The following is a 57,671-nucleotide window of genomic DNA, read 5'->3' as shown; positions in this document are numbered from 1 at the left end:
CAAGGCGGCCAAAAACACGCAGGTCGCAAGGCCGTGCGTAATATCGAACGGCACTGCCGTGGCAAGACGCGCCACGGCACCCGCCCAAGTAAGCGGCTGTACAAAACCAATGATGTCATATGCGTTGATCACGACGCCATAGAGCAGGCCCGACGCAAAGCCGTACGCCAGCAGTGCTGGCATGCGCACGGTGCCGTCGACGCGGTCGAACGCACCCGCATACGCTAGCGCGCCGCCAACATAGCCAACCAGCCCCCAGGCATACATCTGCCACGGCGTCCACATGCCCTGTCCAAAAAAGAAATTACTGGTCAGTGCCGCCAGCGCTCCAACCATAAAGCCGTTGCGGCGTCCGAGCGTCGCCCCTGCGATGATGGCGATGGCGCTCACCGGTTTAAAGTCGGGAATGGGGCCAAACAGAATACGCCCCGCCGCAGCCAACGCCGCCAGAACCAGCGTGGGCATAATCTGGCGCAGTCCCGGGCGCGACGCCTCGTAACCCGCAAAGAACAGCGCGAGCACCAGCGCCACCACGACAAGCATGGCAAGTGCCGCCTGTTCAACGCCCGCCAGCAACGCCGCAGCCATCACGGCTGGCACCGCCAGCAGCAGCGGTATCTCCAGTTTTGCGAGTAGGCGCACGATGCGATAATCCGCCATCCCATCACGCCCTATAAAACACGTTGTCGGCAAAGAAGTCGGTCGGCGGCTCCATGCAGGCGATCTCGCCATCAAACATCATGGCGATGTCGTCGGCTACCTGCTCGGCAAAATCCAGGTCGTGCGTTGCCATGATGACGGTGCCGCCAGCCCGCGCATGGTCGCGCAGGGCGCGGGCGATAATGCGGCGGCTGGCCAGGTCCAGACCCTTGGTGGGCTCATCGAGCAATAGCAGTTCGGGGCCGATTAGCAGTAGCTTTGCCAACGCAAGCAGTTGGCGCTGTCCGCCCGAAAGATCGTAGGGGTGGCGCCCATCCAGACCCGACAGCCCCAAGCTCGCCGCACGCTCCCGCGCCAAGTTCTCGTCATATCCGCAGGTCGAGGCCCATTCCATCAGCTCATCGTGAACCGTCTCGGCAACCAGCAATGCTTTGGGGTTCTGAGGCAGCAGCGCCGCCGAGGCCGCTCCGCGCACCATGCGGCCGCGCTGCAGCTTGGCGGTCTTCGCCAGCACCGAGAGCATCGTCGACTTACCGCATCCGTTGCCGCCCACGACCGCATGCACCGCACCGGCCGAAAACGCCACGTCGAGCCCGCGCAGCACCCAACCGCCCGCGCGATCGTAGCGAAACCAGCTCCCTGCCAGGGTGGTAGCCGACCCGCCGTGCATTTTTTGGAGTATTCTGCTCCCATCCGTGCGCGGGAAGGCTTCCGAGCCGTTCTCGAGCGACGTTTGCGCCACAAATTCGGACGATTTGTCCAATTCCGAACTTTTTTTCGCGCTCGATACGTCCCCGGGCGGCTCCAGAGAGCCCAAATTGTCCTCACGCCTGCTGAATACTCCGTTTTTTGCACATCGGACGGCACCCCACCCCAACATGTCGTCGGAAAACAACGATTCTCGGCGTCCCAAAGAAGCCATATCCGCCACCTCGCGCACGCGATCGTCCTCAATCCGGTACGCACACGTCGCATACTCGAGCATTGGACGCGGTTGATGCGTAGCCACAACAACCGTGCAGCCCAACTCACGGTTCACGCGAAACAGCGCGTGCAGAAAATTCTTCTCGGCAACGGGATCGAGCTGAGACGTGGGCTCGTCGAGTAGCAGCACACGCGGACGCAGCGCCAGGACGGCGGCAAGCGACAGCAGCTGCTTGCGGCCGCCCGAAAGCGTATCGGTATCGCGATGAAGCCAGTCCTCCAGACCAAAGAAATAGCTGGTCTCAGCTACGCGACGGCGCATCTCATCACGTGCTAGCCCCAAGTTTTCCAGGCCAAACGCCATCTCGTGCCACACGGTTTCGCACACGATCTGGTTCTCGGGATCCTGGAACACATAGCCCACGCGCTCCGCCGATGCCCGCACGTCCATGTCGGCAACGTTCTCGCCCAGCACGCGCGCATCACCAGTGCGCTCGCCCGCCGGCGCGATCTCGGGCTTGAGCAGCGACAGCAGCGTCGACTTGCCCGAACCGGTACCGCCAACAAGCAGCGCAAATGCACCTTGGGGAACACGCCAATCAAGCCCCTCGAGCACCGGTGCCTCGGCCCCGGGATAGGCAAAACTAAGGCCCTGCACCTCAATCGCCGGAATATCCGGGCCGCACGCCGCGCCCGACACCGGGCCCCTATCCAACCGAGCCATCAGCCAAACCTCTTCTCATCAATCGCGTGCGACGCGCAAGGCAGCATCATCCAGGCAGCGTACACGACATAGCCCCGCCACGGCGCCGGCACCGAGAGCTGCGGATAAAACGAATACTGCGTTGTCGCGGTCCATGCCACCGCCACCGCGGCGGCACCAAACACCGCAAGCCCAGCCAGCGCGGCAACGTCGCTGCGCCCCAGTCGATACCGCGCATACGTCGTACGACGCGTCGCGGCACCCCACCCGCGCGAGCGCATCGCGTCCGCGCGCTCCAGCGAATCTTCCATGCCCCAGCCCATCAACACACTCGATGCCCGCAAACGCGAACGCACGGGGTCGGCCGGCGCGCTGCCCGGCACATCAATCGCATCCTGCACCGCCAGCACCGTACGACCGCGGCGCAAAAACTGCGGGATAAGCCTCATGCACATCGAGATCATGAGCGCAATCACCGGCGCGGCATTGCCCAGCAGCGCGAGTACCTTGTCGTATTCGAGCATCGATGCCGCCGCCTCAAACCACAACACGCTCGCCACAAACAGCCCGCCCATGCACAGGCCGTATACCATGCTCTCCAGATACACCGCGCGCATGCCAATACGGAACAGCTCCGTCGAACCCGAGGCGCTAAACAGCGGATTGAGCAGCGCGACGATCAAAATCACCGGCAGCTGCCAGCGGAGCGCGCCCAGCGTGCGGGCAGCCCCACGCGTCGCAAATCCATACGCCAGCCCGCCTGCGAGCGACAGCGCGATCAGTACCGGCTGCATCGAGAACATAGTGAGCCCCAGCGTCAGCACTATATAGAGTGCCGGCACAGCCGGATGCGACATCGAGAATGCCGCGACGGGCCCGCCGCCAAACTCCTCTCGTATGTTATCCACGGGCACCCCCGTTCCCTCGCTCAAACAACAGCTCCGCAGCACCGCCAACGCCGCACGCACGCAGTGCAAACGCCACGCCGGCGGCGCAAGCCTCAACCGCCGCAAACCAATCGTTACGCGCTCGTCATATGCCTGCGGTATCATATTGCGCCGTGTATCGTTTCCAAACACACGTCTCTATAACGTAACAGGAGATCACATGGACGCAACCGCAATTATCCTCGCTGCCGGCGAGGGCACCCGCATGAAGTCGAACCACTGCAAGGTTTCGCACAAGATCCTGGGTAAGCCCATGGTCCAGTGGATCGTCGACGCTACCATCAAGGCCGGCTGCAGCCGCGTCGTGGTCGTCATCGGCAGCCACGCCGACGAGATGCGCGCCCTCATCGACGGCGCCTACGCCAACAGCGCCACCAAGGTCGAGTGCGTCGAGCAGACCGAGCGCCTGGGCACCGGCCACGCCGTAAAGGTCGCGCTCGAGGCCTGCGGCATCACGCAAGGCCCCGTCGTCGTGCTCAACGGCGACCTGCCGCTCATCACCGCCGACACCGTCGCCAAGTTCGCGCAAACCGTCGCCACCGGCGAGCTCGCCTGCACCGTCATGACCATGACCCCGCCCGATCCTTTCGGCTACGGCCGCATCAAGCTGGGCGCCGATGGTCAGATCGAGCGCATCATCGAGCAGAAGGACTGCACGCCCGAGCAGGCCGCCACGCTGCTGGAGTGCAACGCCGGCTGCTACGCATTTGACGGCACGCAGCTCGCCGCCCACATCAACGAGATCGGCAACGACAACGCGCAATCCGAGTACTACCTGCCCGACATGCTCGAGATCCTCAAAGGCCACGGCCAGGCTGTCTCCATCTTCCACTGCGACGACTACCGCGACGGCCTGGGCGTCAACAGCCGCATCCAGCTCGCACAGCTCACCGCCATCGCGCGCGACCGCATCAACGAGCACTGGATGGCCGAGGGCGTTACCTTCATCGACCCCACACAGGCCTGGATCGGCCCCGATGCCGTTATCGGCCGCGATACCGTCGTGTGGCCGCAGACGCACCTGATCGGCCACGTCACCGTGGGCGAGGAGTGCCAGCTCGGTCCCAACAGCCGCCTCACCGACACCACCGTCGGCAGCGGCTGCACCATCGATGAGACCATCGCCATTGAGGCCGTCATCGAGAACGGCGTCGACTGCGGCCCGCGCGCCTACCTGCGCCCGGGCACCCACATGCTCGACGGCTCCAAGGCCGGCACGCACGTGGAGATCAAGAAGTCCACGATCGGCGAGGGTTCCAAGGTGCCCCACCTGTCCTACATCGGCGACACCACCATGGGCTCCGGCGTCAACGTGGGCGCGGGCTCCATCACCTGCAACTACGATGGCGTGCACAAGCACAAGACCGTCATCGGCAAGGACGCCTTCATTGGCTCCGACACCATGATGGTCGCGCCCGCCCAGATCGGCGACGGTGCACTCGTGGCCGCCGGCTCCGTCATCACCGAGCCGGTCCCGGCAGACGCGCTCGGTCTGGGCCGCGCCCGTCAGGTAAATATTGAGGGCTGGGCCGCCGATTACCGCCGCCGCCTGCACGAGGACGACGAGGTATAACGTTTTACCAAGCACAAAAGGAGCTGCTCCATGGGGGCGGCTCCTTTTTCTATCGTGACCTGCGCAACCGGATGAGTGGTCGGTTCGTGTCCGTTGGCGGTAAAGACGTTATCAAGACCCGATAAACCCCGCCGCGCGGTTACAATGCAACAAGGCATCTATATGGCATTCGATGTATAAAGGAGAAGGGTAATGCCGATTAATGATCCCGAGAAGTCGGAGAATATGCGCAAGTCCATCCGCGTGTATTCCGGTTCCTCCAACCGTCCCCTCGCTCAGAAGATTGCTGAGTACCTTGGGGTCGAGCTTTCGGGCCTTACGCTAAAGCAGTTCGCCAATGGTGAGATTTACGCCCGCTACGACGAGACCGTCCGCGGCGCCGACGTCTTCCTGATTCAGTCCGTGGCCGGCGGCAACGTCAACGACATGCTCATGGAGCTGCTCATCGCCACCGACGCTGCCAAGCGCGCATCCGCCCGCTCCATCACCGCCGTTATCACCCACTACGGCTATGCCCGCCAGGACCGCAAGGCCGGCCCGCGCGAGCCCATCACCGCCCGCCTCGTCGCCAACCTGCTCGAGCGTGCCGGCGTCAACCGCATCATCACCCTCGACCTGCACCAGGGCCAGATCCAGGGCTTCTTCGATATCCCGGTTAACCACCTGTCCGCACTGCCGCTATTTGGCCAGTACTACAACGACATGCACTTCGACACCGACAACCTGGTTGTCGTCTCCCCCGACGTGGGTCGCGCCAAGGCCGCCAAGAAGCTGTCCGACATGCTCGGCTGCGACCTGGCCATCGCCCACAAGGGCCGTCCGCGCCACAACGCCGCCGAGGTCATGGGCATCATCGGTGACATCAAGGGCAAGACCTGCATCATCAACGACGACATGATCGACACTGCTGGCACCCTGTGCGCCAACGTCAAGGAGCTCAAGGCTATGGGCGCCGGCGACATCTACGTCTGCGCCACCCACGGCATCTTCTCCGGTCCGGCCATCGAGCGCCTGAACGATGCCCCCATCGTCGAGTGCGTCGTCACCGACGCCATCCCCGTCGAGGTCGGCGGCAAGATCAAGACTATCTCGGTCGCCGAGGAGTTCGCTCAGGCCATCTCCGCCGTTTACCACGAGGAGCCCGTCTCCACGCTCGTCGGCGGCGACTTCGCGCTGTAGTCGCTTGACCCTCGCATCCCACCGGAAGCCCGGTAGGCCTGCGGGGTTATCACGCCGACGTCCTCGCCGCTTCGCGGCTGCGGGATGTCGGCTTAGATAACCCCTCCCGGCCTACCGGGCTTCCTGCTGTCTCGGGGCAGCTGTTTTCTGAAATGACTTTGCCGTGCCCTTTCCTCGCCTTCGGCGGGCGTGGTAGCCTTTGTCGTTGAACGAACTTCTTATGTAACGAAAGGAAGCCTATGGCAGCTGCACAGCCGCTTAAGATTCGCATGGTTGCCGGACTTGGCAACCCTGGCGATGAGTATGCCGAGACCCGCCACAACGCTGGCTTCAAAGCAATCGACGAGTTGGCCCGTCAGGCCGGTGTCACCTACTGGAAAAACCAGGCAGGCGCCGAGGTCGCGCTCATCAACATCAACGATCCCGAGGAAGAGGGTGGCAAGCGCCAGATCGTGCTGGTCAAGCCGCAGTCGTACATGAACACCTCGGGCGGACCCATCTCCAAGCTCTGCCGCGAGTACAAGATCAAGGCCGAGGAGCTGCTCGTGATTCACGACGAGCTCGACATTCCCGCCGGTGACGTGCGCGTCAAGGTGGGCGGAGGCCATGCCGGTCACAACGGCCTGCGCTCCATCATCGACAAGATGGGCAGCCGCGACTTTAGCCGTATCCGCACCGGCATCGGCAACCCTCCCGGCAAGATGGCCGTGGCAGACTATGTGCTCAAGCAGCTGCGCGCCCGCGAGGCCGAGGACTTCCAGGACACCTGCGCCCGCGCCGCAGATGCCGCCGGTCTGGCCATCGTCCACGGCGTAATCTACGCCCGCGACCACGTCAACGGCGCCGCCTCCGCCAACGGCAAGCACTAAAACCTACCGTTTAGGGACAGGTTTATTTTGGCAGGTTTTATCTGCGGAAACGCCCCGGTGGCCGCATCGCAATAAACCCCGCACCGCCATACACGCATAACACCCCAAAGGGGGCCGGCCTCATCACAACCCGAGGCCGGCCCCCTTTGCCGTTTTGCCTGATAAAACCGACCAAAATAAACCTATCCCTATTTGGTAGGTCGAAGTGGATAAACCCTTTTCCCAACCGCCGAAGACACACGTAAACAGCATGTCCATGAGGGTATAATTTGCACCGTATGTCTGCACAACGCCTGTGCGCGTACGGTTTTACTCGGGCTACCGTCCATTTCCGTGGAGGCACGGTTCGGCGGCCCTAACAAGAGAGGGGTTCTATGTATAAGATCCTGGAGAAGACGCAGTTCTCGGAGAAGGTGTTCAAGTTCCGCATCGAGGCGCCCGCGATCGCCAAGCATGCGCACGCTGGACAGTTCCTCATGGTTCGCGCCAACGAGACGGGCGAGCGCGTCCCGTTTACCCTAGCTGGTTGGAACGGTGACGAGGGCTGGGTCGAGTTCATCTTCATGGTGATTGGCAAGACCACCGAGATGCTTTCCACCTATGAGGCCGGCGAGTCACTGCGCGACGTCGTGGGCCCGCTGGGCGTTCCCACCGAGATGGCCGAGGGCCCCTGCGCCGTCATTGGCGGCGGCGTCGGCCTGGCAATTGCCTTCCCGGTCGCCAAGCACCTGGTCGAGACCGGCCACGAGGTCCACGCCATCATGGGCGCCCGCACCAAGGACCTCCTGCTCATGGAGGACCAGTTCCGCGAGCTCCTCGACGAGGACCACATCCATATCACCACCGATGACGGCTCCTACGGCGAGCAGGGCGTTGTCACCGCTCCGCTGGAGCGCCTGCTGCAGGACAAGGCCGTGAGCCAGGTCTTCTGCGTCGGCCCCGTTCCGATGATGAAGTTCTCGACCCTCACCGCCCAGAAGTACGACACCCCCATTACCGCGTCCCTCAACCCCATCATGGTTGACGGCACCGGCATGTGCGGCTGCTGCCGCGTCGAGGTGGGCGGCGTGACCAAGTTCGCTTGCGTCGACGGCCCCGACTTCGATGCCACCCTGGTCGACTGGGATGACCTTCGTGCCCGCCAGGCCGCTTACCGTTCCGAAGAGGGCGAGTCCCTCAAGGCTTATGAGGAAAAGAGCTGCGCATGCCACTAGTTAACGGTCGTTTCGTTGCCGATATGAAGTCGCCCCGCACCCCCGATAACGAGGAGCCGGCTGCCGAGCGCGCCTGCGACTTCCGCCCCGTCGACAAGGGCTTCACCGAGGAGATGGCGCTGGCCGAGGCCGAGCGCTGCCTCAACTGCAAGAAGCCGTTCTGTGTTGAGGGCTGCCCCGTCAACATCAACATTCCCCGCTTTATCGAGCAGATCCGCGCGAAGGACTTCGGCGGCGCTCTCGATACCATTCGCGAGGACTCCATGCTTCCCGCCATCTGCGGCCGCGTCTGCCCGCAGGAGAACCAGTGCGAGGGCAAGTGCATCCGTGGCAAGAAGTCCGAGCCCGTGGCCATCGGCCAGCTCGAGCGCTTCCTGGGTGACCGCCCCGAGCTCGCCTCCACGCCCAAGATGGCCCCCAAGAACGGCAAGAAGGTCGCTGTCGTCGGCTCCGGCCCGTCCGGCATCACCTGCGCCGGCGAGCTCGCCCGTAACGGCTTTGACGTTACCGTCTTTGAGGCCTTCTTCACCGGCGGCGGCGTGCTGGTCTACGGCATCCCCGAGTTCCGTCTGCCCAAGGCAGTCGTCAAGCGCGAGATTGACGGCCTGGAGGACATGGGCGTCAAGTTTGAGTACAACTCCGTCGTGGGCAACATGGCCACGGCCGAGGAGCTGTTCGAGCAGGGCTTCGACGCCATCTACGTGGCGACCGGCGCTGGCCTGCCCAAGTTCCTCAACGTCCCCGGCGAGAACCTGCCCAACGTCTTCTTCGCTAACGAGTACCTCACCCGCGTGAACCTGATGAAGGCCAACAAGTTCCCCGAGTACGACACCCCCACCAAGCACGGCAAGAACGTCGTCGTCTTTGGCGGCGGCAACGTGGCTATGGACGCCGTCCGTACCGCCAAGCGCCTGGGCGCCGAGCACGCCATCATCGCCTATCGTCGTACCGAGGACGAGATGCCCTGCCGTCGCGCCGAGCTGCACCATGCTAAGGCCGAGGGCGTCGAGGTTCTGCCGCTCGTCTCCCCGCTCGAGTTTGTCGCTGGCGAGGACGGCTCCGTGTGCGCCGTCAAGGTCCAGAAGATGGAGCTCGGCGAGCCTGACGAGTCCGGCCGTCGTCGCCCGGTGCCCATCGAGGGCGCCATCGAGGAGATCCCCTGCGACGTCGCGATCTCGGCTATCGGCACCAACGCCAACCCCTTCGCCGCCAAGATCGGCGGCAAGATGGAGCTCAACAAGTGGGGCTACATCGTTGCCGACGAGGAGACCGGCCAGACCACCGATCCCCGCATCTGGGCCGGCGGCGACATCGTCACCGGTGCCGCTACGGTCATTCTGGCGATGGGCGCCGGCAAGAAGGCCGCCGCTTCGATCACCAAGAGCCTGCTGGGCGAGTAACCACCTGCAGCGCTAGCCATCAAACGGCAAAGTCCCCGTCGCGCACACGCCCGGCGGGGACTTTTTATACCGGCCGCCCCAACCACCACGATGGGGACAGGCACCTTTGCGGTGGTTGGGGACTTGCCCGGTCGCTTTATCTCAATCTGTAACAGTTAGGCCCTGTTGAGCCTTGTAGTTGTTACAGATCGAGATATTGTGCCGGCCGCCCACGCTGCATATCAATCTGTAACAGTTAGAGACCAAATATGCCGCCTGGTGTTACAGATCAAGACGTTGGGCTGACGGCCGAACGGTTCATCTAAATCTGTAACAGTTAGAGCCATTTTCGCTGGCTTGGTGTTACAGATCGAGATTTTGCAAAAGCCGAGGATAGGCACTGCCGCCAAGGCCTTCCCCTCCGCCTAAAACAAAAACCGCCACAAAGGTGTCTGTCCCTTTGTGGCGGTTTTGGTCGGTTAGCCTTCGAGCTGGGCGACTTTGTAGCGGTAGGCAGCGGCGATAACGTCTTTGCAGCCTTCGCGGCCCAGCTTGGCGCGGTTGACGACTATATCCTTACCGCTCGTCATCTTCCACTTTCCGGCGCTGTAACGCTTGTAGAATGCCTCACGCGCCTTCTGCTGCTGCTTGACCAGCTTGGCACCCTTCTTTTTATTAAGGCCACGCTTCTTGCGCACAATCTCGACGCGGTCCTCAAAGGGAGCGGTCACCAATACGGCAATGTGATTGGGGTTGTTACGCAGCAGGTAGTCGGACAGGCGACCCTCGATAATGCAGCTCTCGGTCTCGCCCAGATCCAAAATCACCTGGCTCATCTTTTGGAACAACTTATCCGAGTACGAACGTGCATCGTAGCGGTCGGGCAGAAACGCCATGTTCTCCACGGCCAGACGTTCGTCATAGGCGGCCATCTTGTCGAGCGACTCACCCGCACGCAGCGACGCACGCACTAGCAGCTCGTTATCGTACAGAGGAATCCCCAACTCGTTGGCGAGGATGCGTCCAATCTCGTGGCCCTCGGCACCAAAGTCGCGCGCGATGGTAATGACCACGGGACTCTTCTTATTCTCCAGATCGCTCATCGCGATTCCTTTCTAACAAATGAGAAAAGGGCTGTTTATCTCTTATTCCCACGATACCGTACCTGGGTTTTCCTGGTGCCCAAGATTGGCCTGAAAGAGGAGCGACGCGTACTTTGGTACGCGAGCGACGGTTTGAAGGCCAAGGTTGGGTGCCAGGGAAAGCCAGGCTATGCGGCTACGATGCGGCGTTGGTAAGCTCGGACCAGCAGCGAGATACCAAAGTTGAGCACAAAGTACATCGCAAACACCAGGCCGTAGAGCATAAGCACCTGCGACAGGTCGATCGCATGGGCCATCACGACGTTTGCCGTGTACATGAGCTCGGCCACGTTAATGCCCGAAAGATACGAGCTGTCCTTGATGACGGTCGTGCACTGGCTAAACAGCGCCGGGATGATCGTCTTAAACGTCTGCGGCAGAATGATGTAGCGCATGGTGGCAAAGAAGCCAAAACCCTGGCTCTGCGCTGCCTCAAACTGGCCGCGCGGAATCGAGTTGAGGCCGCCGCGCACGATCTCGGCCATAACGGCGCTGGTAAACAGCGTAAAGGCGATGGTCGAAATCACAATGTCCAAACCCTGCACCGTAAAGTAGATAAACAGAATCCACAGCAGGTTCGGCGTGCAACGGAACAGCTCGATATAGGCGCTCACCAAAATACGGAACGGGCGGGGCGCATAGCTTTTAACAAGCGCCAGCACCGTGCCAAAGATGAGCGAGAAAAAGATCGACAGCGCCGAGATCTCGATTGTCTTAACAAAGCCGCCCCAAATGTAGAGCAGGTTGGTCGCGTTGAAGATTTCCATGCGCTAGGCCTCCTCTACGTTGTCGAGCCCCAGCTCGGCCAGGCTCACGCCACGCGGACGCTCCTTGGAGCGGCGCTCGAGCCACTGCACCAGCATGGCGAGCGGAAAGCAGATGATAAAGTACATAAGGCAGCAGACGATGTATCCCTGCAGGTAACCGTACAGACTCACAAAGTTGTCGGAACGGTACATAAGGTCGCCGCCAGCCACAAGCGCCAGCACCGACGTGTTCTTGACCAAGTTGAGCGCCTGGTTACACAGCGGCGGCAGAATGATCTTGAACGTCTGGGGCAGTACGATGTACCAGTATGCCTGCGCCCGGGTGAAGCCCTGGCTCTGGGCCGCCTCCATCTGACCGCGCGGAACCGCCTCGATACCGGTGCGGATGACCTCCGAAATGTAGGCCGCGTGATACAGGCCCACGCCCAAGAAGCCCAACACGAACGGCGCGATACGCACCGGCTGGTCGGCACCGGTTATGGCCTGCAAAAACTGCGGACCGGCCATGTACATAAAGAGCACCTGTACGGGCAACGGGGTGTTCTGGTAAAACTCCACGTACACGCGACTTATGGCGCGCAGCACGCGCGAGCGAGTGGTAGAGAACACACCCAGCAGCGTGCCCAGCACCAGCGACAGCAGCAGACCGGCAACGACCACCTGCAGCGTCACGCCAAAGCCCTCCCAGAAGGGCCCCATGTTTTGAAATGTCGTCGACCAACGGTCGGCGTCAAATAATCCTTCGAGCATTTGATTCCTTCCTTGGACGATGCGCCTATACAAGACCCCAGGTCTTGACCTCTTGGTCGAGCCAGCCGTCGGCCAGGCGATCGCAAATCACCTGATCGACCACGGCCGAAAGGTCGCAGCCCTTCTTGGTCGCCACGCCGTAGCCCTGCTCGCCAAACTTGACCTCGGGCTGCAGCAGCTCAACGGTCTCGTTCATGTAGCCGGCCAGCGTGGAGCGGTCCATGGCAAAGACGTCGATATTGCCAGCGTCGAGGGAACTCTTGATGATGGGGTAGCCGCTAAAGGCCCTAAACTCGGGCTTACAGCTAAAGCCGTTGTCCTTGATCATCTGCTCGATCAGGCCCTGCGTGGTAGCACCCTGGCTCACGCCAATGACCTTGCCGTCCAGGTCCTCAATCGAGGTAAAGCCCGAACGCTTCTTGACCATGAGTCCCACGTAGTCGGTGCGGTACGGCGTCGAGAAATCCCAGCTCTTCTTGCGCTCGTCGGTGATGGTGTAGGTCGCCGCGACCACGTCGAGTTGGCCGTTATCGATCAGCGGGCCGCGCGTCTTGGGCGTTACGTCGGTAAACTCGACAAGCTCCTGGGCGCGGGCCTCCTTGTAGCTCACGCCAAAGACGGCAGCGGCGATCTGGTAGCACAAATCGACTTCCATGCCCTCAAAGCGGCCCTTGGCGGTGTCGTAATAGCCATAGCCGGGAACGTCCTTCTTGACGCCGGCATTCAGATGACCACGCGACTTAATGGCCGCAAGCTTGGACCCCTTGTCGGAGCCCTCGCCGCTGGTAGAGTTACCGCAACCGGTAAGCGCGGTCCCCGTCAGCGCAAGCATGCCGGCGCCCGCCAGCTGCAAAAAGTGACGGCGCGACACGGCCGCCCTCGTCATATCCGTCATGTCCATCACCGCGCCTAGTGCAGAATCTTGGACAGGAACTCGCGGCAGCGCGGGTTCTCGGGGTTATCGAAGAAGTGCTCGGGCGTACCCTCCTCCAGGATGCGGCCGTCCTCCATAAAGATGACGCGGTCGGCCACCTGGCGCGCAAAGCCCATCTCGTGCGTCACGCAGATCATGGTGATGTCCTCCTGCGCGAGCTCAATCATAACGTCCAGGACTTCCTGGACCATCTCGGGGTCGAGCGCCGAGGTCGGCTCGTCAAACAGGATGATGGGCTGCTTGGTGCACAGGGCGCGGGCGATGGCGATGCGCTGCTGCTGACCACCCGAGAGGTTCTGCGGATACTCGCCGGCCTTATGCGCCATGCCGACGCGCTTGAGCGCGGCGATGGCGATCTCGGTCGCCTCCTCCTTGCTCTTCTTTTGTAGCTTGATGGGCGCGAGCGTCAGGTTGCCCAGCACCGTCATGTTGGGATACAGGTTGAACTGCTGAAACACCATGGAGCTATACTTGCGGGCCATCTCCAGGTGATTCTTTTTGGTGAGCGGCGTACCGTCGATGATGACCTCGCCCGACGTGGGCTCCTCAAGATAGTCGACGCAACGGATGAGCGTCGACTTGCCCGAGCCGGAAGGCCCGATCATTACGAGCTTCTCGCCGCGCTTGACGGTGAGGTTGATATCTTTGAGCACATGCAGGTCGCCAAAGTACTTGTTGAGATGCTTGATCTCGATCATGTCTGCCATGAATGTCCCTTCCCTGCGTTTACACGAGTTGAACTATTGTACGGAAAGAACCACGTTTCCGCAGCCCACACTACATCCCCGTAAAGAACCCGCAACCTTCCGCCCACTCATTGGGCACTCATTGGGGACAGACTTAAATGAGTACCCGGGGAGTGGGCACTCATTTAAGTCTGTCCCCAATGAGTGCCCTTCAGCTGCCATCAAAAAAGGGGCGCGACCGCAATGGTCACGCCCCCTCAACATCAACTATATGCCGCTCGGTCCCTACGCGAGTTTGGCTCCAACGATCTTTGCTGCTGCCGGCTTATCGAAGTTGCCGCCAGTGACCTTACCCAGAGCGCCCATGACCTGGCCCATCTGCTTCTTGGACGTGGCGCCCAGCTCGGCGATGACCTGCTCGATCAGGGCCTCGAGCTCCTCGCCCGAAACCTGCGCGGGCAGAAGGCTCTCCAGAATCTTGACCTGCTCGGTCAGGTTGTCGGTACGCTCTTGGTCGGTGCCGGCCTTGATGGACATCTCCAGCGTCTCGCTCGTCTGCTTAATCAGACGCTTGATCATGCTGTTGACGTCTTCCTCGGTCACATCGCGGCGCTCGTTAACCTCGATATTCTTCACCTCGGCCTTGACCTGGCGAATGATGGACAGGCGAACCTTGTCCTTAGCCTTCATGGCCGCGATCATTTCCTTCTGCAGCTCTTCGTTGGTCATCTGCAAATCCTCTCTAATAGCGTGGGCGGCACTCGCGCGAGCACCGCCCCATGATTACTCAGTCGTCGACGAATCGTCGGTCGAGCTCTTGGTGACGCCCTTCAGGCTCACGTTGTAGGGCACATCCTTGGGCATGGGGTTGACGGTAATGTCGGCGTCTTTCTTGTACTGCTCCAGCCACTCGCTGTATGCAGTACTGGCCGCCTGCGTCTTCACCACGTTGGAAACGTACTTCTTGATGTCCTTGGGCACCTGGTTGATGTCATCAACCTGATTATCGACATGGAAGTAGTCAGTGCATTTGATGATGTGGTAGCCATAGGTCGACTCGATGACTTCGCTCACGTCGCCCTTGTTGAGCCCCTCGAGCGCCGTCTGGTAGCTGTCGACAAAGGTGGTGAGCTTATCCCAGCCCACATCGCCCTTCTTCTCCTTGGAACCGGTGTCCTCGGAGTACTGCTCAACGGCGTCCTCAAAGCTCAGCTCACCGGAGTTGATCTTGTCCAGGCACTCCTGCGCCTTGGCCTTGGCGGCAGCCTTGTCCTCGTCGGAAGCGTCGGAATCAACCTTGATCAGGATGTTCGACGAGCGGCGGGCGTCGTTGTAGCTGGACAGGTTTTCGTTGATGTAATCGACGATCTCGCTGTCCTTGGGCTTGCTCGTGGGCGCGACGGCATCCTTGAGTTTCTGCTGCGCCAGACTCTCCTTGAGCGAATCCTTGTAGGTATCCTCGGTATAGCCGTAGGTCTTGAGGGTCTTCTTAAAGGCCTTGGCACCGCCCGCGCTCTTGCACGCGTCCTTCCAAGCCTTCTCAACCTCCTCGTCCGACACCGTCACGCCGTTCTCCTTCTGTGCCTGTTGAAGCAGAATCTGCTGCGTGTAGGAGTCGATGAGTTGCTTGCGGTACTTCTTGGGCGTGAGGTCGTTGTCGACCAGATACTGCGCCCAGTCCTTGTCCTTGGTGTAGCCGTAGGACGTGCGCATGCTCATGATCTGCTTGGTCACGGTGTCCTCGGTGAGGTTGGTGCCGTTGATAGTGGCAGCAACACCGCCGGTCAGCTTGTAGCCCGAGGTGTCCTCGGCCTGCGACATAAGTCCGGAGCACGCCATGGCCGAGACAGAAAGCAGCATTGCCAGCACGCCAATAACCACCAGGACGATCTTGACGGTCTTGGACACGCGGGTCTTGCGCTGCTTCTTGCGAGAGCTGGAGGCGGCGCGAGCCTGCTGCTCGGGCGTCGGCTCGGGTGCGGGGTTCTTTTTCTTATTTGCCATAGTTGGCCTTTCGCATAACGAATCGAACAAACGCCATTGTGTCACAACGCAGCCCCCGCGGCACGCTTGGTGCATTGGGGACAGGTTAATCTGCACCATTTTGGTGCAAAGGGGACAGCTCTGGCAGCCGGCACCTTAGAAGTGACGGCGGATAGCGTCGACCATGCCCTGGGACGTGGTTTGGCCGAGCACGTCGGCCGCAGCATCGGCGTCCATAAAGATGTTCATGAGAGCCTGCAGGGCCTCGACCTGGCCGCCCGGCTCGGCGATGCCCAGATTGATGACGATCTGCACCGGCACCGGAGCGCCCATGCCAGCCATAGCGTTAAATGTCACGGGCGCGGCGGGCTTCACCACCGCGATATAGGGCTTGGCCACAAACCCCGGATCGGTATGCGGAATGGCAATGTTTGCCGCCGGCATGGCAAGACCCGTGGGATAGGCATCCTCGCGCGTGCGAACGGCGTCGAGCCAACCGTCGGCAATGTGGCCGCGCGGAGCAAGCTCACTCTCGAGTTGCGCAAACACCTCACCCGGCGTCGCACACTCCCAATCAAAAAACACCAGCTCAGGCGTAAACAGCGCTTCGTTATCCGCCATGCGCTCACCTCTCTCACCTAGTCATTCAGGAACGTCCCCGATGACTACCCAAAACAAAAGGTGGCCACGCGCGCCTTGGCGCCAATGACCACCCTGACCACTCAACTAAATTGTACTGTGCGCCGCTAGACGCGGGGCGCATCAATTGCGACCTTGCCGCTCTCCAGCACGTGGACGCGGCCGTCGGCGAGCATCTGCACGACCTCGGGATACAGTACGTGCTCAATCGCGTGGATGTGTTCCTCGAGCGTGTCGACATCCCAGCCCTCCTCGACAGCCAGCGCGCGCTGGGCGATGATGGGGCCGTTGTCGTAGACCTCGTTGGCAAAGTGCACGGTCACGCCGGTCACCTTGACGCCGCGCGCAAAGGCATCGTCGATCGCATGCGCGCCGGTAAAGCTCGGCAGCAGCGCCGGATGCAGGTTCACCACGCGGTTGGGAAACGCCGCCAGCAGCGGCGTGTGCACCATGCGCATGTAGCCGGCCATGACCACATACTCGCAGCCGCGCTCGAGCAGCTCGTGCGCGATGATCTCGTCGGCGGCGATGGGGTCGGCATAGACATCCTTGGACAGCGTCAGCGTCTGGATACCCGCACGCTCGGCACGCTGCAACCCCTTGGCCGAAGGACGGCTCGACACCACGAGCTCAATCGAAGCGTTGAGCTTGCCGGCAGCGATCAGGTCGATCAGCGCCTGCAGGTTGGTACCAGAACCGCTGATGAGCACGCCAATCTTGAGCGGCTCAGCCGTATCAGTGCCGGTCGGACGGGTGTAGGGCACATAGCCCAGGCCCTCACCAGCAGCCATCTGCTCGTTAGCGCTCATCGGAGTACACGACCTTACCGGAACCCTCGACGCACTCGCCCACGCGGAACGGCTTCTCGCCCAGCGCGACCAGGGCCTCGGTCACGGCGGCCTCGTCCTCGGGGGCGACGATCAGGCACAGGCCGACGCCCATGTTGAAGGTCTTGCATGCCTCGTTGGGCGCGAGCTCGGCCTGACGCGACACGTAAGTAATGACGGGCGGAACGTCCCATCCCATCTCGGCGCCGTTGCGGGTGACCACGGCGTCGACGTCGTCGGCGAGCGCGCGGTTGAGGTTCTCGGTAATACCGCCGCCAGTGATGTGGGCGATGGCGTGCACGTTGGCGCCGCCGCGCAGCAGCTCCAGGATCGGCTTGACGTAGATGCGCGTGGGGGCCAACAGAGCGTCTGCCAGCGATGCACCGCCGAGCTCCTCGAGCGGACGGCTCAGCTCCTCGGCCTTAGCGACGGCCTCGGGCGTGCCCGGCTTAACGCCGTCGACGCCAATGACCTTACGCACGAGCGAGTAGCCGTTGGAGTGCACGCCGGTGGAAGGCAGGCCCAGGATCACATCGCCCGGGCGGACGTTTGCGGGGTCGAGCATCTTGGGACGGTCGACGACGCCCACGGTAAATCCGGCAAGGTCGTAGTCGGCAGGAGCCATGACGCCCGGGTGCTCGGCCATCTCACCGCCCACGAGCGCGCAGCCCGCGAGCTTGCAGCCGTCGGCCACACCCTTGATAATCTTTGCCATGTGCTCGGCCTCGATGTGACCGATGGCAACGTAGTCCAGGAAGAACAGCGGCTCGGCGCCCGAAGCCAGAATATCGTTGACGCACATAGCGACCAGGTCCTGGCCAACCGTCTCGTGACGGTCCATGATCTGGGCGAGCACGAGCTTGGTGCCCACGCCGTCGGTACCGCTAATCAGGATCGGGTCTTCCATATCCTTGAGCGCGGCGGCCGAGAACAGGCCGCCAAAGCCGCCGATGCCACCGATAACCTCGGAACGGTTAGTGTCCTTGACCATCTGCTTAATCGCGTCGACGGCGCGACCGCCCTCGGCGGTGTCGACGCCGGCGTCCTCGTACGTCACATGCTTGCTGTCGCTCATCTGAGCCTTCCTCTCCCACTACCGTGGCGCCGCACGGGCGCCAAACGGTGCTCATAGTTGCGTTCATTTCGGCGCGCGCCATAACAGCACGCGCCGTCATATCAACAAAACAGCAGGTAAAACCTACCAAAATAAACCTGTCCCCATATGGCAGGTTTTATGCCTCGCCGTGCTCCTCTTCCCAGCTGCGGTCGTCGTATTTCTCGACCACGGCGTCGTCGTCAAAGTACAGCGGCTTGTCCAGGTTGCGGGGCTTAAAGCCCTCCATAAACTTGTCGCGGCCAAAGCTCTCGGGAATCGCCACGGGATAGCGGCCGGTAAAGCACGCGTCGCAGTAGCCGCCCTTGGGCATGACCTTAAGCAGGCCCTCGACCGAAAGGAAGGCCAACGAATCGGCGCCGATATACTCGCAAATCTCGTCGACCGTCTTGTTGGCGCTGATAAGCTGCGACTGCACGTCGGTATCGATACCGTAGAAGCACGGCCAAATGACCTCGGGCGAGTTGATGCGGATGTGAATCTCCTTGGCGCCGGCGTTGCGCAGCATCTTGACGAGCTGCACCATGGTGGTGCCGCGCACGATGGAGTCGTCGATGACGACCAGGCGCTTGCCCTCGATATTGTCGCGCAGCGGGTTGAGTTTCATACGCACGCCCATGGCGCGCAACTCCTGCGTAGGCTCGATAAACGTACGGCCCACGTAGCGGTTCTTGATAAGGCCCTCGCCAAAGGGAATACCGCTCTCGTGCGAATACCCCTCCGCGGGCGGCAGGCCGGAGTCGGGCACGCCGATGACCAGGTCGGCCTCGACGGGCTCCTCATGTGCCAGCTGACGACCCATGTCGTAACGGCAGGCATAGACGCTCTTGCCGTTCATGATGGAGTCGGGGCGGGCAAAGTAGACCTGCTCAAAGATGCAGTTGGCGGGCTCTTCGGCTGCAGGCACGCCCTGCTCGGATACCAGACCCTCGGCGCTGATGCGCAAGATCTCGCCGGGACGGACGTCACGGACGTACTCGGCACCCACGATGTCGAGTGCGCAGGTCTCGGAAGCAACGACCCAGCCGCCGGCGCGCGTGACACGGACGGCGGAGTCGACCGTCGCGGCGCCGTCCTGCGACGGCAGCTGCGAAACGGCTGCGGCATCGGCCTGGTCCAGACCCTCGTCCACCAGCTTGCCCAGCACGAGCGGGCGAATGCCGTGTGGATCGCGGAATGCGTAGAGCGCTTGCTCGTTGATGAGCGTCATGGCGTAGCCGCCGCGCACGAGCTCCATGGTCTTGCGAATGCCCTCGCGCAGATGGCCTGTACGCTGGGTAAAGTAGCCGATGAGTTTGGTCGCGACCTCGGAATCCGAGTTGGAGAGGAATGGCACGCCCAGCTCGATCAGCTGGCGGCGCAGCTCGTCGGTGTTGACGAGGGTGCCGTTGTGAGCAAGCGCGATAATGACGCTGTTGATGGTAGAAAGATGCGGCTGAGAGGCTTCCCAGCTCTTGGCACCGGCGGTGCCATAGCGCACGTGGCCCACGGCCAGCTGGCCGGAGAGCGTCGACAGGTCGGCGTTGGAGAACACGCGATCGAGCAGCCCCAGGTCTTTGCGGACCATAACCGTGCCGCCGTCACCCACGGCGATTCCCGCCGATTCCTGGCCACGGTGCTGCAGTGCACGCAGGCCAAAGTACGTCAGTCGAGCCACGTCGCGATCGGGCGCCCATACGCCGAAAATGCCACATTCCTCATGCAGCTGGTCGGAGTCCGGATCATACGTCGACATGGTGTTCACCTGTCCCGCGGCACGCTCGGCCGCGCGGATGGTTTCTTGAGACATGGTATCCCCTCAGAGCCTCGTATTTTTGGCGTTACCCGCCTTATTATACGCACGGCGCGACGTGCTCCCCAGCGCATGAGCAGCGCTTTTTAAAAGCCCACCGAGCTAATAATCAGTTTTGTTGCCAAACATTTTATCGGTCTGTCCAGCGTAAGTGCCCGCGCCCCCAGATGGCCGCCGCGTCCGCCGTTGGGGATTACAAAGTTGCAATTGGGACGTTCGTCCTGTCTTTTGGCAGGTCGGCGGCGTATCCTTGTAACCTACAACAAAGCGAGAAAGGTTCTGTATGGATCGAAACGAACTCGACCCCAGCGTCCCCAGCGCCACGGAGGTCAAGAAGATCCCCCTCATCATTAAGGTGTACGCCGTCCTGTGCATCCTTTCCGGCGTGGGCACGCTCCCGTCGGTCGCTGCCTTTATGTGGCAGGTCATCACGGCACTTGTTAACGGCAACGCCACCGAAAAGCTCGGCGACAACACGCTCGTCGCAGTCGGCCTTATCGTCGCCGGCATCATGCTCTCTGCGGCAAGTGCCGTCATCCTAATCATCTTTGGCCTGGACCTTATCAAAAACCAGCGCCGCAACGCCGCCCGCCTGTCCTACATCCTTATTGCATTCACCGTCGTCGAGCTTTTGGTCGACGTGATGCTCCAGGGCATCGGGCCCTTCCTGCTGCGTCCCGCGATCCAGCTCGGCATCCTCGTTGCACTTTCGGCAACCGTCGACCCCACGCTTCGTCAGGAGCGCGAACTGCAGCGCCGCCTGCAGGAGATGCTCGACCGCGACGCCGCCGCCGAGGGCATGCTCGGCCGCGATGAAACCGGCGAGGGCTACATCAAGCTCAACTACTTCAACCTGTTCTGGGTGTTCTTTGTCTGCTGCATACTCGGCCTGATCGCCGAGGACATCTGGCACATGACAGTCGACGACCCGGGCGTCTATCAGAACCGCGCCGGCATGCTGTTTGGCCCCTTCAGCCCCATCTACGGATTTGGCGCCGTGCTCATGACCATGGTGCTTAACCGCTTCTACAAAAAGAACCCCATCATCATTTTCCTGGTGAGCGCCCTGCTCGGCGCCAGCTTTGAGGTGTTCGTGGGCTGGTTTATGCAGACCGCGTTTGGCGTGGTCTCGTGGAGCTACTCGCACATAACGCTGTTCGGTTTGCCCGATCCGCTCGTGGTCCTCACGGGCGGACGCACCTGCACGGGCTTCGCCTGCCTGTGGGGCCTGGGCGGACTTATCTGGATCAAATTGCTGCTGCCCAGATTGCTCAAGCTCATCAACATGATTCCCTGGAAGAGCCGCTACTCGGCCACCGTCATCTTTACCGTTATCATGCTGGTCGACGGCGTCATGACGCTGCAGTCGCTCGACTACTGGTACCAGCGCGTTAACGGCACGGAGCCGGACATTCCCGTCGCACAGTTCTACGGAGAGCACTTCGATAACGAGTACATGGAAAACCGCTTCCAGAGCATGACCATGAGCCCCAAGGATGCGACGCGCGTGTAGCGCCCACCGCGCCCAAAACGCAAAATGCCCGCCGGTATCACACGTACCGGTGGGCATTTTTATAAACGATCCTTCTATCGACGCAATCCTCTATGCCTCGCGCTCGACCTCACTCACGCATTCGTTCTTGATGGTGCCAACGAGCGCCTGCAGTGCATCGACCACGTGTGGGCGAATGTCCCCGCCGATAAGCACGAGCATGATGTCGTCACCTACGGTAAGCTCGCCGCTTGCCAGCCACACGCGCACATAGCCGATACCCGGCATCGCGCGCGTAGTCTCGATAGCAGACCGTACCTTTTCGGCGTCGTAGTCAAAGACCATGCCGCCCACCCTGTGGCCTGGCGCCACGCCATCGGTCTCGACTCCGCGCACCTCAGCCTTGGGCGTCGCGCGCACCACACCGTTATGCGTCAGATACATCCCACAGCCTGCCGCCGAAGCATCGGCCTTGGCCTCGCGCAGCCAAGCATCAATCGAAGGCATCAATTTGCCACTCTCGAGCATCATTTCTCCCTTACCGTCGTCGAGTAGCCAATTTGGGACGGGGCCTTTTTAGCTACTCTCGAACAACTTATTCCTCGACCGGCGTGAGCACCATGACGGCGCGTGTGTTGCTCAGCGACAGCGAACGACAGGTCACAAGCGTTACAACCTTAGTTGCCGAAGCGGCACGATCGGTGGCATCACTCGCCACGGCAGAAGCGCCGTCGAGCATCTCGGACAGGTAGTTCTTGAGTCCGTCGTCGCCCTCAAAATTGGTCGTGCGCGCCTTGGCATACGTGTCCTCGACCACCTTGGTCGCCAGCGGACGCAACTTATACGTCGCATCGCGCGTGATGTAGTACACATATTCAATGCTATCGAACGTTGCCTGGTCAGTCGTATCCGAAATCACGTTGAACATCGACCCATCGTTCATATGGTGGCCGTAGATCGTGGTCTGCTGGTCGACCATTCCCGGCGCGGTGTCATCGCTATCCAAGAAGATGGCACCCGAGGCGTTAGACGTGCCATCGAACAGCGTGTTGAGGTATTTGGAGTTGTTGTTGGTCTGCACCACGGGATAGTTGATGTTGGTTCCCGGCACGTAAATCCAACCCACAATCTCGGGGTTCGTCTGAGCAAGCGCATCAAAGTCGATAATCGGCACGCCGCTGGCGTCCTTATCGCTTACATATTGCTTCTCGATTTTCTGATACGAATCGCTCGCCTGCTTATAGCCAATCTGGGCATTAATAAAAATAGCGGCGGCGGCGACAATCAGACCGATACCGATGATGATGAGCAGAATGGGAATAATGGAGTGGCGCTTTTTGCGCGGCGGCTCGGTGCGATCCGACGGCGCGGCATGCGATGAAGACCGGGGCGGCTTCTTAGCGGAGCTATAAGACGAAGGACGATATGCGGCCGGCGCGTCCTGTCGACGATGCGTCGCCGGTGTCACGGGGCGCGGCGCGCGCGGCTGCTGAGGAGAGGATGTCCGACCCTGCTGTGCCGCACGGGCAGCACCCGGCTTCGACGGATCGGGAATCTGAGAAGCCTTGAATCGTTTTCCCTGATAATCGGACATGGCTCTCCTTATACTGCGGTGAAACGGCGGAACGCTTAGGCGTCAGCCATCTCCTGCTTCATCTTCTCGATAACCTTGCGGTACTCGGGGTCGCAAGCACCCAGAATCTGTGTGGCATAGATGGCGGCGTTCTTGGCACCGTTGATGGCAACGCAGGCCACGGGCACGCCCGAAGGCATCTGCACCATCGACAGCAGCGAATCCATACCGCCCAGGTCACTCGTCTTCATAGGCACGCCGATAACCGGCAGCGGCGTAAAGGCAGCCACGACACCACCCAAGTGAGCGGCCTTGCCGGCGGCGGCGATAATCACTTTGATACCGCGATCGGCGGCAGTCGAAGCCCACTCGTGGACCTTCGCCGGCGTGCGGTGCGCGCTCGCAATGACGAGCTCATAGGGCACACCCAGTGCCTCGAGCTCGGCGGTGCAGCCTTCCATAACGCCCAGATCGGACTTGGAACCCATGATGATCCCGACAACCGGCTTCTGATCTGCCATAAACATAGACCTCCTGTTGAGAGCGGTGACGCAGCGAATCCGCGACCCTTAACTGCAAATAATTCAAGTATAGCCACCGATGCCGATGTGTTCGGTGAGAGACGGAATGCTTTGCGAGATTAAGGCCGAAGGGTCGGAGCTTTCCGCCTACATTCAAAAAGCATGCCCACCGTCCTTGGGTGGGACGGCGGGCACGCTTGCTTAGCTGTTGCTGGGGCTACTTGGCCTTGCTGCGACGATGGAAGAAAGCGCCGATCGCGGCGATGATGGCGCCGAGACCACCGACGGTCACGACGGTCGCCGCCGTCTGGTCGCCGGTATTGGGGATCGCCGAACCGTTCTTCTTGCTGCCCTGGGCCTTGTCGCCTGCGGGCTTGCCCGCCTGGTTGCCGCCGTTCGAGCCATTGCCGGAACCCTGGTTGCCCGAGCCGCCCTGGTTGCCGGAGTCGGCATCCCTGAGGCTCTCAATGGCCAGCTTGAGCTGGTCATAGGCCGCCTGGAGCTGGGTGTCGGAAGCATTCTCATCACCCAAGACGTCCTCGGCGTAGGTAATGGCATCCGTCAGGGCCTTGACAGACTCGTCCGTCTTGCCCCTGGTGTCAGTCTCCTTCGCCTGCTTGACCAGGGCCTTGAGCTGCTTCTTAGTCGGATTCTCGACCGGGACCACCGGGGTCTTCTCGAGCGCGCCGCGGGCGCTCTCGAGCGCCCTGAGCGCCTGGTCGACCTCGTCCTGCGTGGCGTCCTCATCGCTCAAGATGGCGCGGGCGCTCGCCAGGGCGTTCTCGAGCGCCGTCCAGGAGGCCTCGGTGTAGTCACCGGCCTTGAGGTCGCCGGCAGCAACCTCGGCATCAACCTTTTCGATCGCGGTAGCGAGATCATCCTTCGCCACCGGATCGGGGACGGCCGTACCGTAGAACTTGAGCTCCGCCATGCTGCAGTAGGCATCAACGTCGCCACCGCCGGCGTGAATCACCTTGACGGTCACGTAGCGGCCGCGCGCGGCGCCAAAGCTCATCTGCTTCCAGTCGCCACGGTCGGTGAGCACGCGGCCGTCGTTGTCGAAGGCGAACGTACCCATCGACGTGGCGGTGCCCATCTCATAACCGTCGGCAGTGTCGGAGACCAGTATCTCGGCCTCGAAGATATCGCCGTTAGTGCCGCCGTCCTGGCGCGGCAGGAATGTAACGTCGGTGAGATCGTAGTCGCGGCCCAGGTCGACACTCAGATACTGGGGCATACCGGTCCCATGGGCCCAGTCGCTGTGCCAAAGCGTCCGCTCGTCGCCGTCGAGAGCGTTGACGGCGTTGCTGCCCTCGTAGTCGGCCTCACTCGAGACGTCGGCCACCTTGACGTTCTTGCGGTTCTCGGGCGTGTTGATGAGGATCTTCTCATCGACAGGGCGCATCTTGAGGCCGTCGATTGCCTTCTCGATCTTGGCAGTGGCGTCTGCGACATCCTTCTTGCTATAGCTGCCCTGGCCGCTGTCGAGGAGCTTCCGAGCCGCCTCGACCGCAGTGGTGAGAGCTGCATAGGAATCCTTGGTGTAGACGGACTCGCTGTAGCCCGCGGCCTTGGAAAGCGCTGCCACGAGCGCAGAGGTATCGACACCAGCCTTGACCTCGACCTCATAGGATGCGGTCTTGGAGGGGTCGAGTACCGACGCCACCGTGATCTTTGCCTTGCCGGCCTTGTTGGCACGCAGGTAGTAGCTCACGCTATCGCCAGCCTGAACAGCGGAGACGCTTACCACAGAGGGGTCGGAGCTCTCGACCGTCACATAGGGGTAGCCAGCGCTCTCAGGCGTAGCCTTGGCGTCGACGGGCGTAATGTCGCCTTCAAAGAACTCGGTCTGGTTCTTGCCTAGCTCGACACCCTCGATGGCCTCGACACCCTGCGTGTAGTTGAAGTTGACCTCACGCAGTGTGAGCATCTGGTCACCCGATGCCTCAAGCGGCGTGACCTCGACCTTGGTCGCCTTCTTGCCCTTGTTCTCGGCAGAGAGGTCAAAGGCGTAGCGAGCCAGGAAGGAATCGTACTCCCCGCCCGCGAACTCTTGGATCGAGCCATCCTCGAACGTCACGACGGCCTTGATCTTCTGTACGGTTCCGTTGCCGCCGTTGCGGTTAACGACCTCGACGCTATCGAGTTTCGACGGCGTCTTAAATGCGAATGTCATCGTGGTGGGAAGCTTCACGTAACTCGGTAGCTTACCCTCGCTGTCCCAGTTGCCACTCCAGTTCCACAGGAACTCAAAGCCGTTGTCGCCCTCGTTATTATCGAACAGCGCGTTATAGCTCTTCTGCTGGATAAGTTTCTCGACGTTGGTCCCGTCGTCGGTCGTGAGCTCATCGTTGGTCATCGTGATGTTGAAGGCATCCTGGGCGTACTCGGCGACCGTTGGCTGAGGAACGTCCGGCATCGTCACCGTGCCGTCGCTCGCAAACTCAAGTGCGTCGCATGCCGGGCCGATAAGCCAAGATGTCGAGGGCAGTTCGACCTTTCCGGCGGTCTTGGCCTTGAGCTTGAAACTCGCCACCGCGCCAGTACCGTTGTAGAGCTTGCCATCGCCGCGGTTGGCAAAGGCGAGATTGATAGTCTGCGTTCCGTCCACGAACTGGACCTTCTCGCGAGACAGGTTCTCCATGCCGGCAGTCGAGCCGTCCTGCGCGATGCTCTCGGACACAAACTCGAACTGGTCGCTCTTGAAGTTGACGAGGGCGCCCAGGGCGTTGACGTTCTTGGCGTCGGCCGCATAGACATCAACGGTGATCTCATCACCGGCCTCGACCTCGGTCTTGCTCGGAATCACCGCGAGCGAACCTGCGACCTTGCCCTTTTGTTTGGTGCCGCCGTCAAGACCCGCCATGGTGAACGAGTAATCGTAGACGTCGTAAACGCCGTTATCGTTGAGGTCGGCGAAGTGGTCGCGGATCTGCGAACCGAACGTCGGGGTATCGGGCTCGCGATTCTCGAGGCCCAGATAGTTCTTCATGTTGGAGTAGTCTCCGTCGGAGATCGTGGCCTTGTTGAGGTTGGAGCCCACGGCGAAGCCATCCGTGCCGTCGGTCTTGTAGATGGCAATCTCGGACGCGGAGAAGAAATTGCCGACCGAGGCGAGCGGTGTCATGCGCACGTAACGGGCGGCCACGGTGCCGTCAAACGCTACCGTCTTACAATCAGCGGAACGTGCCCAATCGACCTCCTGGCTCGTCCAGTGGACGCCATCGAGACTCGTCTCAACACGCATCTTGGTCACGGTGCCGTTGCCGGCGTCATCGCGCGGATAGTACTCGAGCTTATCGAGCTTGTAAGCGCGTCCATAGTCAACGGTAAGCGCCTTGCCCAGATCGTTGCCACCGGAGTGGAAACCGCCGTCGCCCGACTGGAACTCATGGTCGAAGGCGAGCTCGGCCTTATGGCTGCCGTAAAGTGAGCCCTCCCAGGTGATTTCCTCGGCGTCGGGGACGTTCCGCCACGGATCGAGTGCGGAGTTCGCCTCGAGCACATCGCTCCAGGCGGAGTAACCTTCGGCGTTGCGCGAACGAATCTGGTAGGTGTGCTTGCTATTGTAGGCGAGGTCGGTGTGCGTGAACTCGGCCGCATCACCCACGGCAAACACAGTGCCGTCGACCTTAAGGTCGTAGGAGGTAGCACCATCGACCTTTCCCCAGGTGAGCTTGATGCTCGTTGGGGTCGTGGCGTCCTCGGGGGCAGCAAGGTTCGTGGGTGCGGAGAGGTTCTCGTTGAGGCGATCGGCTGTGAGCGTGGCGTCGGCGTTCACGAAACCGCCCAGCTCAAGCGTCTGCGCCGCTGCAGCAACATCGGTCTTCGCGAACTTGACGTAGACCTTGGGGTTCGTGGTGATCTTGGTGTTGTTGAAGCTCTCGCCCTGCTCGGCCTCGGTGCCGTCCGCATCGCTGCCGTAGTGGTTGAGGTTGGGGGTCTCGCTGTAGAAGTAGACCGCCTGGCCGGCCTCGGGGGTCGCGGCGTCAAAGGTCTCCTGCGAGTCGACCTCAACCACGTTGAGTGCGGATCCGCCGTTCTTGGCGACAACGCTCGTGGGCTTGGCGGACACATTGGCCACGAAGGTCGTGGTGCGGTTGGAGTCGTAGCCGTTGTAGCCGCCCTGCGAGGCCTCGGCGGTAAAGGTCGCGGTGCCGCCTGCGGCCTTGGAGCTGTAGACGGTGCTCACATGCTCACCGTAGGAGATATTGTCGATCGTGCCGTAGGAATCGTCCTCAGTCGTGTTGTTCTCGATGGAGGAGCCGTCGTCCTCGTACTGCGTAAAGGTGCCGTCGCCCTCGGTGGCGAAGAACTCGACGATACGCTGGCTGCGGTCGGTACCCTTGGTGTTGGTGTCGCTCACGGCCTCGGGGTTGTTGTTCTCGGCGTACATCGGCACGATAGCGTTGGCCTTCACAAACAGCGGCAGCTTCCAAAGCGGAGCCTCGTAGTTGTTGAGAACCTGGCCGCCGCGATACTGCTTACCCGAGAAGTAATCGATCCAGATGGTGGGATCCTCGTCGGTGCCGTAGTTGGGGAGGTAAATCCCATTGCGAATGTCGTTGCCGTTCTCGTCTGCCTGGGTATCCTGATACACCGGTGCCACTAGGAAGTTCTCACCGAACATATACTGGTACTGCGTCGAAGTGCTTGCGGCGTACTCGGAGTTGTCGGAAAGCAGCATGGCGCGGATCATGGGCAGGCCGGCATCGCCGTTACCCGTGTCGATGTTGGCCGCCGAGGCCGCGCTCGTGTAGATATAGGGCATGAGCTGCGCCTTGAGCTTGAGGTAGAAGCGCGAGATGCCTGTGTAGGGATCGCCGTGCGTCATGGGCGATTTACGGTAGGTGCCCCAACCGTCCATGTCAAGCATAGAGGGCGTGAACGTCTTCCACTGGTAGTCACGCGCAGAGATGATGGGGTCGCCGCCAAAGATGCCATCCATGTCGGAGCCGATGTTGGGGTTGCCCGAAAGACTCTGACCGATATACGTGGGGATATGGAAGCGAATGTACTCCCAGTTACCGCCATACTGGTCGCCGGTCCAAATGCCACCAAAGCGCTGCGTGCCGGCCCAACCATCGAGCGTGATGATGTTGGGGCGCTTGTTAGCGCCGGTCGTCACCGTGTCATAAGCTGTCTTGATGCCATTAAGACCAAAGGAGTAGCCAGATCCAACCCAGGCAACGTCGGTCTTAAGGGTAGTGATGCCTCCTGTCTTGACCTCGGCGTCGAAGTCGCGAAGCAGATGCCACGGGGTCTCAGGGTTGCTGTCGGGCTCAAGGTTGGACTGGGTCCACAAGCCCGTGCTCACACCCTTGGAGTTGGCATACTCGGTGAACTTCTTAAGGTTGTCGACATTGGCACGCACAGCGTTAAGACGGTCGGCCGAGCTCGCTCCGTCGGAGTTGACGCCGCCGGTCTTGTAGTAACCGTTCTGGCCATAGCCGGCGCCGTAACCGTCGTTCGGCAGGAACCAGCCGAGCGGCATGTCGTTGTCCTCGTAGTCATCGATAACCTGACGAGCAGAGAACTGGCGGTCGAAATCGGTCGCTTTCATGTTCTCGGTATCAACCGTAGGGCCCTCACCGTTGAGCGTCTCGGCCGCAAGTGTGCCGTCGAGCTTGTAGCCCGTCGACATGCCAGACTCGTACTTAACGTCGCCCTTCTCGCTCGAGGACTTGCTGCCCTTGGTCTCCCACTTCTTTTGACCCGAGGTCGTTGACCAGCCATCACGGTTATAGGCATTAAGATGACCAAGGTAGAACCCGTACTCGGGCAGCAGTACCGGGTTACCGGTCACCTTGTAGTAGTCCTGCAGCATCTCGGTTGCCACGTTCGAAGCGCCCTCGTTGGTCGCCACGAAGTAGTAGGCATCAAACTCATTCTCGCTGTGCAAAGTCGTGACCGTCGATGAGTCCGTGGAACCGAAGTCGTAGGAACCCTCTGCAAACGTGTTTCGGAGTACGCCGTAGCCGTCACTCGTCCAATAAAACGGGTTGGGCGAGGCAACGCCGCCATCGGTCCAGTTGTTCGTGTTGGAGATGGCGATGGTCTGGTTGGTGTGCAGGAAGCGTCCGTTCTGGGTGCCGCCGCCAAAGAAGTTCTCGGACTTCTCCTTGGCGAGCGTCTGGACGGTACCCTTCTTATCAAGGTCGAGGGACGCGGACTCGGAAACCACGACACGGTCGCCTGACTTGATACTCATCTTGCCAGTCGCCTTGTCCAGGATCACGGTCGCCTTTCCGCCGGTGATCTCGATAGTGTCGCCCTTGTCGGCAACCGTCGCACTCGGCTTGCTGTAGGTGTCCGAGGTATCGGGCTGAGCCTGGATCTTAGCCGTGTGGGACTTACTACGCGGCGTGGCGTACTCGGAAAACTCACCCTTGGGGTCGACGTTATAACGGAAAATACCGTCCTCGAGGAACGTAATACGGCCCTTGATGCCGTCAGCGAAATCGATGTCGACGACATTCGAGGCAGACTGGGACACGGTCGCCGAGTCGACGCCCTTGAGTGGCGTGGCAATCGCCTGCTGGGGATTGGCAAACACGAGCGTCGCTGCAGTGGCAACGAGGACCGCGCTTCCCTTCACCCACCGTTTCGTAAAAATGGAATTCCTGCGCATCTGGTCTCCTTTCTTCCGACATGCTGAGGTGCCGAGGACGCCCCCCGGCAGCATGGGAAAACGTATCAAACGGAGATGTTCGGTACATTCCGCACAATGGGGGCCACCCGGTACCAAGGGGCCAACTGGTAGTAACCAGATAGCCACCTACTAGGTCATATCAACATATGGGAGCACTTGCGCACCCAAGTTCGGAATTCTCCCAGCGGCAGCAAAATAAGCGTCAACGGCAAGGTGGGCTTAATAAGCCATACCAATTGGTTCTTCAGTCAAATACCAATCTAGCAAAAATGTACTGTTTGTCTGGTATTACACAGACCATACCTTTCCCTCGGGAACTGGGCTTCGCGAAGTTTCCCGAGGGAAAGGCTCAGCCGCCATCCTGCAACCTACCGGGGATTGCCATGACGTACGTTGGCTGATTTGGTTTGGAATGAGATGTTGACGGTGGCTGATGGGCACAACTGTCCCGGGTGCATTTCAAGATGCACCTAAATGTCTGTCTTTATCCTTATAGATTGTCCAGGTAGTCGTCGGCATCATAGGTAAGGCTGTAAGCTTTATTCAGGATGCGCACGAGCTCCTGGGCATCGTGCTCGCCGAGCGCTGAGAGTTGTTTCGAGAGCGATGCCACACTCTCGGCATTTTTTTTCGCCGCGAAATCACGGCCTTCCTCGGTAATGCTCAGCAGCACACGCCGACGATCGTTTGGATCAGTCCTGCGCTGAACGTAACCCTTACTCTCGAGTGAATCCAAGATATGCGACATGCGCGCACGGGAGAATTTCAGCTTCTTGGCAATCTCGGAGGGAATGACATCACCGTCAATACCCGATAGATACTGTAAAACCGGTGCCTCGCCCACACTGGCGCCGCCGGCAGCACTCAAGGATCCCTTGGCAAGGGAACGTGAGTACACAATCAGTTTTCGAGCGACGTCATCGTAATCCACTGGGGATATTGTCCTTTGCAACTCTAGAAGGGCCATAAAACCGTCATTTGCCGTACATTAGTTAACATTCGCAACAATTATTTATGATACCCCAACGCGGAAGTCTATTGCTCGTCCTTCTTGCGTCGCATAAGCTCCTCAACGTCGACACCAGCGGCCTCGAGCATGCGCTCGACATTCTTTTTGGCGTTGGTCGTGCCGACCTTAAGCACGATCGAAAGCGGAGTGCCCACCACCAGGCACACGATGCCCACGGGGACACCCCAGCCGGGACCGCCCTGCATACCCCACATCCCCATCAAAAAGCCAATCGCCACGAGCGAATAGCCCAGGCGCAGCCAAACATTGAGCCGCTGAATAGCATCGGTCTGCATCTTTGCCTCGCGAATCAAGTCGTCGCGCGAAAGGTCGTGTCCATGTTTCTCGTGCATATGGTCCTCCTCGTGCAAAGTGTGCATCATGCGCAAGTGCATCGTTTGTCGAATACGTCATCTTTCAAGAGCAATATAGCGGGTGTCGTGTAGGCGATGGAGGTCGCTGGCCATATTGCCCTTGAAGGGCGGCGCAAAATCAGAAGGCCGTGCGGTTGAGGCCGCACGGCCTTACAGGGGGCCAGGGGATGATGACTAGTAGCTCAGTGCCGGGTCGAAGAAGCCAATGAGAACGCCCACAAATGCGATCACAACGAGGATCAGCATCATAACGATGGGGTTGACCTTCTTCTTGGTCATCATGTACCAGCAGAAGATGATGAAGATCATCGGCAGCAGGTGCGGATAGATGCCATCGAGCGTGTCCTGGAACTTACCGCCACCGGGCAGCACCAGGTTGGGGCTGCAGGTGATGGAGACCCAGGTAGCACCGACTGCACCGATGACCATGGTACCGACCATCACGATGGAATCACGCAGAGCCTTGGCCTTGGGGCCGACGAGGGCCTCGACCGCCTTGCCGCCGAGCTCATAGCCCTGGTTGTAGGCAAAGCGCATGCCAAGGAACATGAGCAGGTTCCACACGACAATATAGAAGATGGCGCCGAGCGGGGAGCCGCCGGTCGAGAGACCGAGGGCAATACCGAGCAGGATCGGGATCAGGGTACCGACGATCAGCGAGTCGCCAAGGCCGGCGAGCGGGCCCATGAGGCCGGCGCGGATGCCGTTGATGGCGTCGTCGTCGATGGCCTCGCCGTTTGCGCGAGCCTCCTCGAGGCCGGCGGTGACGCCGACAATCATGGTGCCGATCTGCGGCTCGGTGTTGAAGAACGCGGAGTAGGTCTGGAGGGCCTGCTTCTGCTCCTCGGGCGTGTCGTAGAGCTCCTCGACAATCGGAAGCATGGCGCACAGGTAACCGAAGGTCTGCATGTGCTCCTGCGAGAAGCAGGTCAGGTTGCCATAGGACCAGTTACGGAACGACTTGGCAAGCGTTTTCTTAGAGAGCTTTTTCTTCTCTGCCATTAGATGTCCTCCTCTTCCTCATCATCTGAGCCCGAGGCGATAGCTGCCTTGGGAGCGTTTGCGAGGTCGATCTTGAGCGAAGCGATCTCATAGTTGATCAGGGCGAAGAAGCAGCCGATGCCGGCAGCGGCGATCAGGTTGCAGCCCATAACAGCGGACAGGGTGAAGCCGAAGAAGAACGTCAGGAAGTCCGTGGGCTTAGAGATGACCTGCTTGAGCAGGATGGCGATACCGACGGTAGGCAGCAGCGAGCCGACGGTAAACAGCGTCTTCATCGCGATGCCGTCCATGGGCATGTAGGTCTTCATGAGGTCGACCATGGCGGTGCCGCCCATGGTGATGATGAACGTCGGGAGGAACGAGCAGACGATGTGACCGATCCAAGGCAGAACGTTGTTGACCAGGTAGAGCTTGTGGAGATCGCCCTTCTCGAGCCACTTCCAGCCCATGCCCTGCCACACCAGGTTGATGGTGGCGGTGCCATAGAAGAGCACAGTGCCGAGCGTGCCGACGGCGGCACCGAGGGATGCGGCCATGCCGGCAGCCTCAGCGGAGGCGGGATCGATGCCCGAGTTCTTGATGGCGAGGATCGCCAGCGGGATGCCGATATAGGACACGGCGCGGACGTCGGCGGAGACGGTTCCGCCGGGGGTCACGAGAGCGATGTAGACAACCTGGATGGCAGCGCCGACGAGGATACCCGTCTGCATATCGCCCATGATGATGCCGACGATGAGGCCGGCGACCAGAGGACGACCCAGAGTGTAGTTGCCGATCGTCGTGCCGCCCATGCCAGGCAGTGATGCCAGGCAGGCGAACAGGCCGAACAGCGCGGCTTGGAATGCATTGATTGCCATGCTTTCCCCTTTCTTTATTCCTCAGCCCCTTTCACCAAGGGCTGTAGATACCAAAATGCGGCTGGCACCTAACTAGAAGCCAAACTGACCGCGGAACTTGGGCCACTCACCGATGGACTTCTCCTTGATAAGGGCGAACTCGACCGTGTAACCGGCGTTGGTGAGATCCTCGAGCGCCTGGGCCTCTTCCTGCGTGATCGACTGGTTGTTGCCAAGCTTGGTGGTGCCGGGACGATCGTTGCAGGGACCGACGATGATGCGGTCCATGCCGGGCTTAAAGCCAAAATCGACGAGAAGTTCCTTCATGTCGAGCGGGTTCTTGGTGATCAGGAAGTACTTGGTGTCGGACTTGAGAACCTTCTCGGAGACCTCCTTGAAGTGCTCCTTGGTCCACACGAACGTCTTCTTGCCCGAGGCACTCTTGTAGGCCTCCTTGAGCACGGGGTTGGACGCTGCAGCGTCGTTGACGGCGATAAGACCGTCGCAGGGATACTCGAGGGCCCAACGGGTAACGGTCTGTCCATGGATCATACGGTCATCAATACGGATGAACGAAATCATGCGTTCTCCCTTTCTTTATCACCGGGGGTCTTTCCTCTTAACCCCCGCTCCATCACGAAAATTTGGGCGGATGCGCTGCCTAGATGTCGTCGTCCTCGTCGTCGGCGTCATCGGTCGGGACAACGAGCTCGGACATACCGTTCTTGCCCTCCTGCAGCATCATCTGCTTGAGGGAATCCAGGTCCATGGTGGCAAGCCCCATCATGGCGGTCATAGCCATGGGCAGATTCATACCGCCGAAGGCAATGGTGTGGGCGAGCAAACCCTTCTCGGCCAGCGTGTTCATGGCATTGGTGAGCGGCGATCCGCCCAGGATGTCACCAAGCAGGACAACCTCGTCATCGGCGGTAACGGGAGCGAGCATCGCCTTGACGTTCTCGACATACTCGTCAGCGCCCATGCCGTCCACGAGACTCGTCGACAAGATGTTCGGGGCGTCATTGCCGAGCATCTTGAGGACACTGTGCAGTCCGGGAGCGAGCGTTCCGTGACTGACCATTACCAGATACCGCATGCGGTCTCCTCTCGGCCTGCCGTGTGTCGCACGGCTTTGCTTTTTGCTGAGATTATTGTTGCGCCGGGGCATGTTCGGTACAAGAAAATAGTTGCGAACGGCAACTATTCATCTGTTAACGGTAGCAACTATTTTTGTGCCTAAATTATTTTTTCTTCTAATTATTTTTAAAATAGCAGGTAGATTGCCTGATAAATGTTTTATGTTCCTTATGCACCATACATACCAGCAAGAATCGGGCCTGGCATCTCCGGTTTGCCCCGCAGTGTCAGACCATGTCACGTACGCCCACGACATGGAGGTACCCCATGGATATGATCTCGTTTCTCGCCTCCGAACCCTTCGACCGCAGCGGTGATACGCCGCTCTATGTCCAGCTTAAACATCGAATCGCTCTGCTTATCGCCAGCCAGGCGTTCGACACCAAGACGCCGCTGCCACGCGAGCTCGAAATCTGTGAGCGGCTGGAGTTATCGCGCGCGACCGTGCGCCGTTGCTTCCAAGATCTCGTCATCGAGGGGCGCGTGGTGCGCAAGCGCGGCCAGGGCACGTTCATCAAGCCCCAAACTTCAGCACCCGGCATCGACCTGGCCCTGAATTTCAGCGCGCGGATGCGCGAAGCGGGACGGGTTCCGAGCTCGCAGATTCTCGCCTTTTCAAGCATACCGGCCGTCCGCGGCATCGCCTCCGGGCTCAAAGTGCCCGAAGGGACACACGTCTGGGAGATTCGCCGCCTGCGTCTCGCCAACGACAAACCCATGGAGCTCAACTACGTCTATATCCCCGTGTCACTTTGCCCCGAGCTCACGCGCAAAGACGTGGATGGCTCGCTCTACGCCTACATCGCGGAAAAGACCGGCATCCTGCCCGCAAGCGTCGATGCCGTCTACGAGACGGTCGACCTCGACAAGCATGAGGCGCGTCTTTTGGGACAGAACACCGGTAAGGCGGCGATGCGCATCGTGCGTTCGACCTACGACAAGACGGGAACCCCGTTCGAGGTAGGCGTGCTCATCAGCTGCGACGGTCAGGCAAAGCTGCACGTGCACATCGCCGCCGACAAAACAACCTTCACCGCCACAGCCCAATAAATCCAAAACGTGGGCGCCGTCGTTCAAACGAACGACGGCGCCCACACTCATTTTCTATTCAGCCCTAGTCATCGCACAAAGCCCCTTCGGCAGCACACGGTGCAACCGAGTCACCGTAGGCCGGGGCGGAGGGGGCTGAGTTTCCCACTGAGCGACTCTGCTTGCAGCCGGAGCGAAGGGGGAAACTCAGCCCCCTCCGCCCCGGCCGGCCAGTTCAACCTACACCGTATGCTGCGGCAAGTCCTGCAGGGCGATGACGTCCATGCCCATGTCGTTGGCGCTGCCGTGACCCTGCTGGTCCTCACGCACCGCCTCGATGGCACTCACGTACGTGTTGGCGGCAGACATCGCGGTCACGCAGGTCACACCGCGTCGCACTGCCTCGGTGCGCAGCAGATAGCCGTCGCCGCGCGAGCCCGGACCGTACGGCGTGTTGATGATCACCGCGATCTTGCCATCGGCGATGAGGTCGCCGATGTTGGGGCGCTCGCCGTCGTGCGGGCCGCTAATCTTCTCCACGATCTCGCACGTCACGTTGCCTCCACGCAGCACGCGCGCCGTACCCTCGGTAGAGCAGATGTCAAAGCCCAGATAGCGCAGGATACGGGCGACCGAAAGGATATGGCGCTTGTCGCGGTCGCACACGCTAATGAACACCTTGCCGCAACTCGGGCCGGGCAGCTTGTAGTCGATCGCCAGCTGCGTCTTGGCGTATGCCTCGGGATAGCTCTTGGCGATACCCATGACCTCGCCCGTCGACTTCATCTCGGGCCCCAGGATGACGTCGGCGCCCGGGAAACGGCCCCAGGGCATAACGGCTTCCTTCATGCAGAACCAGTCCAGCTGACGCTCATCGCTCGGCAGGCCCAAGCTCGCGATGGAATCGCCCGCCATGATACGCGCCGCGCACTTGGCCAGCGGCACGCCGGTGGCCTTGGAGATAAACGGCACGGTACGGCTGGCACGCGGGTTGGCCTCGATCACGTAGACGGTCTCACCCTTGATGGCATACTGCACGTTGACCAGGCCGCGTACGCCCAGCGCCATCGCGATGCGGCGCGTGGTCTCGCGGAGCTTCGCCTGCAGGCTCTCGCTAAAGCTAAACGGCGGAATGCAGGTCGCAGAGTCGCCGGAGTGAATACCGGCCTCCTCAATATGCTCCAGGATGCCGCCGATGTAGACCTCTTCGCCGTCGCACAGGGCATCGACATCGGACTCAATCGCACCCTCCAGGAAGCGGTCGAGGTACACCGGGTAGTCGGGGCTAATGCGCGCAGCCTCGGCCATGTAATCGCGTAGATGCCCGGCATCGTAGGCGATCATCATGCCGCGGCCACCCAGCACGTAGCTCGGACGCACCAGCAGCGGGTAGCCGATGTGCGCGGCCACGGCCTCGGCCTCCTCAAACGAGGTGGCCTGACCCGCCGGCGGGTACATAATGCCCAGCTTGTCGAGTAGGGCGGCAAAGCGCTCGCGGTCCTCGGCAAAGTCGATGGCGTCGGGCTTTGTGCCCATAATGTTGACGCCGCTCTCCTCGAGCATGCGCGCCAGTTTAAGCGGGGTCTGGCCGCCGAGCGTCACCACGACGCCGTCGGGGCGCTCGACATCGATAACGTCCATGACGTCCTCGTAGGTGAGCGGCTCAAAGTACAGACGGTCGGACGTGTCATAGTCGGTCGAGACGGTCTCGGGATTGCAGTTGACCATGATGGTCTCGAAGCCGCGGGCCGCCAGCGCGTAGCTCGCGTGCACGCAGCAGTAATCGAACTCGATACCCTGGCCAATGCGGTTGGGGCCGGCGCCCAGGATCATCGCCTTGGGCTTGTCCGCCGGCGTGGTCTCGTCGGGAGCCACGCACTTCTTGGCATCCGGGCTCGTGCGGTAGATGTTCTCGTACGTCTTGTAGTGGTACTCCGTGGCGCTCGAAAACTCCGCAGCGCAGGTATCGACCGTCTTCATGCTGGGAACCACGCCCAGACCCTTGCGATAGGCGCGCACAAAGCGCTCGTCCGAGCCGGTCAGCGCGGCAATCTCGGCGTCGCTCGTGCCGTACTGCTTGAGCAGGCGCATCGCGTCGGCGTCGATATCCTCCACACGCAGGCCGCGGATGCTCTCCTGGACCTGCACCATGTCGTTGATACGGTTGAGGTACCACGGATCGATACCGCAGATGGCATGGATGTGGGCGATGTCCCAGCCACGGCGCAGGGCCTCGACCACAAAGAAGATGCGGTGCTCGGTCGGGGTTGCCACGGCCTGAGCGAGCTCATCGTCGCTCAGCTTGTCGGCACCCTCCTTGCCACCGGCGCAGATGCCCTGGTGACCGTCCTCCAGTGAGCGCATGGCCTTGCCGAAGGCCTCCTCAAAGGTGCGGCCGATCGCCATAATCTCGCCCACGGCCTTCATGCGCGTGGTGAGCGTGGGGTCGGTACCCTTAAACTTCTCGAAGGCAAAGCGCGGCACCTTGACCACACAGTAGTCGATCGTGGGCTCAAAGCAGGCGGGCGTTGCCTTGGTGATGTCGTTGACGATCTCGTCGAGCGTGTAGCCCACGGCCAGGCGAGCGGCGGCCTTGGCGATGGGGAAGCCCGTGGCCTTGGAGGCCAGTGCGGACGAACGGCTCACGCGCGGGTTCATCTCGATGACGATCAGACGGCCGGTCTGGGGGTTCACGGCAAACTGCACGTTGGAGCCGCCGGTCTCGACGCCAATCTTCTCCAGAATGGCGAGCGACGCGACACGCATGCGCTGGTACTCAAGGTCGGAGAGGGTCTGCGCTGGCGCCACGGTGATGGAGTCGCCGGTGTGCACGCCCATGGGGTCGAGGTTCTCGATGGAGCACACGATGATGCCGTTGCCGGCGTGGTCGCGCATGACCTCCATCTCATACTCTTTCCAACCCTCGATGGACTCCTCGACCAGCACCTCATGGGCAGGCGAGAGCTCAAGGCCCTGGCTCACGATGGAGACGAGCTCCTCGTGGGTATGCGCGATGCCGCCGCCGGCGCCACCGAGGGTAAAGCTCGGGCGCAGTACGCAGGGATATCCCACGCGCTCGGCGATAGCCTCGGCGTCGGCCACGCTGTAGGCATAGCCCGAGCGCGCGACCTCCAGGCCGATCTCGGCCATGGCCTCGTTAAAGAGTTTGCGGTCCTCGCCGCGCTCGATAGCGGCCAGGTCGCAGCCGATCATCTCGACGCCGTACTTGTCGAGCGTGCCGTCCTTTGCCAGCTCGACGGCGGCGTTCAGACCGGTCTGGCCGCCCAGCGTGGGCAGCAGCGCGTCCGGGCGCTCTTTCTTGATCACGCGCTCGATAAACTCGGCGGTGATAGGCTCAACATAGGTGCGGTCGGCCAAGCCCGGGTCGGTCATGATGGTCGCCGGATTGGAGTTGACCAGGATGACCTCAAAGCCATCCTCCTTGAGCACCTTGCAGGCCTGGGCGCCGGAGTAGTCGAACTCGCAGGCCTGGCCAATAACGATGGGGCCCGAACCAATAACGAGGATGCGCTTGATGTCAGTACGTTTAGGCATGTTAGTTCTCCTCGGTCGCAGCGTTCTCGGACTCGGCGAAATTCCAGCCGGCGAGGCGGTCCTTCGCGGTGTCGATGTCCAGGTAGTTCTCCTCGCCGTCCATGAGTCGCGTAAAGGCGGTAAAGAGATAGTGGGCATCGGTGGGGCCGGGCGAAGCCTCGGGGTGGTACTGGACCGAGAAACACGGGGCGTCGAGCAGCTGGATGCCCTCGGCGGTGCCGTCGTTGAGGTTCACATGTGTCAGGCGAATGCGACCAAAGCGCTCGTTCATCACGACCGGCGCGACGCCGCGACGCACCCAGGCGCGCAGGTCGCCATCGGCCGCATGCTCGGTTTCGCCGCCGGAAAGCTCCGGAATCAGTTTGCCCAGACTGGGGAACAGCAGGCCAAAGCCGTGGTTTTGCGCGGTGATCTCCACGCGACGGCTCACCAGATTCATAACCGGCTGGTTACCGCCACGGTGACCGAATTTAAGCTTTTCCATTTGGGCGCCGCAGGCCAAGCTGATCATCTGGTGACCCAGGCAAATACCAAAGACCGGCACCTTGCCGATCAGCTGCTGCACCTGCTCGTAGGTCTCCACCACGGCATCGGGGTCGCCGGGGCCGTTGGACAAAAAGACGCCATCAGGATTCATGTCGAGCACCTGCTGGGCGGGCGTATCCCACGGCACGACGGTGAGGTCGCAGCCGGCACGGACCAGGCCCTCCAGAATACCGCGCTTCACACCGCAGTCGTAGGCGACCGCTTTGTGACGGGCAGGAGCGGCAGCCACAAGCGCAAAGCCATGCGTGGCAGGCAGGTCGGCGGCCACAAACTCGTGAGGCGCGGGACAGCTCACGGTCTTGACCAGGTTCTCGCCCACCAGCGTGGGCGCTGCGTCCAGACGCTCGGCGAGCTCGTCGACGTCGAAGATCTCTGTCGAGATAATGCCCATCTTGGAACCATTGTCGCGCAGATGGCGCACCAGAGCGCGGGTGTCGACACCCTCGATAGCGACGATGCCGTGAGCGCGCAGGTACTCCGGCACGCTGACGGCCGAGCGCCAGTTAGAAGGCGTGGCGCACATGTCGCGAACGATCATGCCGCGCATAGCCGGAGCGCTCGCAGGGCGCACGGCGTCGCCGGGGAAGGCCGACTGGACATCGGTCTCGTCGATACCGTAATTGCCGATCTGCGGATAGGTCATGGTTACAATTTGGCCGGCATAACTCGGGTCGGTCATGACCTCAAAGTAGCCCTCAAGCGAGGTGTTGAAGCAGACTTCGCCGGTCGCGGTGCCCTCGGCGCCGCATGCACGTCCATAAAAAATGGTCCCATCCTCAAGATACAGGATACAGGGACCGCAGGCGCCCTTGCTGGTTTTGGCCAGCATACGCTGGCAAAGCTCGCTGGGCGCGAAGGTGCGGGCGGCAGCGCCCGCGGTATGGTTGTTCGCCATAATTCTCCTTCCCGGTCTCACAGGACCGGCTTAAAGGTGTGTAGTTAGGCCTCGCGGTATTGTAACCGCAAGCATGCCTCATGGCGTTAATTTCATCGAAATGTTTACGAAATGATAATTATGACTTTCTATGCATAATGATTTTTTAATCCCCGTCCCGGAAAAATCATCCCGCGTGGGCTTGTGGCTCACGCGGGATAATGGCCTCTTACTTTTGCTTGTCCTGTTCCAGCAGATCGGACGGTGAGCGATCGGGCTTGCCGCCGCGGAAAATCTCGCGGCCATGCAGACGATGCTCCAGGTCACGTTCGGCCTTTTCCTCGTCAATCTTGGTCTGGCTCACCACCGGGTCCTCGATCAGCGACGAAACCGAGTTCACCTGTTTTTGAATGCGCTCGGCAATGGTGTCGTCCATGCTTACGATGCGCATCTTCCAGTCGATACTCGTGGCGTTGGATGAGCTCTTGGTCCACACAAACGTCAAAATGGCGCTCTGATGACCCCGCGCGGGAAACATGCCAAAGAAGGAATCGTGCTGAATGTTGCTATCCTCGTCGATATAGGCGTGAACGTTATACACCACGCGGTCGATCTTATCGTTGAGCAGCGCGTTGGTCGCAAGCGCAGCGGCCTGAATCTGCCCGTTGGACAGCAGCTCGAGCTCGTTGGCAGACGATGTGTCCAACACCGTCACCTCGACCGTGCCCGTACGCTCATCAGCTTCATCGACGGTAAAGTCGAGCGGGAACTGCGTAAAGCCGTTGCCCCACTCAAGGCCGCCCTTCAGCGCCGTCGAAACGGTATCCACCGAAACGCTCTCGGACAGGTTGGCGGTGTTCAGGCGTCGCATCACGCCGTAGCCAATCTGCATGCCCACAATCAGCACCAAGATGCCAATGACCACGGCCATGGCAGTCTTCGTAATGGTATGGCTCACCTGCGAGCCCGAAGGGTCGTCCTCGGACAGCGGGTCGATATGTTTTGCCTGGCTCGCGCGGTCCTCGCTGCGCAGCTGCGCTAGCGCCGCTTTGTCACCGCGCTTGGCCGCAGCCTCCTTCTCACGCATGCGCTCGGTGCGCTTTTTGGCAAGCGTGGGATCCAAGACACCGGATGCATCGATTTCGGAGAATAACTCCGTCACTTCTTCCGGAGTCAAAGGGTTCTTGTCAGCCATAAACTTCCTGTCATATCAATCAGTCGAGCTCATGCGCACGCGCACCTTCGAACTGCATTCGATAGTAACGGGCATAAGTGCCGCCACGGGCGAGAAGCTCCTCGTGCGTGCCACGCTCCACAACGCGACCATGCTCAACGGTCGCGATCTCATCGGCATGCTTAATGGTCGAAAGACGGTGGGCGATGATAATCGTGGTGCGGCCGCGTGCCAGCTCTTCGAGCGACTCCTGCACCGCCTCCTCGCTCTCGTTATCCAAAGCACTCGTCGCCTCATCCAAAATAAGGATCTTGGGGTTCTTGAGAAACACTCGCGCGATGGCAACACGCTGCTTCTGTCCGCCCGAAAGACGGCTGCCGCGCTCGCCCACGACCGTGTCATAACCCTGTGGAAGCGACTCGATAAAGGCATCGATGTTGGCGCGACGGGCGGCCTCGGCGATCTCTCCTGCCGTAGCGCCCGGCTTGCCGTAGGCGATGTTCTCGCCAATCGTGCCGTCAAACAGATAGACATCCTGCTGCACCAGGCCGATGGCGCGACGCAGGCTCTGCTGCGTCACATCGCGCACGTCCTGGCCGTCGATGCTAATGGATCCGGCAGCCACGTCATAAAAGCGCGGCAGCAGCGAACAGGTCGTGGACTTGCCACCGCCCGAAGGGCCAACCAAAGCGATGGTCTGCCCGGGCTTGATGGACAGATTCATATGGTCGATAACGGGACGCTCTTCGGCATCGCCCTCGCCCAGCTCAACGTCCTCGTAGTTAAAGCACACGTCGTGATATTCCACGGCGCCGGCAGTCACCTGCAGATCCGTGGCGCCCGGCTTGTCCTGGATATCCGGCACGGTCGAGAGCACCTCGTCCATACGCTTAAAGCCGGCGATAGCCTTCTGATACGTTTCGGCCGAATTGACGAGCGTCTCGAGCGGCGTGCAGAACAGCGAAATATAGAGTGCAAAGGTCGCCATATCGACCGCCTGCAGCTGTCCCTGGGCGACCAGCCAGCCGCCCTGCAGTACCACGATCACATAGAGCACACCCGAGAGCAGGCCATACGTCGCAGTATAGACGCCCATGGCGTGATACATGTTTTCCTTGGACGAAAGGTAGCGATTGTTGGAGGCGCGGAACTTAGAGCGCTCGGTCTCCTCATTGGCAAAGCTCTTGACCACGCGCATGCCCGCCAGCGAATCCTGCAGCTGCGCATTGATGCCGCTGATTTTTTTGCGATTGTCGCTAAAGACCTCGCGCATGCGCATGTTCTGCCAAAACATGATGACCGCAAACGCTGCTGTCACCACAGCCATGGCAAGCGCCAGCACCGGGGCGATGGTAAAGAGGATCACAAACGAGCCGATAATCTCGATGCCGCAGATGATGATCCACTCGGGCACATGGTGCGCCGCCTCGCAGATATCGAACAGGTCGTTGACCACGCGGCTCATCATGTCGCCCGAGCTGTTGCGATCGAAGTATGCAAAGCTAAAGCGCTCGTACTGATCGAACAGGTCCTCGCGCATCTTGGACTCCATGCGCGCGCCCATCACATGGCCCCAGTAGCTCACAAAGTAGCGGCAGGCGCAGCGGATGGCATACATCAGCACCAGTCCCACCGCAATCATACCGAGTGCCTGCATAATGGCAGCCTGACCCTGGGTAAACAACCCGCCGGTCAGATTGCGCAGAATAATAGGAAACGCAAGGTCAATGGCAGCAAGCACCAGAGCACAAACAGTATCGGCAACAAAAAGCCCCGTCTGGGGCTCGTAATACGAGAGAAACCTTTTAAACATGCAATCCTCGAAGAGAAATAAATAGCGTGAGAAATCCGGTTGAACCGGTCAGGCTGAAAACAAAGCGTCCCAACAAGCATAACGCCGATGTTCTGGCAGCGTCAGCGAAAACGTCCCTAAGCGAGCAAGGTGCCTTGAAAGAGGAGCGACGCGTACTTCGGTACGCGAGCGACGATTGAAAGGCAGATTGCCGCTTAGGGGCGTTTGCAGCGTCGACTCGTTACGCGGTTTGGTAAAACCGCGTAACCTAGAGCTCGGCCCCACCCAAGCGGTGCGCGATGCTGTCGCAGGCAAGCGCGCCTACGACGGTCTTGGCGTCTTCGATCTTGCCGTCGAGCACGGCGTCGATCAGCTCGTGCAGCGGCACCAGGTCCACGTTGACAAACTCGTCATCATCGGGGTTGGGCGCATCAAACTCGAGCTTGGTAGCCAAGTAGATGCGGATGATCTCATCGCAAAAACCGCAGGACGTGACAATCGACGTCAAAAAGCGAATACGACCAGCCCTAAAGCCCGTCTCCTCATGCAGTTCGCGCTTGGCGCAATCGAGCGGATCCTCGCCTGGATCGAGCTTGCCGGCGGGAATCTCGACCGTCACGCGGTCGATGGCGGTGCGGTACTGACGCACCAGTACGATCTTGCCGCTCTCGGTCAGCGCCACGACGGCCGCCGCACCCGGATGGCGAACGATATCGCGGGCGCTGCGGCGACCGTTGGGCAGCTCAACCTCAAGACGGTGGACGTCGAGGATCTTGCCCTTCCAGGCGCACTCCTCCGAAAGAATCTTCTCGTGCAGCTCGGCATCGTGCGGGTCGTCGTCGCCCAGCACCAGCGCCGGCTCGTCAGCGACCTCGCCACCAGGCTCGCCCTCGGCGTGCCCATACATGCGGCTGTCCTCTTCGACGATCTGCGCGTCCACGAGCTCTTCGTTCTTCTCGTCCATCCGTCTCATTCCTCTCGGATTTTAGGCATCCCAGGCGTCGCGGCCGCGCAGCGCGCGCAGGCCGATGTCGTGACGCAGGGTCTTGCCCTCAAAATCAATCTTCTCGCAAGCCTCGTAGGCAAGGTTGCGAGCGTTCTCAAACGTGTCGCCCAGAGCGGTCACGGCAAGCACGCGGCCACCATTGGTCACGAGCTGGCCGTCCACCACGGCAGTACCCGCGTGGTAAACGGTCACGTTCTCCATGGCCTCGGCATCCTCAATGCCAGTGATGACCTTGCCCTTCTCGTAGCTGCCGGGATAGCCCGCGCTCGTCAGGACAACGGCCACGGCCCACTCGTCACGCCAGTCGAGCTCAATCTGATCGAGCTCGCAGTTGGCGCAGGCGAGCATGACCTCGACCAGGTCGTTCTTAAGGCGCGGCAGCACAACCTGAGTCTCGGGATCACCAAAGCGGGCGTTGAACTCCAGCACCTTGGGGCCGGCGGGGGTGAGCATAAAGCCGCCATACAGGCAGCCGCGGTAGTCGATGCCCTCGGCAGCAAGCTCGGCCGCGGTCTGCTCCATGACCGCCACCATCGTGGCGTGCTCTTCATCGGTCACGATGGGCACCGGGCTGTAGACGCCCATGCCACCGGTGTTGGGGCCCTTGTCGCCCTCGAGCGCGCGTTTGTGGTCCTGCGAAGTGGCCATGGGGCGCACGGTCTTGCCGTCGGTAAAGGCCAGCAGCGAGCACTCGGGACCAACGAGCATCTCCTCGATGACCACGGTGCTGCCGGCATCGCCAAAGGTGCCGCCAAAGCACTCGCGCACGGCCTCCTCGGCCTGCTCAAGTTCGGTCGCCACGATAACGCCCTTGCCCGCGGCAAGGCCGTCGGCCTTGACGACCAGCGGGGCGCCCTGCTCGCGCACGTAGGCGAGAGCCGAAGCCTCGTCGGTAAACGAACCATAGGCTGCCGTCGGAATGCCCGCACGCTCCATGAGCTGCTTGGAGAACAGCTTGGAGCCCTCCATCTGGGCGCCCTCGGCACCCGGGCCAAAGCAGGGAATACCCGCCGCGCGCACGGCGTCGGCCACGCCCGCCACGAGCGGAGCCTCGGGGCCAATTACCACGAGTCCGCATCCGTGGCTCTGAGCAAACGCCGCCACGGCCGCGGGATCGCAGTCGTCGAGAACAACGTTCTCGCCGCAGCTCGCGGTGCCGCCGTTACCCGGCGCAATGTAGAGCTTGCCGGCGCGCGGTGATGCTGCGAGCTTTGCTGCCAAAGCATGCTCGCGGCCGCCGCTGCCCAACAACAGGATGTCGATGGTTTGAGTGTCCGCCTTCAAGGGTGCCTCCTCTATGGATGAATGGCCCGCTCCGCGCGAGCCCTTTGCAAGCAAATATACCCCTCGGCCGCCCACTTGGGCTGCAAAGGGGTATATCGCAATAACCAAATGGTCCCGATTACTTCCAGAATCGGTTGATGATCTGCTCGCGACCAGCGCCAACGCCAATGAACGTCACGCGGGTGTGTGCCAGATCCTCGATAAACGCCACATAGTCCTGAGCCTCTTGCGGCAGCTCGTCAAAGCTGCGGCAACCGGTGATATCGCACTTCCAGCCGGGGAGCTCCTCGTAGATGGGCTTGGCGTGCTCAAAGCGCACCTGATGCTCGGGCACGCTCGTGTAGCGCTCGCCATCGACGTCGTAGGCCACGCACACCTTGATGGTGTCGAAGGCCGAAAGCACGTCGAGCTTGGTCACGGCGATGTCGGTGAGGCCGTTGACGCGCGAGGCATAGTTGGCGATAGGGCCGTCAAACCAGCCGCAACGACGACGGCGACCGGTGGTCACGCCGTACTCATAGCCCTCCTCGGTCAGCGTGTGGCCGGCCTCGGACTCATAGGAAAGCTCGGTGGGCATGGGGCCCGAACCGACGCGGGTGATATAGGCCTTCATGACGCCCAGCACGCGGTCGACGTTCTTCATGCCCACACCGGAGCCGGTGATGGCGCCGCCGGCGGTACAGTTGGAAGACGTCACGTACGGATAGGTGCCGTGGTCGATGTCGAGCAGCGTCGCCTGGGCGCCCTCAAACAGCAGGTTCTTGCCCTCATCGATCATGTTGTTGAGCAGCAGGCTCGTCTCGGTGATGTAGGGACGCAGGCGCTCGGCCATCGGCAGATACTCGTCGCAAATCTGGTCCACGGTGTAGGTGGGCAGGTTGTAGATGAGCTCGAGCTCGGGGTTCACGCGGGCAAGAGCGGTCTCCAGCTTGTCGCGGAACAGCGTCTCGTCCAGCATGTCCTGCATGCGCAGACCAATGCGGGCCATCTTGTCCTGATAGCACGGACCGATGCCGCGCTTGGTGGTACCGATGTTCTTCTTGCCGAGCTTCTGCTCAAAGGCGCCATCCAGATCGATGTGGTACGGCATGATGACATGCGCGTTGCCACTAATCTTGAGGTTCTTGGTGGTGATGCCGTCGGCCTCGAACATGTCGATCTCCTCAAGGACGACCTTGGGGTTGACGACGCAGCCGTTACCGATCACCGACACGTGATCGGAATACATGATGCCGGAGGGCACCTGGTGCAGGCCGTACTTCTTGCCGTTGACGACGATGGTGTGACCGGCGTTGTTGCCGCCCGAATAGCGCACGACGGCATCGAAGTCGCCGGCGACCAGGTCGCAAATCTTACCCTTGCCCTCATCGCCCCACTGGGCACCGACCAAAACGGTTGACGGCATGTTTACTCCTTACATTCATGGACTGTCTACGCGCCACGCCGGCACGCAGAAGCACAAAACATTCCCAGTATACCCGTGCAACGGGCGCCTGTCCTACTCCTCGGCATGTGCCCCATCAAGCTCATAGAACTTGGTGGATGCCGGCAGGAACATCAGGTCGACGTCGCCGATCGGGCCCGAACGGTTCTTGGCCACGACGATACGCGTAACGCCCTCGTCGGGTCGATCGTCGCGCGAGGCTTCGGCCTCGTCGGCGGAGCGGTCCAAGAACATGACGATATCGGCGTCCTGCTCGATGGAGCCCGATTCACGAAGGTCGGAAAGCTGCGGGCGCTTGCCGGTACGGGATTCGACCTGACGCGAGAGCTGTGACAGCGCGATGAGCGGGATCTTGAGCTCCTTGGCCATAATCTTAAGACCACGCGACATCTCCGAAACCTCGACGGTACGGCTCTCGGAGCGGCGTCCCGGTGGAGGACTCACCAGCTGCAGGTAGTCCAAAATGATGATTGCCTTTTCCTTGTTATGGAGCATGCGGCGGCTCTTGGCGCGAATCTCAGTCACTGTGGTGCCGGGCGTATCGTCAATCAGAATATCGAGCTTGGACAAGGTCTGCGTGGCCTCGTTGATATTGGCCCACTGCTCGGGGCTAATGCGGCCCATGCGGAAGTCACTGATCGAGATCATGGCGTAGGCGCAAATCAGACGCTGGGCAATTTCCTTGCCCGACATCTCCAGTGAGAAGAAGCCGACGGTATAACCAGCAGCGGCAGCGTTAAGTGCCAGGTTCAGAGCGAACGACGTCTTACCCACGGCAGGACGGGCGCCGATGATGATGAGCTGGCCTTCGCGAAAACCCATGAGCATGCGGTCGAGCGACGGGAAACCCGTGGGCACGCCCGCAGCCTGGCCGCCGGCCTGGCATACTTCCTCGGCCTCGTTATAGGCCTCGACCATAAACTCGGTCAACGTCTTGTAGCTCGACTTGACCTCGCGCGCCGTGACCTTGAGCAGCTTGCTCTCGGCCAGCTCCACGACCTCCTTGGTGTCGGTAGGGGCGTTATAGGCCAGCGCGTTGATCTCGTTGGTGGCACCGATCAGCTCGCGCAGCATCGAGTCGCGACGGACGATGGCGGCATGGTGCTGCCAGTTGACGAGCGACAGGGTCTGACCCATCAGCTCCAAAATGTAGGCCTCGCCGCCCACGGCATCGAGCTTGTTGATGCTGCGCAGGTAATCGATCAGCGAGATGGAGTCGATGGGAATGCGGCTGTTGTACATATCGACCATCGCGGTATAGATGGTCTTATGAATGGGCCGGTAGAAGTCATCGGGCTGCAGCTCGACCTGGGCCTCTTCGACCACCTCGGGCGATAGCAGCATAGCGGCCAGTACATTGGCCTCTGCATCTTGGTTTTGGGGAAGACCCAACTTTGAGCCGCGGTCCTCGACCGTCAGCCCGGTCTCCCTATCGTCATATGCCATGAGCATCCTCATTCATATCGCTTGCGAGCATCCATAGTATCAGCCACGGTCCCAAAACGCGCCGCGCGCCGCCAATCATCACCGAACCAAACGGATGAACGGTCCTGTATATAGGACTTCGACGCAACGTTCACCATGACACTCACTCAGCGCAAAAAACAAAAGGGCGCCCTGGTTTCCCAGAGCGCCCTTCTTAGAACAAGATTGTTGCGTTGCAGCAAATGCTACTCGGCAGCAGCCTCAGTCTCGACCTCGGCGGTCTCGGCCTCGGCGACCTCAGCGGCCTCCTCGACCTCAGCCTCGGCAGCGAGCTCCTCGGCGGTAACGCCGACGAGAACGACAACCTCGGCCTTGATCTCGCGGTACAGCGAGATGGCAACGGTGTGGGCACCGGCAACCTTGATGGGCTTACCGAGCTCGACGCGCTTGCGGTCGATGTCCATACCGAGCTGAGCCTTGATGGCGTCAGCGATCATAGCGGCGGTAACAGAGCCAAAGAGGATGCCCTCGTCGCCGACCTTGACGTCAACGGTGACCGTCTTGCCCTCGAGGGCAGCCTTGGTCTCGTTGGCGGTAGCCAGACGGACGGCCTCGCGCTTGGCGATGTTGTTGCGACGCTCGTCGAGCTGCTTGAGGTTGCCCTTGGTGGCGGCAACAGCGAGCTTCTTGGGGAACAGGAAGTTCTCAGCGTAACCCTGAGCGACCTCTACGACGTCACCCTCGCCGCCCTTGCCCTTGATCTCATCGAGAAGAATAACCTTCATGATGCGTCTCCCTTCTTAGCCGCGGTCGCGGTTGCCACGAGAGGAAACCACGGGGACGGTGTACGGCAGGAGAGCCATCTCGCGGGCGCGCTTGATGGCGTTGGCGATGTCATGCTGATGCTGCGTGCAAGCGCCAGTGACGCGACGGGGCTTGATCTTGCCACGATCGGTCATGTACTTACGGAGAAGCTGAGTGTCCTTATAGTCGATGAACTCAGTGTTCTCCTTGCAGAACTGGCAGTACTTACGACGCGGCTGACGTGCAGAAAAATCATTAGCCATGTCAAAATACCTTTCATTTGGCAACTTCGGCGAACCGAAGCCGCCTCTCACTCAAAAATAGGTGAACAACCCTTAGAACGGGATGTCCTCATCGTAGACGTCGACCGCGGGCGGCGTAGCCACCGGTGCGGCAGGACGTGCTGCAGGCGCGGGAGCTGCGGGGGCATAACCGCCCTGATCGTAGCCACCCTGGCCACCACGGGAGCTCATAAACTCGATCTCATCGACGATGACCTCAAGCTTGCTCCGGCGCTGGCCGTCGCGCTCCCAAGAGCTGTAGCGCAGCTTGCCCTCGATCGCGACCTTGTTTCCCTTTGCCAGGAAACGGCTCACGGCCTCGGCGCGGGTGCCGAACATAGTGCAGTCGACAAAGTTGGGATAGTCCTCCCACTCGCCAGTCTGCGCGTTACGGCGACGATCGTTGACGGCGACGCCAAAGGACAGAACCTGGGTTCCGCCGGCGGTGGCGCGCAGCTCGGGATCGCGGGTGAGGTTACCGGTGATGTTCACTCGATTGATGCTCATAACTCACTACTTCCTCTTGGGGCACAAGCCCAGTCCAAAACGACAGTCTTACTCCTGGTCGTCGCGACGGACGATCATGTGGCGGACCACAGCGTCGGTGATGCGCAGGATGCGATCAAGCTCGGCGATCTGGGTAGGATCTGCGTGGAAGTTGATGAGGGTGTAGTCACCATCGGTGAGGTCGTTGATCTCGTAGGCGAGCTTGCGCTTGCCCCAGTCGTCAACGGAGTCGACCTTGCCAGCGCCCTCAGCGATCGTGGTATCGATACGCTTCATAACAGCGAGACGAGTCTCGGGGTCGAGCGACGGGTCAACAAAGAACAGCAGTTCATAAGCCTTCATATTGTCACCTCCTCTGGGCAAATGTGGCTTCAGGTCGTGAAGGTGCGCCTGAAGCAGGAAAAGACTTGGTAATAATATCTTTCAACCTCCTAGGCCGCAAGAATATGCAGCTACAACCTCATGACCTCCACATATGCCCATACTCGCACGACGTTTCATGCGTCTTCCAACCAAATGCTGACCAAGTGCTTGACGGATTTGTGGACAAGATACGACGCCGTGGGGACAAACCAAATCAAACTGCAGGTCAGCCATTGCAAGGCTGTGGTCGCAAAATGCATACCAGTGGCTCACAACACCGTTCAAATATTTTTAAAATTGCTGCCACGTCGTCTATAAATACCTATTTTGAACAATTTGTTGTATGCAGCCATGCTGGTCAGAGCCCGTTTTTGACCTTCTCGATCCCGTCACGAAGCCAAGCGATTCAAAAAATGCCAACTTTTCTGTTTGCACTTTGCGATTCCTCGTGTATACTGACTTTCGCATTTAACGGAGAGTTGTCCGAGTGGCCGAAGGAGCACGATTGGAAATCGTGTAGGCGTCAAAAGCGTCTCCAGGGTTCAAATCCCTGACTCTCCGCCAGTTAATTCCAAAGCAGGCCTTCGAGCCTGCTTTGTTTTTACCCCACGCGGAGGGGTGGCAGAGTGGTTGAATGCGGCGGTCTCGAAAACCGTTTGGCCTGTATAAGGTCACGAGGGTTCGAATCCCTCCTCCTCCGCCATTTTGGTTGAGAAAGCTCCCGAAAACGGGGGCTTTTTTGTTTAGAGTCCCTTACAAGCAAATGCGGCGGAGGAGGAGGGATTCGAACCCGTCAGGACGCGGAGCGTAAAGAAAACGCGCCAGTGGCGCGTTTTTAGCGCAGCGCGGTCGGCGCAAGCCGACCGAATAAATTTTGAGCTCCGCTCAAAATTTGGACATCCCTCCTATTCAGCCACGTCCCCCATTGCTTTCGATTTCACCTTGAATCTCAAACATGTACATCACCCTCCAAAAACGACATTTTTCGGCATCTTTGGAGGCTGATGTACATGTTTGGTACCCATGACCGTTCCCAGTCCCTACCGTTTGCCGAGCAATAGGGTCTCAATCGCCGCCAACCATGTACTATGTACGGGCATTGTTCAAACCCGAGAATCAAAGGACCTCATCTTGCCCGTCGTCGCCGCTATGACTGTTACTTCACACGCCTCGGATGCCATGGTCGCTATCCCATTTTGGCTCGAGATGTTCGCCGTTGTCGCGGCATCGATCTCGGGCGTGCTGGTCGCTCGCGAGCACAAGCTCGACCTGGTGGGCGCGGTCGCGCTCGCGGTGGTCTGCGGTCTGGGCGGCGGTCTTTTGCGCGATATGACGCTCCAGGTCGGCAACGTCTACATCCTCAACCAGCCCATGGCACTACCGCTCTCCATCGCCACAGCCGCCATCATCTATATCTTCCCGGCAATCGTCGATAAGCCCGAAAAACTCATTCCCCTGCTCGACATCATCTCGGTCGGCATCTATGCAGCAACCGGCGCGGACAAGGCGCTGGTCTACGGCTTTGCGCCGGCGGTGTGCATCATGATGGGCTTTTTCACCGCCGTGGGCGGCGGCATGTTGCGCGACGGCTTTATGGGCGTGGTTCCGGGCATTTTCCAACGTACTAACTTTTATGCCATCGCGGCTATCGCCGGATCGGCAAGCTATGTCTGCCTCGTCATGAGCGGCTTGGTCAGCAATGTCGTCGCGCTGGTCGTTTGCGTCGTAGTGACCATGGGCCTGCGCTGGCTGTCGCTACGCTTTGACATCAAAAGCCCCACCGAGGAAGACATCGCACGCTTCTTGCACCGCAAAAAGTAGATTGCGCGGCCTCATCCTTCGAAATGCAACCGAGAGGTTCTTTTAGAGTGCCCACGCGTTGGGTACCCTGTTAGATGCATATCGAGCATCTAACGAAGGATTCACTATGCCTTGCAACCAAGTACCGTCGATCCGGCGCCACAAAGCGCAGGCCCGCATCACCATCCTATTCGCGCTGATTGCGCTCGCGCTCACCGCACTTCCCACGGTGTCGTTCGCCGGCACTGACACCGCGGGCAACGTGCTCGCAACCGAAGTTGACTCAACTCCGTCTGGCGTCGAGGGAGACCTGTACTGGGCCGGCCAAAGCCTCAACCTAGACGACGCCTCCATCGGCCGCGATATTATCGCGGCGGGTGAGAGCCTGTCGATTCGCGATTGCACCGTAGGCGGCGCCGTTCGTCTGGCGGCACGCACCATCGATATCGCCAAAACCGCAATCGATGGCAGCGTCACGGTGGCCGGCCAGCACGTCGTGCTCAACACCGGCAGCACCGCCAACTGTTTTTACGCGGCAGGCGAAACGGTCGCCCTGCGCGGCTCCGCCAAATCGGCGGCGCTTGCCGGCGGCACCGTAACCATCGACGGCACCGTCGATGGCGATGTTGAGGTCTGGGCCGACAAGCTCATCCTGGGTAAAAACGCCCGCATCACCGGCACGGTGAACGCCCACGTCTCACAGGACCCCGAGCGGGCCGAGGGCGCCCAGGTCGGAGCTCTCAAGATCGACCGGACCGAGAACGAGAACACCTCTACGGCCAACGACATTATCGGCGGCATCGTTGCCGCGGCGCTTTCCACCTGCTTTGTCGCCATCCTGCTTGAGCTTGTCTTTCCACGCGCAACCGCCAGCGCTGCCGGCATGCTCCATCAGCGTCCCATGCCGCTGTGGGTAAGTGGTCTTCTGGGCACGGTCGCCGTCGCTCCCGCCGTGCTGCTGCTCATCATCTCGATTGCAGGCCTGTCGCTCGCCGCCGCCCTCATGTGCGGCGTCATCGGCATCGCTTTGGTCTCGGCGGCATTTACGGGCACCGCGGTCGCGCGCATGGTCGGACACAACCAAAACCGCTACGCCATGGCCGCCGTGGGCGGTATCGTCGCGGGCGCACTCACGGCACTTCCTCTTATGGGCAACTTTGTCAGCGGTGTAGCCTTCGTCTTCACGCTCGGCTACGCCATCCAGATCATCTGGCGCAACGCCCACCTCAAGCCGCAGCAGCCGGCTAACACGCCAGGACTCCCCACCGCCTAGCCGCCAACCACCACAAAAGGGCCAGGCACCTTTGTGGTGGCGCAAAGCAACCTGATCCCATTGCACCAAAAAGGGCGCCGACCATTGCGGTCGACGCCCTTTCTTATTGGCAGTTATAAGCCCCAGCGCTTATTTGTTGACCTGACCGGCACGGACGGCGGCCTTCTTGCGGTCGGTGGCATTGAGCAGACGCTTGCGCAGGCGAATATTCTTGGGAGTGATCTCCACCAGCTCGTCATCGGCGATGTACTCCAGCGCCTCCTCCAGCGAGAAGGTGCGGGGCGGCACCAGCTGCACGGAAATATCGGAGGTCGAGGAACGCTGGTTGCCCAGGTTCTTGGTACGGGCGATGTTGACGACCATGTCGCCGGCCTTGCTGCGCTCGCCCACGATCATGCCCTCGTAGCACTCGGTGCCCGGCTCAACAAACAGCTGGCCGCGCTCCTGCAGCGTACCCAGGGCGTAGGCAACGGCCTTCTCGGTGGTCATGGAGATCATGGCGCCGTTCTGACGGTTGCCGATCTCGCCGGCGTAGGGGCCATACTCCAAGAAGGTGTGGTAGAACACGCCCTCGCCGTGGGTGACGTTCATGATGCGGTTCTTAAGGCCCATGATGCCACGCGTCGGGATCTTAAACTCAAGGTGCGTCACGATGCCCGAGGTATCCATGCTCGTCATGATGCCACCGGAGGTGCCGAAGACCTCAACGACCTTGCCCGAGTACTCGTCCGGGCACTCGACGACGGCCTGCTCGACAGGCTCCATCTTGTTGCCGTTCTCGTCCTTCTTAAACAGAACGCGCGGACGACCGACCTGGAACTCAAAGCCCTCGCGGCGCATGGACTCCATCAGAACGGACAGGTGCAGAATGCCGCGGCCCGAGACCTCGACGCCGCTCTTGTCCTCGAGCTCCTCGATCTTCATGGTCACGTTGTTCTCGGCCTCGTTGAACAGGCGCTCCTTGAGCTGACGGGCGCCAACGATATCGCCGTCGCGGCCGACGAGCGGGGAGGTCGAAGCCTCAAAGACGATGGACAGGGTCGGCGGGTCGATCTCGATGGGCTCGAGCTCGACGGGATTCTCGGGGTCGGTGTAGACATCGCCGATATCGGTGCGGTCGATGCCCACAACGGCGGCAATGTCGCCGGCGCCGACTTCCTGGCACTCGGTACGGCCCAGGTAGTCGAAGGTAAAGAGTTGCTTGACGGTAGCGGTGGCGCTGGAGCCGTCGTTCTTGACGACCAAGATCTGGTCGCCCTGGTGGATGGTGCCGGAGTACACGCGGCCGATGCCGATACGGCCGACGAAGTTGGAGTGATCGATGGTCACGCACTGCATGGCCAGCGGAGCGTTCTCGTCAACCTCGGGCGCGGGCATGTCGTCGATGATCATATCGAGCAGCGGGTACATGTCCATGTTGCCGTCGTTGGGGTCAAGGCGGGCAAAGCCATTCATGGCGCTGGCGTAGACCACGTGCTCCATGGCGAACTCGAGCTGGTCGTCGGTAGCGCCCAGGTCGGCCATGAGGTCCAGGCAGTCGTTGTAAGCCTTCTCGGGGTTAGCGCCCGGACGATCGATCTTATTGATGACGATCATGATCTTGAGGCCGGTGTCGATAGCGTGACGCAGCACGAAGCGGGTCTGGGGCATGGGGCCCTCAAAAGCGTCGACCAGCAGCAGGGCGCCGTCGGCCATACGCAGCACGCGCTCGACCTCGCCGCCAAAGTCGGCGTGGCCCGGGGTGTCGATGACGTTGATCTTGACGTCCTTGTACTCGATAGAGATGTTCTTGGCGAGAATCGTGATGCCGCGCTCGCGCTCCTGGTCGTTAGAGTCCAGGACGCGGTCCTCGACCTGCTGGTTGGCACGGAAGGCGTCCGTGGCACGCAGGAGCTTGTCGACCATCGTCGTCTTGCCGTGGTCGACGTGGGCGATGATGGCGATGTTCCTCAGATTGTCTACGCGCATGTAGTTCCCCTATCTTCTATCCATATACAAACGGCACGCGTATGCGGCCCGCCCAGCGATACAACGCTCAGCGGGAATATTGAGCCTTTTACCGAAAACTCGTTTATTTTAGCGATTTTAGATGAGAGGGGTTTCCTCACCTGCAGGTTCAGGGTCGCTCCACATAAAACCATCGCCGGCACCCATGCCCTCATACAGCACATATGCCGAAAAACCGCTCTCGAGCGTCGTCTCAAAGAAACTCACGAGCAGAGCGTCGTGGTAGCCGCCGTCAATCTCGACACAGCCGGTATAGCCGATGGCATAGCGGGCGATACGGCCCAGGCCCTCGTCCTTAAGACCCATCTTGTGCTCGGAGATAAAGTTGGTGGCAGCCTCCAGACATGCCTCCTCGCCATCCTCGTCGAGTGCGGCCAGATAGCGGTTGGAAGCAGCGTCCTCGATCGCCACAACTACGCCCGGATTCTCACCGGCGGCAAGGTCGTCCAAGAACGCACCAATCAGGTCACACACCATGGCGTCGAGCTCGGCGGAGACGTTGCCGGCGTCCTGCATATCCTGTGCCATCTCTAGACCTTCCCATCGAATCCGGCGTCGTTACAGTTCTTGTGCCTCGGCAGCGATCTTGGCGGCAGCGTCGCGGGCGCGCACCATATCCATCGCGCGCTTGTCGAGTACCTTGATCTGGTTGGTCAGCATTACCGCATCGACCACACCCCAGATTACCAAGCCTGTTGAAATCGAAAACCCAAGCGCACCAACTGTACCACGAAGACGAGAACAGATTACCGCGACAAGGGCGGAGATGATAACCATCTTGATATAGGAGCCGCGGCGCTCGCGAAGTGTGCGGGCCTGCGTCACATAGGCAATGCGAGCCGCCTCGGATGCCTCCGAGCGCATCTGGGCTTCACGCGCGATGGCGGCCGCTTCAGCCGATACGCGGGTACCCATCAGCGACCTCTCCGCTCGCGTGCCAGACATTTAGAAATCATCGGGGGAGAGCGTATGGACGAACTCGTCGAACTTCTCGAACTCCTGCTCGTCGTCAACTTCCTCGGCATGGGCAGAAACGGTACCCAGGCGATTCATGATGTCGTCCTCCACAAACATGGGGGCATTACTGCGCACGGCAAGGGCGATGGCGTCGCTGGGGCGGGCGTCAATATTGCGCTCGTCACCATCGACCAGCACAACAATCGTCGCATAGAACACCGGCGGCTCGGCACGAACGATCTCGATGCGCTCGAGCTTGGCTCCTAGGGCATCGACGGTGTCAAGCAGCAGGTCATGCGTTATCGGGCGCTCGGCGCGACCGCTATCGATGCCACGGCTAATTGCCGCGGCCTCAAACGAGCCGGTCTGAATGGAAAGCGAACGCAGCGGTGCCGTCGAATCCGACTTGCCGCAGCGCTCGCGAAGCACGATAAGCGATGGCACGGGACCGGCGGCCATGACGATGGTCTCTATGTCGACGCGAACCATGGAACACCTCCGGTACGTAGCGGTTAACACGCGGCAGGGTCGCCGCATTGAATAGCTATACTACCCAATCTTTCGCACAGCACACAAAACCAAAATGAGATTTATCGCAGACAAGAAATAAGCCCTGAGGCAACGCCCCAAGGCTCTTCACAGTTTTGATGGTGGACCTGACAAGATTCGAACTTGTGACCTCCCGGTTATCAGCCGGACGCTCTAACCAACTGAGCTACAGGTCCATCATGGTGGAGGTTAGGGGGATCGAACCCCTGACCTCAGGCTTGCAAAGCCCGCGCTCTCCCAGCTGAGCTAAACCCCCACGGAGACAGTAATAAACACCCCAGCGGCGACTCGGCTCTCGCTGGGGTGTTTATTGCGAAAGAAAG

General features: G+C 60.6%; 49 protein-coding genes and 4 tRNA genes (1 of these 53 cut by a window edge). 11 read left to right on the top strand and 42 right to left on the bottom strand.

The annotated features are described in order from the left end of the window. The 3 genes in view from DXD24_RS03540 to DXD24_RS03530 are tightly spaced (at most 4 nt apart) and all read right to left on the bottom strand, a layout consistent with a single transcriptional unit that may run on beyond the window. Positions 1-660 carry the 5' portion of a DUF6580 family putative transport protein gene (locus tag DXD24_RS03540; RefSeq protein WP_117564050.1) on the bottom strand. Its footprint begins 54 nt before the window's first position, so only the first 660 of its 714 coding nucleotides appear in the window; its start codon is at positions 658-660; its stop codon lies beyond the left edge, outside the window. 4 nt (positions 661-664) lie between these two features. Continuing rightward, positions 665-2,308, bottom strand: a complete 1,644-nt coding sequence (locus DXD24_RS03535; protein WP_117646164.1) for an ABC transporter ATP-binding protein — start codon at positions 2,306-2,308, stop codon at positions 665-667. Continuing rightward, positions 2,308-3,195, bottom strand: coding sequence for an energy-coupling factor transporter transmembrane protein EcfT (locus DXD24_RS03530; RefSeq protein WP_231500817.1), 888 nt, complete (start codon positions 3,193-3,195; stop codon positions 2,308-2,310). The genes DXD24_RS03535 and DXD24_RS03530 overlap by 1 nt, the downstream gene beginning before the upstream one ends. 199 nt (positions 3,196-3,394) lie before the next feature. Here DXD24_RS03530 and glmU point away from each other — a divergent pair, with 199 nt between their 5' ends. The 5 genes from glmU (at position 3,395) to gltA (ending at position 9,469) form a co-directional block, all read left to right on the top strand. Continuing rightward, positions 3,395-4,807, top strand: a complete 1,413-nt coding sequence (glmU, locus tag DXD24_RS03525) for a bifunctional UDP-N-acetylglucosamine diphosphorylase/glucosamine-1-phosphate N-acetyltransferase GlmU (RefSeq protein ID WP_117646163.1) — start codon at positions 3,395-3,397, stop codon at positions 4,805-4,807. Positions 4,808-4,999: 192 nt separating this feature from the next. Next, the gene (locus DXD24_RS03520) at positions 5,000-5,986 is read left to right on the top strand and encodes a ribose-phosphate pyrophosphokinase (RefSeq protein ID WP_089573682.1); all 987 of its coding nucleotides are present in this window, start codon (positions 5,000-5,002) and stop codon (positions 5,984-5,986) included. Positions 5,987-6,225: 239 nt separating this feature from the next. After that, a complete protein-coding gene (gene pth / locus DXD24_RS03515; RefSeq protein WP_171025267.1) occupies positions 6,226-6,855 on the top strand; it encodes an aminoacyl-tRNA hydrolase in 630 nt (209 codons plus the stop codon). 374 nt (positions 6,856-7,229) lie between these two features. Further along, positions 7,230-8,069, top strand: coding sequence for a sulfide/dihydroorotate dehydrogenase-like FAD/NAD-binding protein (locus DXD24_RS03510; RefSeq protein WP_006235793.1), 840 nt, complete (start codon positions 7,230-7,232; stop codon positions 8,067-8,069). Next, positions 8,060-9,469 (top strand): NADPH-dependent glutamate synthase, encoded by a 1,410-nt coding sequence (gltA, locus tag DXD24_RS03505; RefSeq protein ID WP_089572633.1) that lies wholly within the window; start codon positions 8,060-8,062, stop codon positions 9,467-9,469. The genes DXD24_RS03510 and gltA overlap by 10 nt, the downstream gene beginning before the upstream one ends. Positions 9,470-9,927: 458 nt before the next feature. On the opposite strand, the gene DXD24_RS03500 is transcribed toward gltA, so the two are convergent. From DXD24_RS03500 to purF, 11 genes are all read right to left on the bottom strand, one after another. Beyond that, the gene (locus DXD24_RS03500) at positions 9,928-10,551 is read right to left on the bottom strand and encodes an AAA family ATPase (RefSeq protein WP_022094991.1); all 624 of its coding nucleotides are present in this window, start codon (positions 10,549-10,551) and stop codon (positions 9,928-9,930) included. A gap of 167 nt (positions 10,552-10,718) precedes the next feature. Then, the gene (locus DXD24_RS03495; protein ID WP_055285379.1) at positions 10,719-11,357 is read right to left on the bottom strand and encodes an amino acid ABC transporter permease; all 639 of its coding nucleotides are present in this window, start codon (positions 11,355-11,357) and stop codon (positions 10,719-10,721) included. Between the two features lie 3 nt (positions 11,358-11,360). Then, positions 11,361-12,107 (bottom strand): amino acid ABC transporter permease, encoded by a 747-nt coding sequence (locus tag DXD24_RS03490; protein WP_035136546.1) that lies wholly within the window; start codon positions 12,105-12,107, stop codon positions 11,361-11,363. A 25-nt stretch (positions 12,108-12,132) separates the two neighbouring features. Beyond that, positions 12,133-13,008: a transporter substrate-binding domain-containing protein gene (locus DXD24_RS03485; protein ID WP_082435536.1), complete on the bottom strand. Its 876-nt coding sequence runs from the start codon at positions 13,006-13,008 to the stop codon at positions 12,133-12,135. An 8-nt stretch (positions 13,009-13,016) separates the two neighbouring features. Next, entirely contained in the window at positions 13,017-13,748 is a 732-nt protein-coding gene (locus tag DXD24_RS03480) for an amino acid ABC transporter ATP-binding protein (protein ID WP_055251548.1), read from the bottom strand. A gap of 264 nt (positions 13,749-14,012) precedes the next feature. Next, positions 14,013-14,456, bottom strand: a complete 444-nt coding sequence (locus DXD24_RS03475; protein WP_089572631.1) for a GatB/YqeY domain-containing protein — start codon at positions 14,454-14,456, stop codon at positions 14,013-14,015. A 54-nt stretch (positions 14,457-14,510) separates the two neighbouring features. Then, positions 14,511-15,731 carry a peptidylprolyl isomerase gene (locus DXD24_RS03470; protein ID WP_117646162.1) on the bottom strand — a complete coding sequence of 407 codons (1,221 nt, stop codon included), beginning with the start codon at positions 15,729-15,731 and terminating at the stop codon, positions 14,511-14,513. A 135-nt stretch (positions 15,732-15,866) separates the two neighbouring features. After that, positions 15,867-16,331: a PTS sugar transporter subunit IIA gene (locus tag DXD24_RS03465; protein WP_117646161.1), complete on the bottom strand. Its 465-nt coding sequence runs from the start codon at positions 16,329-16,331 to the stop codon at positions 15,867-15,869. Between the two features lie 125 nt (positions 16,332-16,456). After that, on the bottom strand, positions 16,457-17,158 hold the full coding sequence (gene purN / locus DXD24_RS03460; protein ID WP_117646160.1) for a phosphoribosylglycinamide formyltransferase: 702 nt from the start codon (positions 17,156-17,158) through the stop codon (positions 16,457-16,459). Beyond that, a complete protein-coding gene (gene purM, locus DXD24_RS03455; RefSeq protein ID WP_117646159.1) occupies positions 17,148-18,251 on the bottom strand; it encodes a phosphoribosylformylglycinamidine cyclo-ligase in 1,104 nt (367 codons plus the stop codon). The genes purN and purM overlap by 11 nt, the downstream gene beginning before the upstream one ends. A gap of 157 nt (positions 18,252-18,408) precedes the next feature. Continuing rightward, positions 18,409-20,079 (bottom strand): amidophosphoribosyltransferase, encoded by a 1,671-nt coding sequence (gene purF / locus DXD24_RS03450; RefSeq protein ID WP_055251559.1) that lies wholly within the window; start codon positions 20,077-20,079, stop codon positions 18,409-18,411. A gap of 286 nt (positions 20,080-20,365) precedes the next feature. Here purF and DXD24_RS03445 point away from each other — a divergent pair, with 286 nt between their 5' ends. Beyond that, entirely contained in the window at positions 20,366-21,595 is a 1,230-nt protein-coding gene (locus DXD24_RS03445; protein WP_117646158.1) for a putative ABC transporter permease, read from the top strand. Between the two features lie 90 nt (positions 21,596-21,685). Here the strand turns inward: DXD24_RS03445 and DXD24_RS03440 are convergent, their stop codons facing one another. From DXD24_RS03440 to DXD24_RS03395, 10 genes are all read right to left on the bottom strand, one after another. After that, entirely contained in the window at positions 21,686-22,102 is a 417-nt protein-coding gene (locus DXD24_RS03440) for a molybdenum cofactor biosynthesis protein MoaE (protein WP_117646157.1), read from the bottom strand. A gap of 67 nt (positions 22,103-22,169) precedes the next feature. Beyond that, complete coding sequence (locus tag DXD24_RS03435) at positions 22,170-23,168, bottom strand: class B sortase (RefSeq protein ID WP_117646156.1); 999 nt, start codon at positions 23,166-23,168, stop codon at positions 22,170-22,172. A 35-nt stretch (positions 23,169-23,203) separates the two neighbouring features. After that, complete coding sequence (gene purE / locus DXD24_RS03430; protein WP_006235810.1) at positions 23,204-23,668, bottom strand: 5-(carboxyamino)imidazole ribonucleotide mutase; 465 nt, start codon at positions 23,666-23,668, stop codon at positions 23,204-23,206. Positions 23,669-23,885: 217 nt separating this feature from the next. Continuing rightward, positions 23,886-30,299: a discoidin domain-containing protein gene (locus tag DXD24_RS03425; protein ID WP_158550135.1), complete on the bottom strand. Its 6,414-nt coding sequence runs from the start codon at positions 30,297-30,299 to the stop codon at positions 23,886-23,888. 511 nt (positions 30,300-30,810) lie between these two features. Further along, positions 30,811-31,251, bottom strand: coding sequence for a MarR family winged helix-turn-helix transcriptional regulator (locus DXD24_RS03420; RefSeq protein WP_158550133.1), 441 nt, complete (start codon positions 31,249-31,251; stop codon positions 30,811-30,813). 104 nt (positions 31,252-31,355) lie between these two features. Then, entirely contained in the window at positions 31,356-31,682 is a 327-nt protein-coding gene (locus tag DXD24_RS03415; protein ID WP_117646153.1) for a hypothetical protein, read from the bottom strand. A gap of 195 nt (positions 31,683-31,877) precedes the next feature. After that, positions 31,878-32,705 carry a PTS system mannose/fructose/sorbose family transporter subunit IID gene (locus DXD24_RS03410; RefSeq protein ID WP_117646152.1) on the bottom strand — a complete coding sequence of 276 codons (828 nt, stop codon included), beginning with the start codon at positions 32,703-32,705 and terminating at the stop codon, positions 31,878-31,880. Beyond that, positions 32,705-33,562: a PTS sugar transporter subunit IIC gene (locus tag DXD24_RS03405; RefSeq protein ID WP_089572605.1), complete on the bottom strand. Its 858-nt coding sequence runs from the start codon at positions 33,560-33,562 to the stop codon at positions 32,705-32,707. Before DXD24_RS03405 ends, DXD24_RS03410 begins: the two co-directional genes overlap by 1 nt. 72 nt (positions 33,563-33,634) lie before the next feature. Further along, positions 33,635-34,123, bottom strand: coding sequence for a PTS sugar transporter subunit IIB (locus DXD24_RS03400; protein ID WP_089572604.1), 489 nt, complete (start codon positions 34,121-34,123; stop codon positions 33,635-33,637). Between the two features lie 79 nt (positions 34,124-34,202). Next, on the bottom strand, positions 34,203-34,637 hold the full coding sequence (locus DXD24_RS03395) for a PTS sugar transporter subunit IIA (RefSeq protein ID WP_089572603.1): 435 nt from the start codon (positions 34,635-34,637) through the stop codon (positions 34,203-34,205). A gap of 308 nt (positions 34,638-34,945) precedes the next feature. On the opposite strand from DXD24_RS03395, the gene DXD24_RS03390 reads away from it, so the two are divergent. Continuing rightward, positions 34,946-35,728: a GntR family transcriptional regulator gene (locus DXD24_RS03390; protein ID WP_158550131.1), complete on the top strand. Its 783-nt coding sequence runs from the start codon at positions 34,946-34,948 to the stop codon at positions 35,726-35,728. Between the two features lie 219 nt (positions 35,729-35,947). Here the strand turns inward: DXD24_RS03390 and carB are convergent, their stop codons facing one another. From carB to rpsF, 12 genes are all read right to left on the bottom strand, one after another. Continuing rightward, positions 35,948-39,262, bottom strand: coding sequence for a carbamoyl-phosphate synthase large subunit (carB, locus tag DXD24_RS03385; protein ID WP_117646150.1), 3,315 nt, complete (start codon positions 39,260-39,262; stop codon positions 35,948-35,950). Between the two features lies 1 nt (position 39,263). Next, positions 39,264-40,703: a glutamine-hydrolyzing carbamoyl-phosphate synthase small subunit gene (gene carA, locus DXD24_RS03380; protein ID WP_117646149.1), complete on the bottom strand. Its 1,440-nt coding sequence runs from the start codon at positions 40,701-40,703 to the stop codon at positions 39,264-39,266. A gap of 208 nt (positions 40,704-40,911) precedes the next feature. Beyond that, the gene (locus tag DXD24_RS03375) at positions 40,912-41,877 is read right to left on the bottom strand and encodes a hypothetical protein (RefSeq protein WP_117564028.1); all 966 of its coding nucleotides are present in this window, start codon (positions 41,875-41,877) and stop codon (positions 40,912-40,914) included. 19 nt (positions 41,878-41,896) lie between these two features. Beyond that, positions 41,897-43,669 (bottom strand): ABC transporter ATP-binding protein, encoded by a 1,773-nt coding sequence (locus DXD24_RS03370; protein ID WP_117646148.1) that lies wholly within the window; start codon positions 43,667-43,669, stop codon positions 41,897-41,899. A gap of 247 nt (positions 43,670-43,916) precedes the next feature. Continuing rightward, on the bottom strand, positions 43,917-44,612 hold the full coding sequence (locus tag DXD24_RS03365) for an NUDIX domain-containing protein (RefSeq protein WP_195404258.1): 696 nt from the start codon (positions 44,610-44,612) through the stop codon (positions 43,917-43,919). Positions 44,613-44,633: 21 nt separating this feature from the next. Beyond that, positions 44,634-45,938: a phosphoribosylamine--glycine ligase gene (purD, locus tag DXD24_RS03360; protein ID WP_117646147.1), complete on the bottom strand. Its 1,305-nt coding sequence runs from the start codon at positions 45,936-45,938 to the stop codon at positions 44,634-44,636. A gap of 118 nt (positions 45,939-46,056) precedes the next feature. Then, complete coding sequence (locus DXD24_RS03355; RefSeq protein ID WP_089572585.1) at positions 46,057-47,343, bottom strand: adenylosuccinate synthase; 1,287 nt, start codon at positions 47,341-47,343, stop codon at positions 46,057-46,059. 93 nt (positions 47,344-47,436) lie between these two features. Further along, positions 47,437-48,834: a replicative DNA helicase gene (gene dnaB, locus DXD24_RS03350; RefSeq protein ID WP_006235827.1), complete on the bottom strand. Its 1,398-nt coding sequence runs from the start codon at positions 48,832-48,834 to the stop codon at positions 47,437-47,439. A 218-nt stretch (positions 48,835-49,052) separates the two neighbouring features. After that, positions 49,053-49,592, bottom strand: a complete 540-nt coding sequence (rplI, locus tag DXD24_RS03345) for a 50S ribosomal protein L9 (RefSeq protein WP_117646146.1) — start codon at positions 49,590-49,592, stop codon at positions 49,053-49,055. Between the two features lie 15 nt (positions 49,593-49,607). Continuing rightward, entirely contained in the window at positions 49,608-49,874 is a 267-nt protein-coding gene (gene rpsR, locus DXD24_RS03340; protein ID WP_006235829.1) for a 30S ribosomal protein S18, read from the bottom strand. A 72-nt stretch (positions 49,875-49,946) separates the two neighbouring features. Continuing rightward, the gene (locus DXD24_RS03335) at positions 49,947-50,399 is read right to left on the bottom strand and encodes a single-stranded DNA-binding protein (RefSeq protein WP_006235830.1); all 453 of its coding nucleotides are present in this window, start codon (positions 50,397-50,399) and stop codon (positions 49,947-49,949) included. 48 nt (positions 50,400-50,447) lie between these two features. Next, positions 50,448-50,741, bottom strand: coding sequence for a 30S ribosomal protein S6 (rpsF, locus tag DXD24_RS03330; RefSeq protein ID WP_117564024.1), 294 nt, complete (start codon positions 50,739-50,741; stop codon positions 50,448-50,450). A gap of 494 nt (positions 50,742-51,235) precedes the next feature. Between rpsF and DXD24_RS03325 the strand changes: the two genes are divergently transcribed. From DXD24_RS03325 to DXD24_RS03310, 4 genes are all read left to right on the top strand, one after another. Continuing rightward, positions 51,236-51,326: transfer RNA gene (locus tag DXD24_RS03325), tRNA-Ser, on the top strand. A 48-nt stretch (positions 51,327-51,374) separates the two neighbouring features. Further along, a tRNA-Ser gene (locus tag DXD24_RS03320) sits at positions 51,375-51,465 on the top strand. A 428-nt stretch (positions 51,466-51,893) separates the two neighbouring features. Then, positions 51,894-52,583, top strand: a complete 690-nt coding sequence (locus DXD24_RS03315) for a trimeric intracellular cation channel family protein (RefSeq protein ID WP_233502313.1) — start codon at positions 51,894-51,896, stop codon at positions 52,581-52,583. A 106-nt stretch (positions 52,584-52,689) separates the two neighbouring features. Then, positions 52,690-53,835, top strand: a complete 1,146-nt coding sequence (locus DXD24_RS03310) for a polymer-forming cytoskeletal protein (RefSeq protein ID WP_117646145.1) — start codon at positions 52,690-52,692, stop codon at positions 53,833-53,835. A gap of 129 nt (positions 53,836-53,964) precedes the next feature. On the opposite strand, the gene typA is transcribed toward DXD24_RS03310, so the two are convergent. From typA to DXD24_RS03280, 6 genes are all read right to left on the bottom strand, one after another. Continuing rightward, on the bottom strand, positions 53,965-55,803 hold the full coding sequence (gene typA / locus DXD24_RS03305) for a translational GTPase TypA (RefSeq protein ID WP_006235837.1): 1,839 nt from the start codon (positions 55,801-55,803) through the stop codon (positions 53,965-53,967). Positions 55,804-55,920: 117 nt separating this feature from the next. Then, entirely contained in the window at positions 55,921-56,370 is a 450-nt protein-coding gene (locus DXD24_RS03300; RefSeq protein WP_089572580.1) for a hypothetical protein, read from the bottom strand. A gap of 30 nt (positions 56,371-56,400) precedes the next feature. Further along, positions 56,401-56,757 carry a hypothetical protein gene (locus tag DXD24_RS03295; protein WP_117638157.1) on the bottom strand — a complete coding sequence of 119 codons (357 nt, stop codon included), beginning with the start codon at positions 56,755-56,757 and terminating at the stop codon, positions 56,401-56,403. 30 nt (positions 56,758-56,787) lie between these two features. Next, entirely contained in the window at positions 56,788-57,288 is a 501-nt protein-coding gene (locus tag DXD24_RS03290) for a bifunctional nuclease family protein (RefSeq protein WP_117646144.1), read from the bottom strand. 159 nt (positions 57,289-57,447) lie between these two features. Next, positions 57,448-57,524 (bottom strand) — tRNA-Ile (locus DXD24_RS03285). 4 nt (positions 57,525-57,528) lie between these two features. Continuing rightward, positions 57,529-57,604: transfer RNA gene (locus DXD24_RS03280), tRNA-Ala, on the bottom strand. Positions 57,605-57,671 lie beyond the last annotated feature (67 nt).

It is taken from the genome of Collinsella sp. TF12-2AT (genome assembly GCF_003436735.1).
In the GTDB taxonomy this organism is placed as follows: domain Bacteria; phylum Actinomycetota; class Coriobacteriia; order Coriobacteriales; family Coriobacteriaceae; genus Collinsella.
The sequence above is the reverse complement of the archived record's forward strand: the minus strand, read 5'-3'. Positions and strand labels throughout refer to the sequence as shown.

Excerpts from the sequence above, each read along its gene's own strand:
- DXD24_RS03535 (WP_117646164.1), bottom strand. The coding sequence starts at position 2,308 with ATGGCTCGGTTGGATAGGGGCCCGGTGTCGGGCGCGGCGTGCGGCCCG.
- glmU (WP_117646163.1), top strand. The coding sequence starts at position 3,395 with ATGGACGCAACCGCAATTATCCTCGCTGCCGGCGAGGGCACCCGCATG.
- DXD24_RS03520 (WP_089573682.1), top strand. The coding sequence starts at position 5,000 with ATGCCGATTAATGATCCCGAGAAGTCGGAGAATATGCGCAAGTCCATC.
- pth (WP_171025267.1), top strand. The coding sequence starts at position 6,226 with ATGGCAGCTGCACAGCCGCTTAAGATTCGCATGGTTGCCGGACTTGGC.
- DXD24_RS03510 (WP_006235793.1), top strand. The coding sequence starts at position 7,230 with ATGTATAAGATCCTGGAGAAGACGCAGTTCTCGGAGAAGGTGTTCAAG.
- gltA (WP_089572633.1), top strand. The coding sequence starts at position 8,060 with ATGCCACTAGTTAACGGTCGTTTCGTTGCCGATATGAAGTCGCCCCGC.
- DXD24_RS03500 (WP_022094991.1), bottom strand. The coding sequence starts at position 10,551 with ATGAGCGATCTGGAGAATAAGAAGAGTCCCGTGGTCATTACCATCGCG.
- DXD24_RS03495 (WP_055285379.1), bottom strand. The coding sequence starts at position 11,357 with ATGGAAATCTTCAACGCGACCAACCTGCTCTACATTTGGGGCGGCTTT.
- DXD24_RS03490 (WP_035136546.1), bottom strand. The coding sequence starts at position 12,107 with ATGCTCGAAGGATTATTTGACGCCGACCGTTGGTCGACGACATTTCAA.
- DXD24_RS03485 (WP_082435536.1), bottom strand. The coding sequence starts at position 13,008 with ATGGACATGACGGATATGACGAGGGCGGCCGTGTCGCGCCGTCACTTT.
- DXD24_RS03480 (WP_055251548.1), bottom strand. The coding sequence starts at position 13,748 with ATGGCAGACATGATCGAGATCAAGCATCTCAACAAGTACTTTGGCGAC.
- DXD24_RS03475 (WP_089572631.1), bottom strand. The coding sequence starts at position 14,456 with ATGACCAACGAAGAGCTGCAGAAGGAAATGATCGCGGCCATGAAGGCT.
- DXD24_RS03470 (WP_117646162.1), bottom strand. The coding sequence starts at position 15,731 with ATGGCAAATAAGAAAAAGAACCCCGCACCCGAGCCGACGCCCGAGCAG.
- DXD24_RS03465 (WP_117646161.1), bottom strand. The coding sequence starts at position 16,331 with ATGGCGGATAACGAAGCGCTGTTTACGCCTGAGCTGGTGTTTTTTGAT.
- purN (WP_117646160.1), bottom strand. The coding sequence starts at position 17,158 with ATGAGCGCTAACGAGCAGATGGCTGCTGGTGAGGGCCTGGGCTATGTG.
- purM (WP_117646159.1), bottom strand. The coding sequence starts at position 18,251 with ATGAGCGACAGCAAGCATGTGACGTACGAGGACGCCGGCGTCGACACC.
- purF (WP_055251559.1), bottom strand. The coding sequence starts at position 20,079 with ATGTCTCAAGAAACCATCCGCGCGGCCGAGCGTGCCGCGGGACAGGTG.
- DXD24_RS03445 (WP_117646158.1), top strand. The coding sequence starts at position 20,366 with ATGGATCGAAACGAACTCGACCCCAGCGTCCCCAGCGCCACGGAGGTC.
- DXD24_RS03440 (WP_117646157.1), bottom strand. The coding sequence starts at position 22,102 with ATGCTCGAGAGTGGCAAATTGATGCCTTCGATTGATGCTTGGCTGCGC.
- DXD24_RS03435 (WP_117646156.1), bottom strand. The coding sequence starts at position 23,168 with ATGTCCGATTATCAGGGAAAACGATTCAAGGCTTCTCAGATTCCCGAT.
- purE (WP_006235810.1), bottom strand. The coding sequence starts at position 23,668 with ATGGCAGATCAGAAGCCGGTTGTCGGGATCATCATGGGTTCCAAGTCC.
- DXD24_RS03425 (WP_158550135.1), bottom strand. The coding sequence starts at position 30,299 with ATGCGCAGGAATTCCATTTTTACGAAACGGTGGGTGAAGGGAAGCGCG.
- DXD24_RS03415 (WP_117646153.1), bottom strand. The coding sequence starts at position 31,682 with ATGCACGAGAAACATGGACACGACCTTTCGCGCGACGACTTGATTCGC.
- DXD24_RS03410 (WP_117646152.1), bottom strand. The coding sequence starts at position 32,705 with ATGGCAGAGAAGAAAAAGCTCTCTAAGAAAACGCTTGCCAAGTCGTTC.
- DXD24_RS03405 (WP_089572605.1), bottom strand. The coding sequence starts at position 33,562 with ATGGCAATCAATGCATTCCAAGCCGCGCTGTTCGGCCTGTTCGCCTGC.
- DXD24_RS03400 (WP_089572604.1), bottom strand. The coding sequence starts at position 34,123 with ATGATTTCGTTCATCCGTATTGATGACCGTATGATCCATGGACAGACC.
- DXD24_RS03395 (WP_089572603.1), bottom strand. The coding sequence starts at position 34,637 with ATGCGGTATCTGGTAATGGTCAGTCACGGAACGCTCGCTCCCGGACTG.
- DXD24_RS03390 (WP_158550131.1), top strand. The coding sequence starts at position 34,946 with ATGGATATGATCTCGTTTCTCGCCTCCGAACCCTTCGACCGCAGCGGT.
- carB (WP_117646150.1), bottom strand. The coding sequence starts at position 39,262 with ATGCCTAAACGTACTGACATCAAGCGCATCCTCGTTATTGGTTCGGGC.
- carA (WP_117646149.1), bottom strand. The coding sequence starts at position 40,703 with ATGGCGAACAACCATACCGCGGGCGCTGCCGCCCGCACCTTCGCGCCC.
- DXD24_RS03375 (WP_117564028.1), bottom strand. The coding sequence starts at position 41,877 with ATGGCTGACAAGAACCCTTTGACTCCGGAAGAAGTGACGGAGTTATTC.
- DXD24_RS03370 (WP_117646148.1), bottom strand. The coding sequence starts at position 43,669 with ATGTTTAAAAGGTTTCTCTCGTATTACGAGCCCCAGACGGGGCTTTTT.
- DXD24_RS03365 (WP_195404258.1), bottom strand. The coding sequence starts at position 44,612 with ATGGACGAGAAGAACGAAGAGCTCGTGGACGCGCAGATCGTCGAAGAG.
- DXD24_RS03355 (WP_089572585.1), bottom strand. The coding sequence starts at position 47,343 with ATGCCGTCAACCGTTTTGGTCGGTGCCCAGTGGGGCGATGAGGGCAAG.
- dnaB (WP_006235827.1), bottom strand. The coding sequence starts at position 48,834 with ATGCTCATGGCATATGACGATAGGGAGACCGGGCTGACGGTCGAGGAC.
- rplI (WP_117646146.1), bottom strand. The coding sequence starts at position 49,592 with ATGAAGGTTATTCTTCTCGATGAGATCAAGGGCAAGGGCGGCGAGGGT.
- rpsR (WP_006235829.1), bottom strand. The coding sequence starts at position 49,874 with ATGGCTAATGATTTTTCTGCACGTCAGCCGCGTCGTAAGTACTGCCAG.
- DXD24_RS03335 (WP_006235830.1), bottom strand. The coding sequence starts at position 50,399 with ATGAGCATCAATCGAGTGAACATCACCGGTAACCTCACCCGCGATCCC.
- rpsF (WP_117564024.1), bottom strand. The coding sequence starts at position 50,741 with ATGAAGGCTTATGAACTGCTGTTCTTTGTTGACCCGTCGCTCGACCCC.
- DXD24_RS03310 (WP_117646145.1), top strand. The coding sequence starts at position 52,690 with ATGCCTTGCAACCAAGTACCGTCGATCCGGCGCCACAAAGCGCAGGCC.
- typA (WP_006235837.1), bottom strand. The coding sequence starts at position 55,803 with ATGCGCGTAGACAATCTGAGGAACATCGCCATCATCGCCCACGTCGAC.
- DXD24_RS03300 (WP_089572580.1), bottom strand. The coding sequence starts at position 56,370 with ATGGCACAGGATATGCAGGACGCCGGCAACGTCTCCGCCGAGCTCGAC.
- DXD24_RS03295 (WP_117638157.1), bottom strand. The coding sequence starts at position 56,757 with ATGGGTACCCGCGTATCGGCTGAAGCGGCCGCCATCGCGCGTGAAGCC.
- DXD24_RS03290 (WP_117646144.1), bottom strand. The coding sequence starts at position 57,288 with ATGGTTCGCGTCGACATAGAGACCATCGTCATGGCCGCCGGTCCCGTG.